The sequence below is a fragment of the Mesorhizobium sp. WSM4819 genome, from assembly GCF_055811215.1.
Window position 1 is genome coordinate 1 of the sequence record NZ_JBVVQO010000008.1, and the last position, 56065, is coordinate 56065.

The 56065-nt window shown below is 61.4% G+C and carries 54 protein-coding genes and 2 pseudogenes (1 of these 56 cut by a window edge); 11 read left to right on the top strand and 45 right to left on the bottom strand.

The genetic code is table 11. The annotated features are described in order from the left end of the window. Positions 1-1056, top strand: a 1056-nt coding sequence (groEL, locus tag AC0L18_RS09620; protein WP_473491861.1) for a chaperonin GroEL, incomplete at its 5' end; no start/stop codon positions are given. Between the two features lie 122 nt (positions 1057-1178). Further along, entirely contained in the window at positions 1179-1955 is a 777-nt protein-coding gene (locus AC0L18_RS09625) for a sulfite exporter TauE/SafE family protein (protein ID WP_473491863.1), read from the top strand. Between the two features lie 367 nt (positions 1956-2322). On the opposite strand, the gene ubiM is transcribed toward AC0L18_RS09625, so the two are convergent. The 13 genes from ubiM to AC0L18_RS09690 all read right to left on the bottom strand — a co-directional run bounded on the left by ubiM (position 2323) and on the right by AC0L18_RS09690 (position 15546). Further along, positions 2323-3504: a 5-demethoxyubiquinol-8 5-hydroxylase UbiM gene (gene ubiM, locus AC0L18_RS09630; RefSeq protein WP_473491865.1), complete on the bottom strand. Its 1182-nt coding sequence runs from the start codon at positions 3502-3504 to the stop codon at positions 2323-2325. Further along, positions 3504-3896, bottom strand: a complete 393-nt coding sequence (locus AC0L18_RS09635) for a globin domain-containing protein (RefSeq protein ID WP_473491866.1) — start codon at positions 3894-3896, stop codon at positions 3504-3506. Before AC0L18_RS09635 ends, ubiM begins: the two co-directional genes overlap by 1 nt. A gap of 34 nt (positions 3897-3930) precedes the next feature. Then, a complete protein-coding gene (locus tag AC0L18_RS09640) occupies positions 3931-5832 on the bottom strand; it encodes a glycoside hydrolase family 127 protein (protein ID WP_473491868.1) in 1902 nt (633 codons plus the stop codon). After that, positions 5829-5951, bottom strand: a complete 123-nt coding sequence (locus AC0L18_RS09645) for a hypothetical protein (RefSeq protein ID WP_280174574.1) — start codon at positions 5949-5951, stop codon at positions 5829-5831. Before AC0L18_RS09645 ends, AC0L18_RS09640 begins: the two co-directional genes overlap by 4 nt. Positions 5952-6166: 215 nt before the next feature. Next, positions 6167-6322, bottom strand: coding sequence for a cbb3-type cytochrome oxidase assembly protein CcoS (gene ccoS, locus AC0L18_RS09650; RefSeq protein WP_008871940.1), 156 nt, complete (start codon positions 6320-6322; stop codon positions 6167-6169). Between the two features lie 36 nt (positions 6323-6358). After that, the gene (locus tag AC0L18_RS09655) at positions 6359-8602 is read right to left on the bottom strand and encodes a cation-translocating P-type ATPase (protein ID WP_473491869.1); all 2244 of its coding nucleotides are present in this window, start codon (positions 8600-8602) and stop codon (positions 6359-6361) included. Then, on the bottom strand, positions 8599-9096 hold the full coding sequence (locus AC0L18_RS09660) for a FixH family protein (RefSeq protein ID WP_473491871.1): 498 nt from the start codon (positions 9094-9096) through the stop codon (positions 8599-8601). The genes AC0L18_RS09655 and AC0L18_RS09660 overlap by 4 nt, the downstream gene beginning before the upstream one ends. Continuing rightward, complete coding sequence (ccoG, locus tag AC0L18_RS09665; protein WP_473491873.1) at positions 9093-10652, bottom strand: cytochrome c oxidase accessory protein CcoG; 1560 nt, start codon at positions 10650-10652, stop codon at positions 9093-9095. The genes AC0L18_RS09660 and ccoG overlap by 4 nt, the downstream gene beginning before the upstream one ends. A gap of 155 nt (positions 10653-10807) precedes the next feature. Then, positions 10808-11671 carry a cytochrome-c oxidase, cbb3-type subunit III gene (gene ccoP, locus AC0L18_RS09670; protein WP_473491875.1) on the bottom strand — a complete coding sequence of 288 codons (864 nt, stop codon included), beginning with the start codon at positions 11669-11671 and terminating at the stop codon, positions 10808-10810. Between the two features lie 2 nt (positions 11672-11673). Further along, on the bottom strand, positions 11674-11823 hold the full coding sequence (locus tag AC0L18_RS09675; RefSeq protein WP_473491877.1) for a cbb3-type cytochrome c oxidase subunit 3: 150 nt from the start codon (positions 11821-11823) through the stop codon (positions 11674-11676). A gap of 11 nt (positions 11824-11834) precedes the next feature. Then, on the bottom strand, positions 11835-12566 hold the full coding sequence (gene ccoO, locus AC0L18_RS09680) for a cytochrome-c oxidase, cbb3-type subunit II (RefSeq protein ID WP_473491879.1): 732 nt from the start codon (positions 12564-12566) through the stop codon (positions 11835-11837). After that, entirely contained in the window at positions 12557-14188 is a 1632-nt protein-coding gene (gene ccoN, locus AC0L18_RS09685; protein WP_473491880.1) for a cytochrome-c oxidase, cbb3-type subunit I, read from the bottom strand. Before ccoN ends, ccoO begins: the two co-directional genes overlap by 10 nt. Positions 14189-14796: 608 nt before the next feature. After that, entirely contained in the window at positions 14797-15546 is a 750-nt protein-coding gene (locus tag AC0L18_RS09690; RefSeq protein ID WP_473491881.1) for a Crp/Fnr family transcriptional regulator, read from the bottom strand. 154 nt (positions 15547-15700) lie between these two features. Here AC0L18_RS09690 and hemN point away from each other — a divergent pair, with 154 nt between their 5' ends. Continuing rightward, positions 15701-17050: an oxygen-independent coproporphyrinogen III oxidase gene (gene hemN / locus AC0L18_RS09695; RefSeq protein ID WP_473492062.1), complete on the top strand. Its 1350-nt coding sequence runs from the start codon at positions 15701-15703 to the stop codon at positions 17048-17050. Positions 17051-17201: 151 nt separating this feature from the next. On the opposite strand, the gene AC0L18_RS09700 is transcribed toward hemN, so the two are convergent. The 13 genes from AC0L18_RS09700 to glmS all read right to left on the bottom strand — a co-directional run bounded on the left by AC0L18_RS09700 (position 17202) and on the right by glmS (position 31171). Then, positions 17202-17474, bottom strand: a complete 273-nt coding sequence (locus AC0L18_RS09700) for a DUF2274 domain-containing protein (RefSeq protein WP_473491883.1) — start codon at positions 17472-17474, stop codon at positions 17202-17204. A gap of 12 nt (positions 17475-17486) precedes the next feature. After that, a complete protein-coding gene (locus AC0L18_RS09705) occupies positions 17487-18701 on the bottom strand; it encodes a TraB/TrbI/VirB10 family type IV secretion system protein (RefSeq protein WP_473491884.1) in 1215 nt (404 codons plus the stop codon). 13 nt (positions 18702-18714) lie between these two features. After that, complete coding sequence (trbG, locus tag AC0L18_RS09710; RefSeq protein WP_473491885.1) at positions 18715-19740, bottom strand: P-type conjugative transfer protein TrbG; 1026 nt, start codon at positions 19738-19740, stop codon at positions 18715-18717. Continuing rightward, entirely contained in the window at positions 19730-20461 is a 732-nt protein-coding gene (gene trbF / locus AC0L18_RS09715; protein ID WP_473491887.1) for a conjugal transfer protein TrbF, read from the bottom strand. Before trbF ends, trbG begins: the two co-directional genes overlap by 11 nt. Beyond that, positions 20462-21784, bottom strand: coding sequence for a P-type conjugative transfer protein TrbL (gene trbL / locus AC0L18_RS09720; protein ID WP_473491888.1), 1323 nt, complete (start codon positions 21782-21784; stop codon positions 20462-20464). It abuts the gene before it with no gap. 29 nt (positions 21785-21813) lie between these two features. Next, positions 21814-22539: a P-type conjugative transfer protein TrbJ gene (trbJ, locus tag AC0L18_RS09725; protein ID WP_473491890.1), complete on the bottom strand. Its 726-nt coding sequence runs from the start codon at positions 22537-22539 to the stop codon at positions 21814-21816. Next, positions 22536-24986 (bottom strand): conjugal transfer protein TrbE, encoded by a 2451-nt coding sequence (gene trbE / locus AC0L18_RS09730; RefSeq protein WP_473491891.1) that lies wholly within the window; start codon positions 24984-24986, stop codon positions 22536-22538. The genes trbJ and trbE overlap by 4 nt, the downstream gene beginning before the upstream one ends. After that, complete coding sequence (locus tag AC0L18_RS09735) at positions 24980-25252, bottom strand: VirB3 family type IV secretion system protein (RefSeq protein ID WP_473491893.1); 273 nt, start codon at positions 25250-25252, stop codon at positions 24980-24982. Before AC0L18_RS09735 ends, trbE begins: the two co-directional genes overlap by 7 nt. Next, positions 25252-25560, bottom strand: coding sequence for a TrbC/VirB2 family type IV secretion system protein (locus AC0L18_RS09740; protein WP_008871922.1), 309 nt, complete (start codon positions 25558-25560; stop codon positions 25252-25254). Before AC0L18_RS09740 ends, AC0L18_RS09735 begins: the two co-directional genes overlap by 1 nt. Positions 25561-25571: 11 nt before the next feature. After that, positions 25572-26540, bottom strand: a complete 969-nt coding sequence (gene trbB / locus AC0L18_RS09745; RefSeq protein WP_473491895.1) for a P-type conjugative transfer ATPase TrbB — start codon at positions 26538-26540, stop codon at positions 25572-25574. Next, positions 26537-26950, bottom strand: a complete 414-nt coding sequence (locus AC0L18_RS09750) for a CopG family transcriptional regulator (RefSeq protein WP_473491896.1) — start codon at positions 26948-26950, stop codon at positions 26537-26539. Before AC0L18_RS09750 ends, trbB begins: the two co-directional genes overlap by 4 nt. Positions 26951-27070: 120 nt before the next feature. After that, complete coding sequence (locus AC0L18_RS09755) at positions 27071-29101, bottom strand: conjugal transfer protein TraG (protein WP_473492063.1); 2031 nt, start codon at positions 29099-29101, stop codon at positions 27071-27073. 246 nt (positions 29102-29347) lie between these two features. Continuing rightward, positions 29348-31171, bottom strand: a complete 1824-nt coding sequence (gene glmS, locus AC0L18_RS09760) for a glutamine--fructose-6-phosphate transaminase (isomerizing) (protein WP_473491897.1) — start codon at positions 31169-31171, stop codon at positions 29348-29350. A gap of 326 nt (positions 31172-31497) precedes the next feature. Here glmS and AC0L18_RS09765 point away from each other — a divergent pair, with 326 nt between their 5' ends. Continuing rightward, a complete protein-coding gene (locus AC0L18_RS09765; RefSeq protein WP_473491898.1) occupies positions 31498-31719 on the top strand; it encodes a hypothetical protein in 222 nt (73 codons plus the stop codon). A 429-nt stretch (positions 31720-32148) separates the two neighbouring features. Here AC0L18_RS09765 and AC0L18_RS09770 read toward each other — a convergent pair whose 3' ends face one another. The 6 genes from AC0L18_RS09770 to AC0L18_RS09795 all read right to left on the bottom strand — a co-directional run bounded on the left by AC0L18_RS09770 (position 32149) and on the right by AC0L18_RS09795 (position 37189). Beyond that, positions 32149-32448, bottom strand: a complete 300-nt coding sequence (locus AC0L18_RS09770; RefSeq protein ID WP_473491900.1) for a hypothetical protein — start codon at positions 32446-32448, stop codon at positions 32149-32151. Positions 32449-33022: 574 nt separating this feature from the next. After that, a complete protein-coding gene (gene rlxS / locus AC0L18_RS09775) occupies positions 33023-34993 on the bottom strand; it encodes a relaxase/mobilization nuclease RlxS (protein ID WP_473491901.1) in 1971 nt (656 codons plus the stop codon). A 210-nt stretch (positions 34994-35203) separates the two neighbouring features. Further along, positions 35204-35887, bottom strand: coding sequence for a lytic transglycosylase domain-containing protein (locus AC0L18_RS09780; protein ID WP_473491903.1), 684 nt, complete (start codon positions 35885-35887; stop codon positions 35204-35206). Continuing rightward, positions 35875-36423 carry a S26 family signal peptidase gene (locus AC0L18_RS09785; protein ID WP_473491905.1) on the bottom strand — a complete coding sequence of 183 codons (549 nt, stop codon included), beginning with the start codon at positions 36421-36423 and terminating at the stop codon, positions 35875-35877. Before AC0L18_RS09785 ends, AC0L18_RS09780 begins: the two co-directional genes overlap by 13 nt. Further along, positions 36420-36689: a helix-turn-helix transcriptional regulator gene (locus tag AC0L18_RS09790; RefSeq protein WP_473491906.1), complete on the bottom strand. Its 270-nt coding sequence runs from the start codon at positions 36687-36689 to the stop codon at positions 36420-36422. Before AC0L18_RS09790 ends, AC0L18_RS09785 begins: the two co-directional genes overlap by 4 nt. Positions 36690-36865: 176 nt before the next feature. After that, positions 36866-37189, bottom strand: coding sequence for a DUF736 domain-containing protein (locus AC0L18_RS09795; RefSeq protein ID WP_065010508.1), 324 nt, complete (start codon positions 37187-37189; stop codon positions 36866-36868). A 757-nt stretch (positions 37190-37946) separates the two neighbouring features. Between AC0L18_RS09795 and AC0L18_RS09800 the strand changes: the two genes are divergently transcribed. Further along, the gene (locus AC0L18_RS09800) at positions 37947-38135 is read left to right on the top strand and encodes a hypothetical protein (RefSeq protein ID WP_473491908.1); all 189 of its coding nucleotides are present in this window, start codon (positions 37947-37949) and stop codon (positions 38133-38135) included. A 252-nt stretch (positions 38136-38387) separates the two neighbouring features. Here AC0L18_RS09800 and AC0L18_RS09805 read toward each other — a convergent pair whose 3' ends face one another. The 3 genes from AC0L18_RS09805 to AC0L18_RS09815 form a co-directional block, all read right to left on the bottom strand. Continuing rightward, positions 38388-38678, bottom strand: coding sequence for a ParB N-terminal domain-containing protein (locus tag AC0L18_RS09805; RefSeq protein ID WP_473491909.1), 291 nt, complete (start codon positions 38676-38678; stop codon positions 38388-38390). Positions 38679-38755: 77 nt separating this feature from the next. Next, positions 38756-39175: a DUF2958 domain-containing protein gene (locus AC0L18_RS09810; protein ID WP_473491911.1), complete on the bottom strand. Its 420-nt coding sequence runs from the start codon at positions 39173-39175 to the stop codon at positions 38756-38758. A 144-nt stretch (positions 39176-39319) separates the two neighbouring features. Beyond that, a complete protein-coding gene (locus AC0L18_RS09815) occupies positions 39320-40306 on the bottom strand; it encodes an ArdC family protein (protein WP_473491913.1) in 987 nt (328 codons plus the stop codon). Positions 40307-40659: 353 nt separating this feature from the next. Between AC0L18_RS09815 and AC0L18_RS09820 the strand changes: the two genes are divergently transcribed. After that, the gene (locus AC0L18_RS09820; RefSeq protein WP_473491914.1) at positions 40660-41832 is read left to right on the top strand and encodes an IS110 family RNA-guided transposase; all 1173 of its coding nucleotides are present in this window, start codon (positions 40660-40662) and stop codon (positions 41830-41832) included. Between the two features lie 646 nt (positions 41833-42478). On the opposite strand, the gene AC0L18_RS09825 is transcribed toward AC0L18_RS09820, so the two are convergent. From AC0L18_RS09825 to queC, 6 genes and pseudogenes are all read right to left on the bottom strand, one after another. After that, positions 42479-43195: a DsbA family protein gene (locus tag AC0L18_RS09825; RefSeq protein ID WP_473491915.1), complete on the bottom strand. Its 717-nt coding sequence runs from the start codon at positions 43193-43195 to the stop codon at positions 42479-42481. Positions 43196-43527: 332 nt separating this feature from the next. Continuing rightward, positions 43528-44499: pseudogene (locus AC0L18_RS09830) on the bottom strand (cation:dicarboxylate symporter family transporter); the annotation flags it as partial. A 413-nt stretch (positions 44500-44912) separates the two neighbouring features. After that, positions 44913-45989, bottom strand: coding sequence for a glycosyltransferase family 9 protein (locus AC0L18_RS09835; protein WP_473491917.1), 1077 nt, complete (start codon positions 45987-45989; stop codon positions 44913-44915). Positions 45990-46420: 431 nt separating this feature from the next. After that, positions 46421-47155, bottom strand: coding sequence for a 7-carboxy-7-deazaguanine synthase QueE (queE, locus tag AC0L18_RS09840; protein WP_473491919.1), 735 nt, complete (start codon positions 47153-47155; stop codon positions 46421-46423). Then, positions 47152-47508, bottom strand: a complete 357-nt coding sequence (gene queD / locus AC0L18_RS09845) for a 6-carboxytetrahydropterin synthase QueD (protein WP_065010611.1) — start codon at positions 47506-47508, stop codon at positions 47152-47154. The genes queE and queD overlap by 4 nt, the downstream gene beginning before the upstream one ends. After that, on the bottom strand, positions 47508-48206 hold the full coding sequence (gene queC / locus AC0L18_RS09850) for a 7-cyano-7-deazaguanine synthase QueC (RefSeq protein ID WP_473491920.1): 699 nt from the start codon (positions 48204-48206) through the stop codon (positions 47508-47510). The genes queD and queC overlap by 1 nt, the downstream gene beginning before the upstream one ends. A 419-nt stretch (positions 48207-48625) precedes the next feature. Between queC and AC0L18_RS09855 the strand changes: the two are divergent. Both AC0L18_RS09855 and AC0L18_RS09860 read left to right on the top strand, forming a co-directional pair. Then, a pseudogene (locus tag AC0L18_RS09855) lies at positions 48626-49016 on the top strand (hypothetical protein). A 3-nt stretch (positions 49017-49019) separates the two neighbouring features. After that, complete coding sequence (locus AC0L18_RS09860) at positions 49020-49310, top strand: hypothetical protein (RefSeq protein ID WP_473491921.1); 291 nt, start codon at positions 49020-49022, stop codon at positions 49308-49310. A gap of 741 nt (positions 49311-50051) precedes the next feature. On the opposite strand, the gene AC0L18_RS09865 is transcribed toward AC0L18_RS09860, so the two are convergent. The 4 genes from AC0L18_RS09865 to panB all read right to left on the bottom strand — a co-directional run bounded on the left by AC0L18_RS09865 (position 50052) and on the right by panB (position 53346). Then, entirely contained in the window at positions 50052-50681 is a 630-nt protein-coding gene (locus AC0L18_RS09865; RefSeq protein ID WP_473491923.1) for an acyl-homoserine-lactone synthase, read from the bottom strand. 95 nt (positions 50682-50776) lie between these two features. Further along, positions 50777-51502 carry a LuxR family transcriptional regulator gene (locus tag AC0L18_RS09870; protein ID WP_473491925.1) on the bottom strand — a complete coding sequence of 242 codons (726 nt, stop codon included), beginning with the start codon at positions 51500-51502 and terminating at the stop codon, positions 50777-50779. 111 nt (positions 51503-51613) lie between these two features. Further along, entirely contained in the window at positions 51614-52513 is a 900-nt protein-coding gene (gene panC, locus AC0L18_RS09875; RefSeq protein WP_473491926.1) for a pantoate--beta-alanine ligase, read from the bottom strand. Continuing rightward, entirely contained in the window at positions 52510-53346 is an 837-nt protein-coding gene (gene panB / locus AC0L18_RS09880; protein ID WP_473491927.1) for a 3-methyl-2-oxobutanoate hydroxymethyltransferase, read from the bottom strand. Before panB ends, panC begins: the two co-directional genes overlap by 4 nt. Before the next feature lie 173 nt (positions 53347-53519). Here panB and AC0L18_RS09885 point away from each other — a divergent pair, with 173 nt between their 5' ends. The 3 genes from AC0L18_RS09885 to AC0L18_RS09895 form a co-directional block, all read left to right on the top strand. Further along, on the top strand, positions 53520-54482 hold the full coding sequence (locus AC0L18_RS09885; protein ID WP_473491928.1) for an NUDIX hydrolase: 963 nt from the start codon (positions 53520-53522) through the stop codon (positions 54480-54482). 65 nt (positions 54483-54547) lie between these two features. Next, positions 54548-55522, top strand: a complete 975-nt coding sequence (gene nadA, locus AC0L18_RS09890; RefSeq protein WP_473491930.1) for a quinolinate synthase NadA — start codon at positions 54548-54550, stop codon at positions 55520-55522. Continuing rightward, positions 55519-56065, top strand: the beginning of a protein-coding gene (locus AC0L18_RS09895) for an L-aspartate oxidase (protein ID WP_473491932.1). The gene runs 1001 nt beyond the window's last position; 547 of the gene's 1548 nt are visible here — the first part of the coding sequence; the start codon lies at positions 55519-55521; the stop codon falls past the right edge of the window. Before nadA ends, AC0L18_RS09895 begins: the two co-directional genes overlap by 4 nt.

A 56065-nucleotide genomic window follows, 5' to 3' on the forward strand; every position in this document is an offset into this window, starting at 1 on the left:
TTCGTCACCAACGCCGACAAGATGGTTGCGGATCTGGAAGACGCCTACATCCTTCTCCACGAGAAGAAGCTCTCCAACCTGCAGGCCATGCTGCCGATCCTCGAGGCTGTCGTGCAGACCTCGAAGCCGCTGGTCATCATCTCGGAAGACGTCGAAGGCGAGGCCCTGGCCACGCTGGTCGTCAACAAGCTGCGTGGCGGCCTGAAGATCGCCGCCGTCAAGGCGCCGGGCTTCGGTGATCGCCGCAAGGCCATGCTGGAAGACATCGCCATCCTCACCGGTGGCCAGGTCATTTCCGAAGACCTCGGAATCAAGCTCGAGAATGTCGGCCTCAACATGCTCGGCCGCGCCAAGAAGGTGTCGATCTCCAAGGAGAACACCACCATCGTCGACGGTGCCGGCAAGAAGGCCGAGATCCAGGGCCGCGTCGCCCAGATCAAGCAGCAGATCGAGGAGACCACCTCGGACTACGACAAGGAGAAGCTGCAGGAACGTCTCGCCAAGCTGGCGGGCGGCGTTGCCGTCATCCGCGTCGGCGGTGCGACCGAGATCGAAGTCAAGGAAAAGAAGGACCGCGTCGATGACGCCCTTAACGCGACCCGCGCGGCCGTCGAAGAAGGCATCGTTCCCGGCGGCGGCGTCGCACTTCTGCGCGCTTCGCTGGCCATCACCGTCAGCGGCGCCAACTCCGACCAGACCGCTGGCATCGCCATCGTGCGTCGCGCGCTGCAGGCTCCGGCTCGCCAGATCGCGGCCAACGCCGGTGCGGAAGCATCGATCGTTGCCGGCAAGATCCTCGAGAACACGGGCCCGACCTTCGGCTTCAATGCCCAGACCGGCGAATATGGCGACATGATCGCCATGGGTATCGTCGATCCGGTCAAGGTCGTGCGCACAGCTCTCCAGGATGCGGCCTCGGTCGCCGGCCTGCTGGTCACCACCGAAGCCATGATCGCGGAGGCTCCGAAGAAGGAGTCGGCTGGCGGCGGTATGCCTGCCGGCATGCCCGGCGGCGGCATGGGTGGCATGGGCGGTATGGGCGGTATGGATTTTTAAGGTCCACGCACCTCAACAATCTCGATGGGCGGCAGCGATGCCGCCCTTTTCTCTGACGCGGAGCCAAGCCGGATGCCACATCCACAAGGCTACATACGGCGGCACTTTCACGGCGGACACCAATGACTGACTTCATTCTGTTCGCCATTGTCGGCTTCCTCGCCCAGGCGGTTGACGGCGCGTTAGGCATGGCCTATGGCGCGATCTCCTCCACCGTGCTGCTCTCCTTCGGTGTTCCGCCGGCGCAGGCTTCCGCCGCGGTACACGCGGCGGAAGTGTTCACCACGGCCGCTTCCGGCACGGCGCACCACTACCACCGCAATATCGACTGGAAGCTGTTCTGGCGGCTTGCTCCTTTCGGCATTCTCGGCGGCTGCCTCGGCGCCTTCGTGCTGACCTCGTTCGACGGCGACATGGTGAAGCCCTACGTCACGACCTATCTCGCTGTGATCGGGCTCTGGCTGTTCTTCCGGTCGTTCCGCAAGATCCCCAGCAATCCGGTTCCTACCCGTCTTGTGGCGCCGCTGGGCACTGTCGGCGGCTTCCTCGACGCTGCAGGTGGCGGCGGATGGGGCCCCATGGTCGTGACCGGATTGCTCGGCGCCGGCGCGCCGCCCCGCTACGTGATCGGCACTGTCAATGCGGCCGAGTTCCTGATCACGCTAGCGGTGTCCGTCACCTTCATCGTCGCGCTCGTCAGTGGGCACTGGCAGGAAGCGGGGGCGCTGTCGACACATGCAAGCTCGGTGCTGGGGCTGATCGTGGGCGGCATAGTCGCCGCTCCGCTTGCCGGATGGGTGCTCAAGGCGATTGCCGAGCGGACGCTTTTGCGGCTCGTCGGCTGCCTGATCATGCTGCTCGCTTTGTTCCAGACGGCCCAACAACTGGGATTCGTCTGACCTGAGCAAGCGGACTACCCTTCTAAGCCTTCGCTTTGCTTCCGGACATCATGATCGGCGGAACCGAAGTGAATCACGGACTGGAGGCGACTTGCCACCCTGGAAAACCTAACCTGCGCCACGAACAGCGTGTGGCACGCCAGTGATCAAAGCGTTTCCCATTCCCGCCTCGCCCGGCCCATCGGTCCCTGCTCGATGCAGTGACTGATGACGGCGGCGACCAAATAAAGCGCTGAGACAATACCTCTTCGGGGCGACATTTATGGCCTGCCGCGGGAAGCTGCCGCCTCTGCGTGCAGGGGCAGCGATTACTCCGGCGAATGAGACTCTCTTTCATCGCGCAAGGTCCAAAGCTGCTGGTACGGTTTCATCGCCTAAGCATGGCCGAAATGCCATGCCGCATAAAGGGAACATGTTGGGCAAACCGAAGCCCCACATGTCTTGCAAGCCGTGCCGCCGGGTGCTCGCTTGAGTAGAGTCCGACGACAATGTTCGTGCCATGGAAGAGCGGCGCCGCTGACAGGCGAAGCCACCTTTCGTATCCGTGCAGCATGTTGGGATCGGCAATCTCGCGACCGTCGCGACATGCTGCTAGGATTCCGTAGGCGAGTTGCTTCTGGCTGCTGATACCGATGTTGAAACCATGCGCAGTTACCGGGTGCATGCCGATGGCAGCGTCGCCGATGAGTGCGGCGCTGGGAGCTCGGAATTTGTGCGCCCAAGTCGTGACCAGCGGATAGGCATGGCGCTTGCTTACCAAGGTCATTTTTCCAAGGCGCCCTCGACACCGGTTCGTCAATTCCCTCAGAAACAAATGGTCGCTGAAGGCAAGCAGTCTATCGGCCTCGTTTGAGCGCAGGGTGAGCAGCAGCGACGACACGCCCTCCGCCAAGGGCAACATCGCTATCGTCTGATGGTGATCGAACCATTCGATTGCCACCTGGTGGTGGGCGCGCTCATGCCGTACCCGGCATATTAGCATGGAGTAGCCAAGCCGATTGATATCGGCGCCTATGCCGAGCAGATCACGAGTGGCCGACAGACGTGAATCGGCGGCAACCACAAGGCTAGCGTTCAACTGCACGCCATCAGACAGCGTTACGACTGCTCCTGTCTGGCTGGTTGTTGCATCTACGACCGAGTGGCCGCACAGCAGCCGCGCGTGATTCTGCAAGTGGATGGTCTTGAACAGCGCGTCGCGAATTCGGCAATTTGGGACCAAAACTCCGAGGGGTTCGCCAGACCCGCTGGGAGGATCGAAACGCAGAGCGAAAGGGCTCGAACCGTTGAGCACGCGGGCGCCGTGAAGCGGTGATTTGTCCGAAGCGGGGATGGCATCCCAGGCGCCGATCTCGCGAAGGATTCTGATCGAGGCGTGGGTCAGCGCGATTTCCCGACCGTCAAAAGGCGGATTGGCGAGAGTATCGATTGAGTTCTGTTCGACAACTGCGACCTTGAGTTGGCTTTGAGCGAGTGATGCGGCGAAGGAAAGGCCGACCGGCCCGGCTCCGACAACAACGATATCGAATCTGTCATCAGCGCCGCCCATCAGCGTGCCATCGCGGCGGCTATCCTCGTGAGACGCTGGTTGAGTTCAGCCTCCTGTCGTGCGCTGCGTTCCAATGCCCGCCGTATCGCCTCAAGGCGCAGGGCGGGAAAATCCGCATGTATCAGCAACGAAGCAGGAAAACGCCTCAAACTCGTACGCGGGTGATCGGACCAGCGCTCGCGTCCGCGCAGCCAAGCACATACCCAGCTAGCAAGCGAGATTGTCACGTCGGCAGTTTTTGACCGACGCGGCGCCCTTATCCCCCTGTATGCAGGGTCGGTTCCAATCAGGTCGTGGAACTCGTCAACCAGAGCACGGACCGGTGGACCGCCCGCCGGACGAATGAGAATATTATCTGAGGCTTCTGATGACTGCATCTTGTCGGCATTCATTGGTTGAGAAGTGGCCTCCCATACGGCGCTGAATTCAGCTTTCCAGCAGCCACACTTGCATCGAGCCTTTCGCCCGATTGTTCCAGAGATAATATGGCAGAGCGGTTAGCCGGCAGCCCGAAACGATCGGGGGCGCATTCCTGTACAGGCTGTCTCCCCACCCTTGGTCTTCGATACGCTCTGCGGAGGCGGTCAGCGTGACCACGCCATCGAAGAGATCGCCCCGTTCCACCGTTTCGATCCTGGCGTCTCGCGGCAGTTTGAGCTGCTGCACCGCCCCCCCGGGATTGTCGACCTCTTCAACGCAATAAACCAACGGCCCGCGCTTGAGCGCCACCCGGCCGATGTCCTGCTTGACCGAGGGATGAGCATAGATGCGCTTGGGAGAAATCGGTAGCTCGAGGGCGATGATGTCTCCGGCATTCCATAGCCGCGAGATCGCAAGATAGCCATTTCTGGTGCATGCCGTCACGTCGACTGCACATCCCCCGACCGAAGCTTCGGCTTCATGAGCCCAACCGGGAATGCGGAGGTTGATAGTGAACTCGGCCGGTGCGTCAGGGCTGACCTCGATCCTGATCGAGCCGAAAAATGGATAGGCGCTGGTTTCCCGCAGGAACACATTGCCCGTAGCGAGTTGGATGTTCGTCGAAACGCCGCCGTAGAGATGGAAGGCGATTGCGTTTTCACTGGCCGAGACGAAATAGCCTCCGATCGAAGCAATCAGGCGAGACGAATTCATCGTGCAGCATGGGCATGAGTGCCAGGCCCATCTGCTGCGTCGCCCATCGCTCTCGAGCGGATTGGAGTAGAAATAGCGCTCGCCATCGCGCGAAAGGCCGGTCAGCGCGCCGTTGAACAACGCCTGTTCCAGAACGTCGGCGTATCGGCCGTCGAGTTCGAGATGCAGCATGCGATGTGCCCAGAAGATCAGGCCTACCGAGGCGCAGGTCTCCGCATACGCCGTTTCGTTCGGCAGGTCGTAATCCTCAGTAAAGCCTTCATTCGCGGCAGCCGGACCCAAGCCGGACGTGATGTAGATTTTCGAGGAGATGACGTCGGCCCAGAGCACCTCGCATGCTTTCTTGAGGCTGTCGTCATTCAGTTCCGCCGCGAGGTCGGCCATGGCAGAAAGCATGTACATCGCTCGGACCGCATGTCCGACCACCTTAGTTTGCTCGCGCACCGGCCTGTGCGACTGGTTGTACTCATATCTTTTCGCCCTGAAATCCCTGGGGTTCTCCCCGCGCGCGACCGCTTCCTGATCGAAGTAGTGCGGCTGACGCCCGCGCTCATTCATGAAATAGGCCGCGAGGTCGAGATGCATTCTGTCTCCAGTCAAGCGATAGAGCTTAACGAGGGCCAGCTCGATTTCCTGATGGCCGCAATAGCCGCGCTTCTGGCCGGGGTTCGGGCCGAATGTCTTGCGCACATGGTCAACATACCGCTCAAGGATGTCCAGGAGCCGGCGCCGGCCCGTCGCGAGGAAGTAGGCGATACCGCCCTCGAGCAGATGTCCAAGATTGTAGAGTTCGTGATTGTCGCGCAGGTTGGTCCAGCGCTTGTCGGGCTCGCGCTGCAGGTACCAGCAGTTCAGATAACCGTCGGGAGCCTGCGCCTTTTCGAGATCATCGACAATGTTTTCGATCCATGCCTCGATGTCGGGATCACGCCTGTGTGACAGCGCGTAGGATGCTGCTTCTATCCACTTACCGGCGTCGGAGTCCCAGAACACCTGCCCGAAATCGTGCTCGTTGCCTGGGACGCTCAGTGGCAGCGACTGGTTCGGCAGTGTGAGGGACAGCAATACACCTTGCTTGCCAAGCTGGACGTGCTGGCTGGGGATGGTCCGTGTCAGCACCGTCTCCAGCCGCTCGCGCCAGAATTGCCCCTCCAGCGCGACATCAACGAACCGAACTGGCTTGAACTCGCTCATTCGAACGCATCGGCTCCTGCAATGACGTGCGCCGGCCTGCTAACGGCTTCGACAATGCCGGCGCCCCCGGCGAACACGGCCAGCACCTGATGCCGCTCAGCTTCCGTCCGGCTAGACATGCGTTCTCCCCTTGAAAAGACTCCTCCATTGAATCAGGGCGATGAGGAGACAGCACTGATCTGGGTCAGCCAGACACGACAAACCCGTGCCGCCGGTCTATTCGCTCCGTTGCACTTGGAACAGGTACATCGCCAGCGTTCTCCGGCCGTGCGAGGTACTTCGTGGCATCAGCTTGCATGGCGGAATGGGCGACGCAGGCCCTTGAGCGTCGGAATCAGCGTTCCGGCCTCTCGTCCCGGTCAATGAGGATACGCTCGGCGGCTCCGTCGAGATCCTCGTATTGACCACTCCTCAAGGCCCACAGGAAGCCAGACAGTCCAAGCCCGCCCAACAACAGAGCCACCGGTATGAGATAGACCAGGATTGTCATGAGGTTTGCGTCAATGTGCCGGTGTGGGAGCGGCTATCAGGCGGAGCAAGTTCTCCTTGGCACGTCTGGCACAAAACCTTGCAGCCTCGACGCATTGCCAATGACAAGCAGTGATGAGGCCGACATCGCGATTGCCGCAATCAATGGTGTTACCTGCCCCAAAATGGCGATCGGGACGGCAATGGCGTTGTAGACAATCGCGATGGCGATGTTTTGCCGGATCAGTCGTCCGGCCTTTCGCGAAACGTCGAGGGCAAGGGAGACGGCCGAAAGGCTTTCGTGCAGGAAAACGAAATCCGCAGCTTTGCGGCCGACATCGGCCGCCGTGGCTGGAACGATCGAGACATGTGCCGCGCCCAGCGCAGGGGTGTCGTTGAGGCCGTCGCCAACCATGAGCACCTTATGGCCGTCCTTCGCCAGGTTTTCAATATACTTGACCTTGCCCGAAGGAAGCAGCGCCGGAACAAAGTGATGTATCCCCAACGTCGTCGCGATCTCGCCGCATGCAGTCCCGGTATCGCCCGACAGCATTTTCACGGAAACTCGGGCGTTGTTCAATTGCTCGATTGCCGCCCTCGCGTCCGGACGCAGCGCGTCCCTGAAGACAAAGGACGCCACGATGATCCCGTCTTTGGTCAGAACCGTTCCGCCGTATCTGCTTTCGCCACCGGTTCGAGCCTTCCATGCAGCCCAACCACGCCGCCCCAGTCGCCAGGTGCTCCCCCTCGCGGTGGCTTCGATGCCGAATCCGGGGTGTTCGCTGACAGCCTTGAGCTTTGGCTGACCGGCGAAACCGGCAGACCTGGCAATGGCCTTCGAAAGCGGGTGACGGGAGTGCGCGGCCATATCGGCTGCGACTGCCAGGAGAGTCGGATCGATGGAAGACGCGTTGACGAGTCGGGGCTCACCGAGCGTAAGCGTGCCGGTCTTGTCGAACACCGCCGTATCGATCGCCGCCAGGCGCTCCATCGCCGAACCGTCCTTGACCATCACGCCATTTTCGAACAGGCGGCGCGCGGCGACCACCTGCACGATCGGCACGGCGAGGCCGAGCGCACAGGGACACGTGATGATAAGGACGGCGATGGCGATCGTCATTGCCCGGTGCCAGTCGCCGGTGGCCACCATCCAGCCGAGGAAAGTCACCAAGGCGGTCAGATGGACCACCGGAGCATAGAGCGCTGAAACGCGGTCGGCGATCCTGCGATAATGCGCGCGACCGCCCTCGGCGGCTTCCATCAGCCGGACCATTTCGGCCAGGAAGGAATCCTTTGCGGCGGCTGTCGCCTCGATGGTCAGCGGGCCTGTGAGATTGAGCGTGCCGGCCTGCACGGTTTCCCCTGACGCCACGGTTCTGGGTGTGCTCTCACCGGAAACCAGTGAACAGTCGAGATCGGAAGAGCCTCGAATAACCTTGCCATCGACGGGAATCCTTTCGCCGGCGGTGATCAGCAGCTGCAAGCCGGGTTTGATCTCCTCAACCGGCAGGTAATCGCGCGAACCATCCTCGCGAAGCACCATGGCGCCCCGCGCCGCCAGCCGTGACAGGCCGTTCACCGCGGTCCGGGCACGCTCGCGCATCACGTGATCAAGCGTGCGGCCGATCAGCAGGAAGAACAGCAGCGATACCGATGCATCGAAGTAAGCGTGGTCGCTATGGTTGATGGTTTCGTAAAGGCTCATCGCATAGGCGAGCGAGACACCAACCGCAATCGGCACATCCATGTTCATGCGGCCGTGACGCAATGCGTTCCATGCGGAGCGGAAGTAGATGCCACCAGCGAAGGCGAGCGCGGGGATGGCGATCAGTGCCGAGACCCAGTGGAACAGGTCGCGGGTCGCACCTTCAGCGCCGGACCAGACCGACATTGAAAGCAGCATGATGTTGCCCGCTGCAAAGCCGGCAACCCCCACGGCCCGGATCAGCTCCGATAGCGTCTTGTCCTTCTCCCCTGCCTCGGGCGCGAACAAATGCGCTTCGTATCCCAGCCGTCCAAGCGCGGCGACAAACGGTGGAACCTCATTTCCGCGCCACCGGATCGCAACCCGTTTCGTCGACAGGTTGACACGTACACCCTCGACGCGATCGAGTTTTCCAAGCGCCCTCTCGATACTCTGCATGCAGGCTGCGCAATGCACCGTCGGGACCGAGAGATCGGTTTGGTGCAGATCGCCGCCAAGCGAGCGGCTCGCCAGCCTGACCTCCTGGTTTGATGGCAGGACGGATATGCTGCTTTCCAGATCCAGCGCTGTTTCGGCGCCCGGTGCACAACAGCTCATTGTAGCGCTCCATGGGAAATTATAATTCGACGGACGTCGCGATAGGGTTCTGCGAGACCAGCATCGGCGTCGACTTGGACAATCCAGACGCCGTCCCTTGGCGTATGCTGGGCGGAAAATTCCTGGCTCGCGGCGAGCGAAAGCATGACGGCTTTGTCCTCGGCCTCGTAGGCGGGATGACGGAACAGGAGCCTGACGCCGTGCAACTGGACCGCTTTGCCGGCGGCATCGCTGAGGCCGTAGCGGACCTCGCCCCGTGCGATGGTCAGTTTGCCGGTCCAGCCGAGTGCGGCCTGCGCGCGCCCTTGCTCGGCTATCCGGTTGAACTGCTGGCTCGCGACATAAGTATTTTCGACGACAAGGCCGGTCCAGCTCGTGCTGGCGAGTGTTGCCATGGTCAGGTTCACACCAACGATCACGCCGAAAAAGCTAAGGATGATACGCAACATATGCCTGCCGGTGAATTTGCGGGGCCTTCGTGCATTGACGCTCATCTAACGATCTCCGGTGCGTTGAACGTGGCCGTGTATTCGTCCGACTCGAAGCTCGCCTTGTCCTCGACCCGGAACTTGAACGTCTGCGCTTGGGCATTGATCTGTTCCGCCGGCTGGCGGACGAAAACCTTCAACGTCTTCAGCCGGTCCGGTTCGACCGGAACGGAGAGGGAGCGATCCGCAGGCATGTCGATCCCGACGACGCTCATCTCGGCATTCGCCAGGCCCTGCATGGTGACGACAATCGTTCTTGGCTCTGGGATCATATTGAGCAGCTTGACGGTGTAACCATTGCGGATCGAACCATCGGATAGCGTGACGAACTGCGGATTGCGGTCGTGCAGAACGTTGACCTCGAGCCGATCGCGCGTCAGCAGCGAGTAGAGCAAGGCGAGACCGACCGCCGACCACGCACTCATGTAGACGAAGGTGCGCGGTCGAAAGATCTTGCGGACATGGAAATGGGCTAACCTGTCGGAGAAAGCGCTGCCGTCTGTCCGCACCAGCGACGGATTCACCGAGCAAGCGCCCCCTGCGGTCGCCGCCGCCATGTTGGCGTTGTAATCGGACAGCGTCGCATACGAGATTAGCCCACGGTCCTTGCCGAGTTTGTTCATTACGCCGTCACAGGCGTCGATGCAGAGCGCGCAGGTGATGCATTCGAGCTGCTGGCCGTCGCGGATGTCGATCCCCATCGGACAGACCGCGACACATGCATTGCAATCAACGCAGTCTCCAACCGGCTGCCCTGCGGCAAGAGCATTCTTGGCATGGCGCGAACGGGGTTCCCCGCGCCAGTCATTGTATGTCACAGTGAGCGAATTCTCGTCGAGCATGGCCGCCTGGATGCGCGGCCACGGGCACATGTAGGTGCAGACCTGCTCGCGCATCAGTCCACCGAATGTGTAGGTGGTTGCCGTCAGCACGCCGATGGTGATGTAGGCGAGTGGCGCAGCGGTGCCAGCGAAGAGCTCGCCAATCAGACATGGCGCATCGGCGAAATAGAAGATCCAGGCGCCGCCGGTCGTTGCCGCTATGGCCAGCCAGATGGCGTGTCTCGATACACGCAGCACAAGCTTGCGCGCAGTCCAGGATCCCGCGTCGAGCTTTATGCGAGCATTGCGATCTCCCTCGATCGCACGCTCTACAGCTAGAAACAGATCGACCCATACAGTTTGCGGGCACGCATAGCCACACCACGCTCGGCCCACCGTGGAAGTGACCAGGAAAAGGCCGATGCCGGCCATAACGAGAAGGCCGGCCACATAGTAGAATTCCTGCGGCCAAATCTCGATGAAGAAGAAATAGAAGCGGCGGTTGGTAAGATCGATCAGCACGGCCTGGTCCGGTGCAAACGGACCTCGGTCCCAGCGCAGCCAGGGCGTCAGATAGTAGATCGCCAGCGTGATCGCCATCACCAGCCATTTGAAGCGACGGAAATTACCCGAGATTCGCTTCGGGAAAACCTTCTTGCGCGGGGCATAAAGCGGCTCACGGGTGTTGGGGGAGTCGATCGCTTCTGCTCCGGGCGGTTCTGTCTGCGTTTTATCACGCACGTAGCATCTCCAGTCCCGCTGCCGCCCGTCGAACAGCCTCACCGTAGGCGGTCCGCCCCGTGTTGATGCAGGTCGAAGCCGGAATGGTGTCGAGGCCCGGCTCGCGCCGGGCCTCGTCGCTTGGCAGGGGGAGGGCCGAGAATAGGCTTCCGTTCCTATTCTCCGCCGCCAAGCGAATGGACATAAACCGCAAGTTCCTTGACCTTGACCTCGCCGAGACGCCCAACCCAGGCCGGCATGACGCCTTGCTTTGGCGCGCGAACCTGCGCGGCAATAGCCGTCTCGCCCGCCCCGTAGAGCCAGATCGCGTCGGTCAGGTCGGGTGCGCCAAGCTCCGTGTTTCCCTTTGCCTTATCGCCATGACAGGCGGCACAATTCTCGGCGAAAACATTGGCGCCGGGTATGACCAATGCTTGATCGCCAACAGCGCCGGAGAGACTCGAGACATAAGCGCTGACCTGTCTAATCTGCTCGGGCGTAATGATGTCACCAAAGGCCGGCATTTCCGAAAGGCGCGTGTCGGGGTCGGAGGCAAAGCGGATGCCGTGCGCGATTGTCTGCTGGATCTGCTCGGCCTTGCCACCCCACAGCCAGTCGTCATCATTCAGGTTGGGAAAGCCCTTCGAACCCTGGGCGCCGGAGCCATGACACTGAACGCAATTGACCTTGAACGCGGCGCCACCGGCCGCGATAGCGAATCCGCGCAACACATCGTCGGCAGCAATCTCGGAGACGGTCTTCGCCTGAAGGGCGGCAACATACTTGCCCTTGGCGACCTCGGCCGCTGCCAGCTCATTCTTGACATCGTTGCGGCTGGAATAGGCGAGCACGCCTCGGGTGGCGGAGCTCAGCATAGGCCATGCTGGATAAGCGATAGTGTAGGCGATCGCCCAGACGATGGTGACGTAGAAGGTGATCACCCACCAGCGCGGGAGCGGATTGTTGAACTCCTTGATCCCGTCCCATTCATGGCCGGTGGTCGAGACGCCGGAGACTTCGTCAATGTGCTCACCGCTCATGATCAGTCGTCCTTGAGAGGGATTTGACCAGCTTCGTCGGCTCGGGTCCTGCTGCCGGGACGGAGCGCAAAGGTGATGCATCCGACGAAGAACAGCACCATAACGAGGAGGCCCCAAGTGTCGGCAAACGCCCGCATGAAGTTGTAGGTCATCACCATTTTCCTCAGCGGTAACCGGCGGCTTCGTCGTAGTTTTTGAAATCGACCAGAGTGCCAAGCATCTGGAGGTAAGCGACCAGCGCGTCCATCTCGGTGACCTGTTGCGGATTGCCATCGAAGTCACCGAGCTTGGCCTTCGGATACCGCGCTTCAAGACCGGACGTGTCGACGTTGGGATCGGCCTGCGCCATGAGATCGGCATTCGCGCTCGCGATCATGTCGTCGGAGTAGGGCACGCCCACACGGCTGTTCGCGATCAGGTGCGTCGAGAAGTCCTTCACCTCGATCCGCGTCTCCCTCAGGAACGCGTAGCTCGGCATAATCGATTCCGGCACCACGGAGCGCGGGTCGGTAAGATGCTGGACGTGCCATCCATTCGAATAACGGTCGCCCACCCGCGCGAGATCCGGTCCTGTGCGCTTCGATCCCCACTGGAACGGGTGGTCGTACATCGACTCGGCCGCCAGGCTGTAATGCCCATAGCGCTCGACCTCGTCGCGGAACGGCCTGATCATCTGACTATGGCAGAGGTAGCAGCCCTCGCGCACATAGATGTTGCGGCCGGCGAGTTCGAGCGGCGAATAGGGCCGCATGCCTTCGACCTTCTCGATCGTATTGTCGAGATAGAAGAGCGGCGCGATCTCGACGATGCCGCCGATCGTCACCACCAGAAGGGAGCCGACGAGAAGCAGCGTGGCGTTCTTCTCGATGGCGGCATGTTTGTCCATCAAGCCCATTTGCTGGCTCCTGATCGCGCAGGTCGGACGGCGGCGGTGGGACGCGGCATCGGTTTCTCCTCGCGCTGGTAACCGAGGATTGTCATGGCGACGTTCCATGCCATGATAAGGGCGCCGGACAGGTACATCGCGCCGCCGATGGCACGCATGATGTAGAACGGATGCATGGCGGCGACAGTTTCGGCGAACGAGAAAACCAGAAAGCCCTGCTCGTCGTATTCGCGCCACATCAGGCCCTGCATGACGCCGGAGACCCACATCACCGCGGCGTAGACGACGATCCCCAGCGTTGCCAACCAGAAGTGCCAGTTCACTAGTCGCAGCGAATAGAGCCGCTCGCGGTTCCACAACTTCGGCACCATGAAATAGACCGCGCCGAACGAGATCATGCCGACCCAACCGAGTGCGCCCGAATGGACGTGACCGATGGTCCAGTCGGTGTAGTGCGACAGCGAATTGACGGCCCTGATTGACATCATCGGGCCTTCGAAGGTCGACATGCCATAGAAGGCTATGGCCATGACCATCATGCGGATGATCGGGTCCGTCCGCAGCTTGTCCCAGGCGCCGGACAGCGTCATCAGGCCGTTGATCATGCCGCCCCAGGAGGGCATCCAAAGCATGATCGAGAACGCCATGCCGAGCGTCTGGGCCCAGTCCGGCAGGGCGGTGTAGTGGAGGTGGTGCGGGCCGGCCCAGATGTAGAGAAAGATCAAAGCCCAGAAGTGGATGATCGACAGCCGGTAGGAATAGACTGGCCGGTTCGCCTGCTTCGGCACGAAATAGTACATCATGCCAAGGAAGCCGGCGGTGAGAAAGAAGCCCACGGCATTGTGGCCGTACCACCACTGCGTCAAGGCGTCCTGGACGCCGGAGAAGGCTGAATAGCTTTTTGAACCCACGAACGAGACTGGCATCGACAGGTTGTTGATCACATGCAGCATCGCGATGGTCACGATGAAGGACAGGTAGAACCAGTTGGCGACGTAGATGTGCGGTTCCTTGCGCTTCAGGATGGTGCCGAGGAACAGGACGAGGTAGGCGACCCAGACGATGGTCAGCCAAAGATCCACGTACCATTCGGGCTCGGCGTATTCGCGGCTTTCGGTGATGCCGAGCAGGTAGCCCGTCGCAGCCATGACGATGAACAGCTGATAGCCCCAGAACACGAACCAGGCGAGATTGCCGCCGAACAGCCGGGCGCGGCAGGTGCGCTGTACGACATAAAGGGACGTGCAAAGCAGCGCATTGCCGCCGAAGGCAAAAACCACGCCGGATGTATGCAACGGCCGCAAGCGGCCAAAGTTGAACCAGGGCTCGACGCTGAGATCGGGATAGGCAAGCTGCAGCGCGATGACCACACCAACCAGCATGCCTACGACGCCCCAAAACACCGTCGCGACGGCCCCGTAACGGATTGGACCGTCCATAAAAGCGGCGGGGTCTATCGGAACTGCAGGCTTGAACTCCGTATTGCGCAACAGGATCGCGGTGAAACCAGCTACGGCGAAGAACAACACCCACATATGCTGGCGGAAAGGTTCATCTACCCCGAAACCGGCAGCCACCAGGGCCGCAAAAGCAAACAGGCTTAGAAGCACGATCTCTGTGCCGAATTTCATCGCAAATCCCGATCTCGAATCCGGCGGACGCCAAATCCGCTGTGCATCAATTGCGCAGCCGCCGCCTGCTCGCCCTGATCCATGTCAGGGCCGCCCGTTTTGTTTCGGGCAGCATCGAGTTCGGCGCAATCAGATGGTGGCGAATGAAGAGGGAACGCAGCGCGGGCTTGCCCGCTCATGGACAAGTGGGGTGGGCTCGGAGCCGGGGCGGGCGTGGAGACGGGCGACACAATGAGGCGTGCCCATTCGTAAAAGCTGGGGCTCTGCGACGAGCTGAAAAGTACTGTCGTGGCTTGCTAAACCTCGCTCGCTTCGAATGGCTCGGGACGGCCAACGCAATCGTTGAGTTGCTTCGTGACGTTCACAGGTTCGAGGAGGGGCAATGTTGCCTCCACCAGCCGATTGCGCGTCGGCCACCTCGGGGATCAATGCTTCGCCGGCGAGCTGTCCGAAACACTCCTGGCGATTGTCAGGTGATCCGAGAGCGAGCGCGGAAGCTGTCGGGTTCATGCTGCCGCGGCATCACGAAGGTTGGCGACACATTGCATTCGAACGGGCGTGTCCCTGCCACTAATCGGAGTTGGCGACGCAGACCCCGCAGCTTGGGCCTATCTAAACTGCCGCGCCATTCGGCTGCCGCAACGCTGCTCCAGCCGGCTCATGCTGTCCACGATCACGCGGCGTTTGTTCTCGATCCGGATCACGCCGTCAGCTCGCAATCGCGTCAGCTGGCGGCTCACGGTCTCGTTCGTAAGTCCAAGGAAATCGGAGATGTCGGCACGAGTCAGCGGCAGATCGAACGACGCTGACCTGGCGGCCGGGTCAACACTGGAATCGATATTCCGGGCGATCATGACGAGAAAACTCGCCACCTTTTCCGATGCCGTCTTGCGCCCCAGCGTCACCATCCATTCGCGTGCTGCGTCGAGTTCGTCCAGCGTCTGCCTGAGCAGGCGATGCTCGAGTTCCGGTGATTCCTTCATCATCCGTTCCACGGCTGCCTTCGGAAACGAGCACAGCGTGACAGCTGTTGCCGCTTCCGCACTGATCTCGCTTTCCACCTTGAAGGGGCGTCCCAGAAAATCCGGCGCAAACCGGAGAGCTACGATCTGCTGGCGCCCGTCCGAAAGGCTCTTTGTTAGCTTCACCACGCCTGAAAGCACATTCGAATAGCTGTCGACGGCCTCGGCATCGCCGATCAGTTCGACTCCCGGCTCGATCTTGTGCCGCGAAGAAGTCTTGGCGAGCCCAACCAAACGGTCTGGATCGAGCGCACCGCAGACACCACGACGCCTTGCCTCGCAAGAGAGGCAAAGAACGGGAACGCCGGAACTGTGAATGTCTTGCCGTAATGTCATGCCGTTGCTCTACCCCTCTCCCAAGCGCCGACAGGGTAGCAATCTGAGGTAGAAAAATCCTTGCGGCAGTTTGTCCGAGTTGCTGACCGAAATCAGGGCTTTGGCTTGCCAACAAGCCCAGAATTCCAGCGATGCAAACATGGTGGACCACGACATGCAGTCCGAATTAGCTGCCCAGGTTGGCGAGAACGTCCCGCGCTATACCAGTTATCCGACTGCACCGCATTTCCACGCGGGCGTCAATCCGGCGGTTTATTGTGGCTGGCTGGAGGCGCTCAAAAGTGGCGGCGAGATCTCGCTCTATCTGCACATCCCCTATTGCGACAGACTCTGCTGGTTCTGTGCGTGTCATACCAAGCAGACGCGCCACTATGAGCCGGTGACGGCCTATCTGCGCTCGCTACACTCGGAGATCGCGACGGTTGGGGGTCTCGTCAGCGGCAAGGGCCATGTCCGCGCAGTCCACTTCGGCGGCGGTTCGCCCACCATGCTGAAGCCCGCGGACATGGTGGCGCTTGGCGCGATTTTGCGGGACAGCTTCGATTTTGTCCCGGATACAAAAATCAGCGTCGAGATCGATCCAAACGACATGGATGAGGCGCGCCTTGATGCGCTAGCCGAAATCGGCATGACCAGGGCGAGTCTCGGCGTCCAGGATTTCGAGCCAAAAGTGCAAAAGGCAATCAACCGCGAGCAAAGCTTTTTGCAAACGAAGGCTGTCGTCGACGGAGTTCGCTCCCGCGGCGTCGGTTCCGTCAATCTGGACCTGCTCTACGGATTGCCGCACCAGAGCAGGGAGAGCGTCTGTTCCACCGTAGCGCAGGCGCTGACCCTGGAACCGGACAGGATGGCGCTGTTCGGCTACGCGCATGTGCCCTGGTTCAAGAAGCATCAGACGATAATCAAAGAGGCGTGGCTGCCTGGCCCCACGGAGCGGTTGGCGCAATCGCAACTCGCTGCGCGAGCGATTGTGGACAAGGGGTTTGAAGCAATAGGGCTCGATCATTTCGCCAAGCCAGGCGATGTCTTGGCGATAGCGGCCCGCGCAGGGGCTTTGCATCGCAATTTTCAGGGCTACACGGAGGATTGCTGCGAGACACTGATCGGGCTTGGCCCTTCGTCCATCGGCCGTTTTCGCCAGGGCTACGTGCAGAACAATATTTCAACCGCCGAGTACGGAAGTATAGTCGCGCATGGCGGGCTGGCGGTTGTCCGCGGTATCGCGCTTTCCGACGACGACCGCGTTCGCGGCTGGATCATCGAGAGGCTAATGTGTGATTTCGCCTTCTCGGCAGTCGATCTGGTGGAACGCTTCGGCAAAGCCGGCCAGAAGCTCCTTCTCGAGTCGAGTACGATGGCTCTCCACGATCCCGTTCGATTGCTTGAACTGGATGGCGACCGTTTCGTCGTGCCGGCTGAAAGTCGCCCATTCGTCCGAAGCATCGCGGCCAGGTTTGACAAATATTTCCAAAGCGGAAGGGCCAGGCACTCGGTTGCAGTTTGAGCCAAAGAGTGCGGTCGCGGTGACGTGCTCCGCTGTTTGCCTCCATTTGGGAGTGAGCCTGTTCACGTGTGATCTTTGACGGATCGGGTTACATATTCAAGCGGAGTTAGCCCATCGAGGCTCGTGTGCGGGCGGTTCACTCATGCCTCGGTTACTCGGAATCTGAGCCTGCCAGACGCCGCGACTTCTCCGGCTTGCTGGACGTCGGCAACCCTTCTTTTCTGGCCTTGGCAAACGCTCGGTCGCCTTCCAGAAACCCCGCCAGCATGAAAGGGATGAGTTCCGCCACCGTTTCAGACTCGCCATAGGTCTGACGATAAAGGGCAGCATACTCCTTGAGTGCTTGGCCCAACTCCGCGCTGACGGTGATGGTAATCTTCGAAGGTGTTCGGTCTGGAAGCTTTCCAAGTTTCAAGTTGGCCATATTCACTCCCGCTCAACTCGCGTATGGCCGTAGCACCAGATCCTTGTGCACGATGACGCGCAGTGGCCAACCTGGGCGGATGGTGATGGTGGGCTGAACATTGAGGTTCTTCTCGGTGATGCGCTGGCCGGCTTGACTGACGTTCTGCTGAGTGGATTCCCGGATCGCTTTGACCAGATCGCTTTCGTTTTCTCCAAAACTTAACTCGGTGCCGACGCCCAGCAATGTGGCCAGCGCGACTCCCTTGATCAGCTGCCAGGTGTGGAAATCGACCTTGTCCTCGAGCCCGGCATAGCCGGCAGTGTCTGTCGCCGGCAGATTGTCGATTTCGATCGAAGAACCGTCTGGCAGTATTATTCGCCGCCAAACCAGAAGCGCCCGTTTTTGCCCAAAAGCGACGACGCTGTCATAGGTCCCGATCAGCCGCGAGCCTTGCGGGATAAGCAGGATGCTGCCGGTGAGCGTGTCGTGCACGTTCTCGGTGACCTGCGCGACGACAAACCCGGGCAAGTCGGAATTTATGCCGGTGATGAGACTTGCGGCGATCACGCTGCCGGCCATGAGCTGATTTGGCGAAGCTGGCGTCTGCAATGCATGCGGGTTGTAGATCCCGCTGGTGTTGCGCTGGCTGACAAAATCGAGCTTTCGTTGTTGATTGTTCTGATCGCCCTCAGCCGGGGCAACGGAATCTGACGGCCGAGCGGCATCAGATTGCGGAGGCGCCCCGAACGGCTGCTGGGCACTTTTCGCATTACCGCCGATGCCCGCCTCCTTGGGTTGATTTTCAATGCGGAAGAAGACTTGTGATTCGCGCGCCTCAATCGCTTGCTGGGCAACACGCTGCTCCTCGGCGGAGTTGTCCTGCCCTGGCGCGATGCCGAGCTGGCGCCGCCGCTCAAGGATGGGGCGACCCAGGTCGCCCGGCAGTGGTGGTCCAAGCACAGGATGGTTCGGCTTCACTCCGGAATAGTCCTTGGGAAGTGTTTCAAGTCCTTCAGGGGTTGGCTTGCGGTCAGTGTTGTAGAGATCTTCCGCCTGTTCTTTGAAGCGAAGCGCCGGTCCCTGCAGCGCCATCATCGTGACGCCCAGGATGGTACCGGACCCGACGGCAGCGATGGCGATGATCACGCCGCGCCTGAACCGCACGGCCCGGCGGGGCGAGGCCCGTAACTGCAGCTGCTCGGGATCGAGTTTTGGCGGAGCATTGGATGGGGAAGTGTCAGTCATAAGGCCCCTCTCCTCACCTGCTGGAGCGCGCAAAGAGAGATACGCGACGCGGCGGTTGCCGGCCGTCCGTCCTTGTGATGCGCACCACTTGCTGCTGCTTGGTGCCGAGGCGTAGTTCGGCCGCGGCGAAGAGCCGATCGACAATGTAGTAGTTGCCGCGCATGCGGTAGTTGACGAGCTGGTTGTCCCCGTCAGAGCCGACGATGAAGAGTGGCGGGGCCTCTCCCTGGTCTATGCGGCGCGGGAACTCGATGTAGACCTTGCTGCCATCATCGAAGGCTCGCGTCGGTCTCCAGGGCGGTGTGTCGCCCCTAATCGAGTAGCGAAAGCGAATGTTTTCGAGCGCCACGTTCGACGCCACCGGCATGGTAGCCTCGGCCTGAGCGTTACGCTGGCGGAGCGCGACGATTTGGTCCTCGCTGTACGTCCAGGAGATCGCCGCCATAGCGGTCTTATCGGTGCTTTGAAGCTGCAAGTGGTAGGTGCGTCGTTCCGTGGTGATCACCAGATTGGTGCTAAGCCCCGGCGCGAAGGGTTTTACCAGCACATGGGTGCGCTGGTCGTCACCGGTGCCGCTGACGGTATCGCCGATGACCCAGCGCACCGTGTCGCCGGCCGACACGGCTGTCAGTTTCTCGCCCGGCTGTAGGGCGATATCGGTGACGCGCTCCGGCGCGGCATAGAGCTGATAAAGCGCGCCATCGGTGAAGGGATAGACCTGCACCGCATTGACGTAGCCGTACCGGGTGGGTTGCTGCGTCGCCGCCTTGTTGGCGTCGGCGACGCGTTCTTCAGGAGGGCGCTTGTCGTAGGCGATTTTGCCCGGTTCTGGCTGCAACTGGCCGGGGAGCGGCAACGGCCTTGGCACCTCGACTATCTTGACCGGTGTCTCTGGCGCCTTCTCGATTGCCGCTGCTTTGAAGTCGGCAGCATCATACGAGATTTCAGGCGGCACTGGCTTCGATGAGCAGGCCGAGAGAACTGCTGCCGATGCGGATAGGATCAGTGCGGCACGGAACGATTGGGCTCTATTTGTCATCGGCGGGCTCCTTCGGGGAAACGGATGTCGGTGCGGCACTGTCTAGCTCGCGCGACCAGTCGATGGCGTTGATGAATACACCGAGCGGATTGTTGCGCAGCTGATCCGTATTGCTTGGCGGGCGGATCACGATGGTGAGGATCGCGGTCCAGCGCGTGGTGCTGGCAAGGCTGCCGCGCTCAAAGACCTGCTCAGTCCATTTGACCTGGAACGAGCTGTCGGAAGCCCTGACCACACTGGTCACCTGGACGGACACGCTGCGCGTTCCGATCTGACCGAAGGGATCGTTCGCCTTGGCGTACTCATTGAGGAAGAGTGCCGCACGGTCGGTGGCAAGGTCGTAAGCCGCCAGCCAGTTCTGCCGCACCAGCACCGGATCAGTGGAGACGGAACGGACATTCTGGATGAAGCGGCCGAGGTGCCAGGCTATCTCGGCGTCGGAGGGCTCGTAGTCTTGGATAGCCGGCGCGACGGCGCGTGCCTCGCCGAAGCGGTCGACCTCGACGACGTAAGGCACAACACGGCTCTGCATCGACTGCCATACGAGTCCGCCAGAGAGCCCGGTCGCCAAGGCCAGACAGCCGAGGGCCATGAGCCGCCAGTTCCTAGCCTGTACTCGAGATGAGCCGATGCGCTCGTCCCATAGCTGGGCGGTCTTTTGATACGGCGTGACCGGTTCGGGTGTCTTGCCGTAACGTTGAACGGGTCGCTTGAACAGCATCTAGTCGTCCTTGTCGTTGAGAGAGGGATTGGCGCTGCCTCCCGGGCTGTCGCCTTCACGGACAGCCTGCATGGCGGCGTGGCGGTGGGCACGGGCGGTCTGTTCGGAACGCAAGCGCCTTGCCCACGTCGGAGCGGCATTAGGATCTGCAGCGGTTGGGTTTCCAGTCATGGACGCGGTGGGCGCACCACCGGTCGCGGTCCATGCCGCTTCCCGGCCAGCATCGGCGCTGCGCCCGAACGTTCCCGCGGCAGCTCTTGCTGCTCGCATTGCGGCGCCGCCGGCGGCACTGGTCACGCCCTGCAATCCAGCAGCCACACCGGACAGGCCGGTGTGGGGCGAGGTTGCTCGCCCGATCTGCCAGGCCGTTAAAGCAGCCGATCCCATCGTTGTGCCGGCCCGAATTGCGGCGAGACTGCCGCCGGCTGCCATGCGCGCGCCAGCAAATGCCGTGCCTCCGGCAACGAGCGATGCACCAGCAGCCGCCGCAGTCGTGCCAAGTGCGGCGCCCGCGCCAAGCTGCGGCGCGCCGGACACTAGACCCGACGCGATGCCGGGCCCAAAGATGCCGAGCCCAAGCAGCGCCAGCGCGCCCAGCACCTGTGACATCGCGGCGGCCAGGTCCGGCTCCTTGCCTTGCAGCGCGGAAGCAAACTCGCCGAAGAGTGTGGAGCCGATGCCGACGATGACGGCAAGTACCATCACCTCGATGCCTGAAGAGATGACATTGCCGAGCACGCGCTCGGCCAGAAACGCCGATCGATTCCAGAGTGCGAAGGGAACCAGAACAAAGCCGGCAAGCGTGGTGAGCTTGAACTCAAGGATTGTGATGAACAGCTGAATGGAAAGGATGAAGAAGGCGATGATGACCAGGAACCAGGCCATGAGCAGCACGAAGATGGTGAGCGCGTTGCCGAAGATTTCTGGAAAGCCGAGCAGCTGACTTGCCTGATCAAGCAGCGGCCAAGCGCCTTCGAAACCGGTCGCGGCGATGCGGCCCGGGCGCAGGAGATTGTCTGGGGAGAGATTGCCGGAGGACGCGTTGATGCCGAGGCCGGCGAAGGAGCGATAGATGATGTCGGCGAGATTCTTAAAATTATTCAAGATGAAGGCGAAGACGCCGACATAGAGCACCTTGCGGGTAAGCCGGCCGAGAATGTTGGGCTCGTCGCCGATCGCCCAGGCCAGCCCGGCCAGCGTGATGTCGATGCCGATCAGGATGGTGGTGAGGAAGGCGACGTCGCCCGAAAGCAGACCGAACCCGCTGTCAATGTAGCGGATGAAGGTCTCCATGAAGCGATCGATGACGCCAAGGTCGTTCATGCCGCCGCCTTCCTCGTCAGAGTTGGTGATCAGTTGCCGGGATAGGCCGAGCCGGTACCCAGGAAGCGCTTGGTCGTCTCGCGGGCGGCTTCCTCGGACTGCGCCTTGCGCGCGGCATCCTCGGCCTCAGCTCGAAACTGAGTCGCGAGCAGCGTTTGGATCTGCATCTGCTGCTTGGTTGAAAGCGCGATCAGCTGATTGGTGGCCTGGCTTGCCTGAAGCGCACCGGCTGCCCCTTGGCTGCGGTTGACGAGATCGGCAAGCAGGTCGCCGTCGGCGCGGACGTTCTCGACGATCTGCGACTGGACCCGCATGGTCTGGCGGAACGCCTGCATGGCGCTCTGCCAGCGCTCGCGCGCAGCGGTTGCCACATCGCTGACCTTGACCGTGGCCTCGTAGCTTTCTGGATATTGGCTGCGCCACTGGTCTTGAAGCTTGCCCAGATCAAAGCTGAGGCCACTCGCCTGGTCCATCAAACCGTCAATGCGATGGAGCGAACCGGTGAGTTGGCCCACGGAAGAGAAATCCAGACGCTGAAGATTGCGCGCCATGTTCTGCAGCATGGTTGCCTGGTTCTGCAGCGACTGGATCTGGTTGTTGATCTGCTCCAGCGCGCGCGCCGCCGTCAGCACGTTCTGCGCATAATTGGATGGATCGAACACGATAAGGGCGTAGGCCGGCTGCACATAGTCGGCCATTGGCTTGGCGATCAGGGAAACGGTGATCAGGCTGGTGAAAAGACGGCGTCCAATCATGAGGATTGCTCCATGTCTGGTTGAGGGAATTGCTGGAGAAGCTGGGCAGCCCAATCGAGGCCGCGCGCGCTCAGAAAGCGGGAGGCAAAGCTGTCTTGCCCGTCTTCGGACTGGATTTTGTCGATCAGGGTCTGCGTCGCCGGATCGGAAGCGCCGCAAAGCGCAAGAGTGATGGGGCCAAGCCCGAGCTCGAAGAGACGGTTTCCGCTACGTGACTGAAGATAGTAGTGGCGCTTCGGCGTGGCGCGGGCGATCAATTCGATCTGCCGCTCGTTCAAGCCGAAGCGCTCGTAGGCTGCCCGCGCTTGCGGTTCCACAGCACGATCATTGGGAAGGAAAATGCGCTGGGGGCAGCTCTCGATGATCGCCGGCGCGATTGAAGAGCCCGCGATATCAGCCAGCGATTGCGTAGCGAAGATCACCGAGACATTCCGCTTTCGGAGCACCTTCAGCCATTCGCGGATACGGGCGGCAAAGAGCGGATTGTCGAGATAGAGCCAAGCCTCGTCGAGCATCAGCAGCGTCGGCCTTCCATCGAACCGCTCTTCAAGACGATGGAACAGGTAAGTGAGCACAGGCCGCACAGCGCCTTGGCTCTGCATCAGCTCTTCCGTCTCGAAACACTGCACATTCGATAAGGCCAGCCGATCATCATCGGCGTCGAGCAGGCGGCCGAAAGGACCGTCGAGTGTGTAGGGCATCAACGCGGACTTCAGCCCGTTGGACTGAAGCAGGACCGAAAGGCCGGTCAGCGTGCGTTCCTGCGCCGGCGCGGTGGCAAGGCTGGTGAGTGCCGACCAGATTGCCTCCTTCACCTCCGGCGTGACGGTGACATTCTCATGGGCAATGAGGCCGGCAATCCACTCGGCTGCCCAACTGCGGGCAGCCTGGTCGCCGATATTGCGCAGGGGCTGGAAGGCGAGCGCACCGTCAGCACCCAGCGCGTGGTGTTCTCCACCCGTGGCAAGGACTGCCGCGCGCGCCGAATTGCCTTTGTCGAAGACATAGACCTGCGCGCCTGCATAGCGCCGGAACTGCAGTGCAATCAGGGCAATCAGCACCGATTTGCCGGCGCCGGTCGGGCCAACGATCAGCATGTGGCCGACATCGTCGACATGGGTTGATAGCCGGAATGGTGTCGATCCGTTGGTCTCTGCGAACAGAAGTGGCGAGGCCTCTCGCTGGGTGACCTTGGCGAGATGCTCGTTCGCTGTAGGACCTGCCCAGACCGACGACAACGGCATGAGATGCGCAAGGTTCAATGTGTGAACGAGCGGCTGGCGAACATTGGCATAGATATGACCAGGCAGCGAGCCGAGCCACGCCTCGACCGCATTGACGCTTTCGCGGATGGTGGTGAAGCCGAGCCCATTGATGATTCGCTCGACCGCGCGAAGTTTCTCCGCGGCGGCTTGATGGTCCTCATCCCACACTGTCACCGTTGTGGTGAGATAACCGAAGCCGACATGGTCGCCGCCCAACGCCTGAAGGGCTGCGTCGGCATCGAGCGCCTTGTTGTCGGCATCGCTGTCGACCAGCGGGACAGGTTCGTTGGTCACGACCTCGCGCAGGATGGCCGCGATCGATTTGCGCTTGGCAAACCACTGGCGGCGCAACCGTGTCAGAGTCTTCGTTGCTTCCGTCTTGTCGAGCGGGATGAAGCGCGTCACCCAGCGATAGGCGAAATCCTGATGATTCAACGCGTCGAGAATTCCGGGCCGGGTGAGATTCGGGAATCCGAGGACGGTAAGGGTGCGAAGATGGTGTTCGCCGAGCATCGGCTCCAAGCCGCCGGTAAGTGGCGCGTCGACCAGGATGCCGTCGAGATACATCGGCGTTTCCGGGACAGCAAGTGGATGGCGGCGGGTCGAGATTGTGCCGTGCAGGTAAGTCAGGGTCTCGGCATCGTCGAGCACGCGCACCTCGGGCATGAAACCGGACAAAAGATCGAGGACCCGGTCGGTCTCGTCGCGAAACCGCGCCAGCTCCTGGGGCCAGTCTCTCCCGCCGCCAGATTGGTGTGCGTCAACCAGCGCCCTTTCAGCCCTCGCCCGTGCGTCCGGGGGCGGCATGAACAGCAAAGTCAGGTGATAGCGGCTCTCGTAATGCGCGACCTTGCCCTCGAAGGCCGCGCGTCGCTCTTCATCGACCAGCCAAGACGCGGCGTCGGGAAAGGTTGAGTTAGGATAGCCGAGCGCCTCTATGCGCTCGGCTTCGAAGAACAATGCCCAGCCGGAGCCGAGCCTTCTCAACGCGTTGTTTGCCCGGGCGCAGATGCCGACAAGTTCTGCTTCCGTCGCGCTTTCGAGATCGGGCCCGCGGAACCGTAAGGTCCGCTGAAAGCTGCCGTCCTTATTGAGCACGATGCTGGGCGCGACGAGCGCTGCCCAGGGCAGATGGTCCGCAAGTTTGTCGGCTTTGCTGCGGTATTCTGACAGGTTCAGCATGCCAACCATCCCTTCAGACGAAGGTGACGAACGAGCACGCTGGCGAAGTCTGGATCGCGTCTTGTGGCAAAGACCGCCAGCGTGTGGCCGGCAATCCACAGCACCAGCCCAGCGATCCACTGCTGCAAACCGAGGCCGATAGCTGCGGCCACCGTGCCGTTGAGGATCGCCACCGCTCGCGGTGCACCGCCCAGCAGGATGGCTTCGGTCAATGCCCGGTGAACGGGAACCGCAAAGCCCTCAATATGCTGCTCTCCAGCGGCCATCAGACGAGTGCTCCGCCGCCAAAGGAGAAGAAGGAGAGAAAGAAGCTCGATGCCGCGAAGGCGATCGACAGCCCGAAGACGATCTGGATCAGCCGGCGGAAACCGCCTGCGGTGTCACCGAAGGCAAGGGTTAAGCCCGTGGTGATAATGATGATCACGGCGATAATCTTGGCGACCGGTCCCTGTACAGACTCCAGGATCTGCTGCAGCGGCTGTTCCCAAGGCATGCCGGAGCCTGCTGCGCGGGCTGAGACCGTGAGAACAAGCACGAGCGCGGTGGACGAAAGAAAGCGAAGCTTCTTGCACATGAATTGGCCTTTCAAAACTGCTGAAGTTGCGGGAGCGTCAGTTGGGTGACGGCGTAATCGCCGCTGCCGTCGAGACCGTTGACCTCGGCGATGGCGTCAACGCGGCGCGAGGATCCGCGCCCGGCGATGAAGACAATCAGATCGATGGCATCGGCGATCAGACGGCGTGGTACAGTGACGACGGCTTCCTGCGCGAGTTGCTCGATCCGGTAGAGGGCGGAGCGCGCCGAATTGGCGTGAACCGTTGCGATGCCGCCGGGGTGGCCAGTGTTCCATGCCTTCAGCATATCGAGGGCTTCCGCACCCCGGACTTCGCCGACGACGATGCGGTCGGGCCTGAGCCGCAGCGTCGAGCGTACGAGATCGGCAAGCGTCACCGAGCCCCGTCTTGTCCTGAGTGCAACGCAGTCCTTGGCAGCGCACTGCAGCTCGCGTGTGTCTTCGATCAGGATTACCCGCTCGTCGCATTCCGCGACTTCGACCAGCAGCGCATTGGCGAGCGTGGTTTTACCCGACGACGTGCCGCCTGCGACCAATATGTTGCGCCGCTCGCGCACGGCCTTCCTCAGCGCATCGGCCTGCAGCGGCAGCATGATTTGGTCGGCGACATAGTTGGCCAACGTGTAGAGTTTTGCGGCCGGTTTACGGATGGCGAAGCATGGCGCCAGAACGACTGGCGGCAACAGCCCCTCGAAGCGCTCGCCCGAGGGCAGTTCGGCGCTGACGATCGGACTACCCGCATGCGCCTCGGCACGCACATGGGAAGCGACCAGGCGAACGATGCGTTCCGCCTCGGATGGGTGCATATGCACGCCGGTACCGACCCGACCTTCTCCCAGCCGGTCGAGCCGCAGCGCACCGTCGGGATTGACCATCACCTCGACAACAGATGAATCGGCAAGGGCCTCAGCGATTGCCGGGCCCATGGCGGTGCGCAACATGGCACGATGGCGATGGTCGACCTCCGGATGAGAACTCATCCTTCCCCTCCCCCGCCATTATCCGTCCCAAGCGACGGTTTGCCGGAGGCGATCTGGCGGCCCACTTGCTCGACGAAATTGTCGAAGCGCTCCTGGGCAATCGCCTGCGTCGCCCTGTCCGGGACTGGCGTGTGAGCATGAAGCGTGATGGAAAAGCGAATGAAGAGCGCCAGGCTCTCTAGGATCATCTCGACGTCGCGTCTGACATGACCGAGGTCACGAGAAAGACGGTCGAGCCTTACGCCGTAGCGCCGGTCGAGCTCGTTCTCGCCACGCCGCTCGATAAAGGCCTCGACTGCCTTCGCCACGATCGCTGATTTGGTCGTCGATGGATCGCGGTTGAGGTCGTCCAGTTTCTTGCTCAGGTCGGGTTCGAGCAGAAACTGATGACGAATGCGCTGAGGGCTCATGTGGCTCGTTCCAACTGTCCCAGCGCTGTTGCGCGGGCGGGAACGAGCATCGGCGACTTCCTCGAAATTGCTTATGGCCGTTATCTACGCTGATTTGCGCTCTGCCTTCGGCAGCTTCTTTCAGAAGCCGGGTACGATGTCCTTGTTGTCGCCCGTTCCCTCGTTGATGCCATAGGCGCGTGCGGCAGTGGAAATTCGGTCCATCACGCGCCTGTCGGCAACTGCCTCGCTATCATCGTCCGCGGGCTTGAGCAGGTCGTCCCGATCGGGCTCCAGGGTGACGGCTGTATGCTCTTCAGGCAGACCCGGATGTCGCTGTTGCTGGACACCTCCTTCATCTTCAATTGCCTCGCCCGCGCTTTCGCCGCCGCCAGCAAGACGGCGGTCAACGCCCCGCACCTGCCCGATCCAACAGTCCGGGCGCGGTACTGGCCGATCCGCGTAAGCGCCGCCGCGCAATACCGGCGCAGAAAGCACGCGCTCGGTGAAATTTCGATCCTGGTAGTAGCGCAGCTTCTTTGCCCGGATCGGCGGCAGCCCTGAAACCAACACCAGTTCATCGGCTTGCGGCAACTGCATCACCTCGCCCGGTGTCAATAGTGGGCGGGCGGTCTCCTGGCGGCTAACCATCACGTGCGACAGCCAGGGGGCCAAGCGATGGCCGGCATAGTTGCGCATGGACCTCAGCTCCGTTGCCGTGCCGAGCGCGTCCGAAATGCGTTTGGCCGTGCGCTCGTCATTGGAGGAAAAGGCAATCCGCACATGGCAGTTGTCGAGAATGGCATTGTTGTCCCCATACGCCTTGGAGATCTGGTTCAAGGATTGCGCGATCAGATATGCACGGATGCCATAGCCGGCCATGAAGGCGAGCGCGGTTTCGAAGAAATCAAGGCGACCGAGCGCCGGGAATTCGTCCAGCATCATGAGCAGTTGATGCTTCCTGCTCTTCTTAGGATCCCCCTCCAGCCGCTCCGTCAGACGCCTGCCGATCTGATTGAGCACAAGTCGCACCAGCGGCTTCGTGCGCGAGATGTCCGATGGCGGCACGACCAGATAGAGTGACATCGGTCGCTCGGCATCCAGGAGGTCGGCAATGCGCCAGTCGCAGGCTGATGTCGCTGCCGCCACGGTAGGATCGCGATAGAGGCCGAGGAACGACATGGCGGTCGAAAGAACGCCTGAACGCTCGTTCTCCGACTTGTTCAACACCTCGCGAGCTGCCGAGGCCACGACAGGATGGACCTGGGGCTTATCCGCCGCGCCGAGATGGTTGGTCGTCATCATCCGCCGTAGCGTCGCGGCAAACGAGCGTTGCGGGTCCGACAGGAAGGTGGCGACGCGAGCGAGCGTCTTTTCCTCTTCGGCGTAAAGCACGTGCAAAATGGCGCCGACCAAGAGTGAGTGACTGGTTTTCTCCCAGTGGTTCCGCCGGTCCAGCGCGCCTTCCGGATCTACCAGGATGTCGGCGATGTTCTGGACGTCGCGGACCTCATCTGGACCTTTTCGTACCTCCAGCAGCGGGTTATAGCGCGCCGACCTCGGATCGGTCGGATTGAACAGGAGACAGTAGGAGAACTTCGAGCGCCAGCCGGAGGTCAACTGCCAGTTCTCGCCTTTGATATCGTGAATGACGGCCGAGCCGGTCCAGGATAGAAGAGTTGGAACAACCAGTCCGATGCCCTTGCCTGATCGTGTTGGGGCAAAGGCCATGACGTGCTCGGGCCCGTCATGGCGCAGATAGCGATCCTTCAGCTTGCCTAGGAAAACGCCGGCCGGCCGAAACAGCCCTGCCGTCTCGATCTCGTGAGTCGCGGCCCACCTTGACGAGCCATATGTGGTGACCGACCCGAGCTGTCGCGCGCGCCAGAGCGAGCCGGCGATCGCGGCGGCACAGCCCACCAACCCACTGGCGCCGGCAAGCGCACCGGCCTTATCGAAGACCTCGGGCGCATAAGCGTCGAAGTGGAACCACCATTCGAACAGTTTCCACGGCTTGTAGATCTGCCAGCCAGCCGCGACTAACCATGGCGCGCCGAGTGGCGGTTGATGGCCGAGCATGTGGGCGCACCACTGCGTGGCCGCCCATACGCCGAGTATCACGATTGCGAACACGACGGCGATCTGCCCAATCAGCAACTTCGTAGGCGTCATTGGCTTGCTCCGCAGTTCTGGACATGCGGGGCCAAGCATCGCGCGGTGCGATGTGAACTGAAATGCACACTACGCACGACCAGGTGCGATGAGGGAATGGGCAGGATCGCTCAGACTGGAACTTTCGGTGGAGCAAATATGCCCATTTGGCCGCAGACCTGATCTGCGTCTCGTCGACATCCTAATGCCGGTGACGCTTTGAAGTGTATTTCCGATGGACGCATGCCACCTGTGAGCGCGTCACAATCATTCGACGGTGACCGATTTTGCGAGATTGCGCGGCTGGTCGACATCTTTGCCCATGGAGACCGCCGTATGATAGGCAAGAAGCTGTATCGGTAGCGAGAAAATCATAGGTGCGATAATCTCGTCGACGGCCGGCAGCACGATCGTATGCATCGTGTCGAGTTTCGACGCAGCGGCCCCATTTTCATCGGTGATGAGGATAATCCGCCCTCCACGGGCGGCCGCTTCCTCCATATTGGAGACGGTCTTGTTGAAAAAGCGATCATGTGGCGCGATGACGATCACTGGCATGTTCTCGTCTATCAATGCGATCGGACCATGCTTCAATTCGCCAGCCGCATAGCCCTCAGCATGGATGTAGGAAATCTCCTTGAGCTTTAGCGCACCTTCCATCGCCAGTGGGAAACTGGTGCCGCGGCCAATATACAGGACACCATGACACTTTGACAGTTCGCGCGACAGGAGCTCGATATCTGGCTGGATGCTGTTCAGTACCCGGCCCATGACGCCCGGCATTTCGGCAAGGCTCCGGACGAGCGCCTTCACCTCATATTCAGTTAGCGTTCCACGGTCCTTGGCAGCGCCGATGGCGAGTGTGGCCAGAACCGCAAGCTGGCACGTGAAAGCCTTGGTGGAGGCGACGCCGATCTCCGGGCCGGCAAGGATCGGGAAGATCGCGTCGGCCTCCCGAGCGATGGTCGATTCGCGGGAATTGACGACAGCGCCGGTTTTCAGCCCACGCCCCTTGCAGTACCTCAGGGACGCGAGCGTATCGGCGGTTTCGCCGGATTGCGAAATGAAAAGAGCCGCCGATTCGGGCGGCAACGGGATCTCCCGGTAGCGGAATTCGGACGCAACGTCGATTTCGACCGGCAGGCGCGCATAGCGCTCGAACCAGTATTTTGCGATCAGTCCGGCCAGATAGGCGGTGCCGCAAGCCGAGATCGCCAGGCTCGGGATGCTGGCGAAATCTATGCTCGAAACCGTATCGACGCGATTCCCTTCGAAGTTGATGTAATGACCGAGCGCACGGGCGATGACCTCGGGCTGCTCGTAAATTTCCTTCTCCATGAAGTGGCGACGGTTGCCCTTATTGGCCAGGTATGCCCCGGCCGTGGAAGTCTGGCGCGGACGTTCGACGGGATGGCCATCGAAATCGAAGATATCGGCGCCTGCCTTGCCGATAACGGCCCAGTCGCCGTCGACGAGATATGTGATTGCATTTGTGAAGGGAGCTAGCGCCATGGCGTCGGAGCCCAGGAACATCTCGCCGTCGCCGTGACCGATCGCCAGCGGTGGTCCATTGCGCGCCGCCATGATGGTCGACGGATCGTCCTCGAAGAGAATGGCAAGCGCGTGGGCGCCCCTGACGCGCTTCAGCATGGCGTGCATTGCCTCACCCCGCCCCATGCCCTCCCGGCGGTGTCTTGCCAAGAGATGCACGACGACCTCGGTGTCGGTGTCGGTCTGGAACTCGGCGCCCGCCGCCACCAGTTCGTCCTTCAACTCGGCGAAATTCTCGATAATGCCGTTGTGAACGACGGCCACACCGTCCGTAAAGTGCGGGTGCGCGTTGCGCTCAGTCGGTGCCCCATGCGTTGCCCAGCGCGTGTGTGCGATGCCGATGGTGCCACTCAGTGGCTCTTCCTTCAACCTCGTCTCGAGATTGATGAGCTTGCCCTTGGCGCGCCGGCAGTGCAACGAGCCCTCGGTGATGGTGGCAACGCCGGCTGAGTCGTATCCTCGATATTCGAGACGCTTCAAAGCGTCGACCAACCGATCAGACACCGGCTGATGCCCAACGATACCAACAATCCCGCACATGATCGTCTCCGAATTCTTCCCGGTAGCCTCAGCCGACCCGAAGGGCACCGCCCGGCGCTGAGCCTCCTAGTAGAATTAGGTAAAACAGGTAAAATCGATTGTTGGGATGGCTGCCATCCAGCCAGTGGATAGAAGAGGACGTGTTGACCAGCGAGAAACGGTACGCGCGGTGCCGGCTTGCGTCCACCAACCGCCAGTTGCGACGAGTTTCCGTAGTCGGCTGAGGCGTAACGATCCTCGCAATATCCGCTTTTTACATGCTGTTGACTCGCCCAGTTAACGGCCCTTAGATCCACTGACTGCTACAATGCTTCGGGGTTTTCAAAATGCCGTTCAAACGGGTCGGTCTATACCCTGCCGATCTCGATCTATGCCAACGGGTATTCGACCAGATATGCAGTGACGAGCATATCGCCCGCTCATCGTTGGAGGCGGACAATCTCGCCCTGGATATTTTGGTCGCGTTGGAAGAAGAGGCTGACGCGGATGAGGCTGAGCTGCTTGAACTCATCAGATCGAAGCGGCGGGCTACTCGTCATCTCCGCTGAGGGATGCAGTCACCCGGACCTTCCCTTTGCCTGTTCGACTGCCTTGCTGGCCGCCTTGGCAAACTCCTGCATGTTTGCTCACGCGCACTGTCGGCCGTCTGGAACTTGCGCCAAACTCATCAGTTCTGGACAATGCCAAACAGCGCCTGGCAACGACCCTGGCTTCCATCGGCACGCTGACATCCCGGCCGGCGGCCAACGCCCCTCAAGGCGTGGCCTGGAAGCGTCGCAGCGCCCGCGGCAGCGCGGCGGCCAATCTTGACTGCGTCTCGACACGAGGTCGGCGCTTCACCGGAAACGACGCAAGGGCAGCGACAAGCACATGCGCAGGAGCCTGCCGCGGCAGTCACCTGAACCAGCAAGCGGCCGCGGGTGTTCTTCCGCTTTCATCCGGGCTTCGCCGTCAACCCAAAGCGGACAGCTGATGTGCTACAAAAACCGGACTACGACAACTTCGGCGTCGAGCTCCGGCCGGAGTTTCGCCACCACCGGGCCGACCCCCATCTCAAAGAAGTAGACAGCCTCTATAGGGGCGTTTGCGGTTTCGAGTTGGGTTCTCAATGGCAGATAGCTGCGGTGAAGGTGTGGGCTGAGCAATTGCGGGTCGGCCGGAGACATGCGCAGCAGCAGTTCGTTTTTATGTGCCGTTGCTGGGTTATGAATCGGCTGCGCACGGTCGCGGTCTTTTGAGTAGGCAAGGCCAATTTTCGAGGTGTTGGGGCTGCTCATGGCTCCCCTCCCGAATTGGGACGGAAGCATGATGCTCGCCTACAGCCGACGATGCTCGTAACGTTTATCGCCGATGTCGACATTGTTACACCCATCGATGCGACGAGCCTCGCCTTTCGGAGCATAATAGCGGTTCACCTCGTCCACCCATCAGCTTGGAAAGCGGCGATACTCTGATGCTCGAAGCGCATGGCCAAACTGCTCGACCTCGTCAGATCGTTCGCGAGCCATTGAAGCGGAGGCGGACTCGTTGCTCGGAATGCCCTTATCCTCATGCCATGTGGAAGGGCATCCACAGCGACAGCAGCCGGGAGGAGCTCGATCCCTTGTTTTTTGTCGAGCTGGTTCAGCAAATGTCCTCGACGTTTGCGCGAGCTCCGGCAAGCTTAACGGCGATCTGGCGCGAGCCCGAGCATATTGGTTAGAATGGGATCGCAATTGGCCACGGGGCGCGCTGTCGTTGGTCCGATAGACCTACCAGAGCTGGTGGCACTCACGCTCTCGGAGCGCCTTGGTCGAACTCTTGCCGGGCCAGTCCAAGGCACACCGCACTCACGCATGGCTGCCACACAAGTTACGAAACGCTAGGCCCACTCCTTTGCCGACCGATGTTCCAAGAGATACCGTCTCGCTGCACTATGCCAGAAATCTCTTTGCCGACATGCCGCTCGAGCACCGGCCGCCACGGGACGAGCACAAACTCGCGCGATTTCTCGATAAGGGCGTATTTGCCGCTGGCGAGCTCAACTGAGCGGCGGAGAGTGCCTTGTACCCGGTCTCCGGGTCGCACTTCAGCATAGGACAGACCGAGCTCTTCCGAGAGCTGATCGGCAACACGGTTCAGTTCACGCTGGCGGAGGATCGAAATCATGTTGGCGCGATAGACGGTGCGGTCCTGCTCTTCATGCGCGAGACCCTGAGCAATCAGCCATTGCCGCCTGCGGGCTTGCGCCTCCCGCACCTCACGGCCAAAGCCGGAGTTGCGCAGGGCCTCCGGTGCATCGGAAACCATTTCCCGGTCGATCCAGGTGGCACCGTCGAACCCGATTTGCTGATCCAGCGGCATTGATGAGAGCTTGTCGACGACAACAGGCACAGCCATGGCTCGCTTGCGCTCGTAGTCGGTGACTTGGTCGAGATGGTTCGGCGCGATGATCCATGTGCCGTCGGCTTCGCGCCTGAGAGTGCCGGTCTCGCGGCGAATGGCTTCCAGACGACGCACATGGGTTTCGGCGAAGCGTTCGCTGGCAGACGGATCGTGCTTCAGGTGGATATCAACATTGTAGCGCCCGCCATGGACGGCAGCGATCTCGACGACGGTGCGGTCAACCTGCCTCGGCCCGGTATTTCTCGGCGTGACACGGACGATGCAGCCGTCGGGCGTTGGTTCGGTGGCCTCGCCTTTGCCGACATCGATGTAGTGGCTTTTCCCGTCCACCCCATCCACAATGAGGTAGTGGCGGTCGTTGATCTCGTCGGCAAGCCCGCGCGCCACAAGGCGGCCAACGAAAGGTTGCGCGAGCTGCCCGGATTGATCGTGGATCACACAGTCGGCTGCACTTCGGGATAGTCCTCTACCCGCAATGTCTCGGTGCATCGTCTTGATTATGTCACCGCGCTCGCCGATGCGCTGCAGTGTCGCTTCGAGCTCATCGTCGAGGCGCCAGCGGCCGGAGCTGATCTCCTCGGCCAGACCCATCCGTCCGAGCTTGCGCAGGCGGCCCTGGTGCAGGGTCTGTCGAAAGGCGTCGCGGCCGACCGGAGAAACCAGTCCGTCGCTGTCGCGGATGCTGAGCAGCTGCCGGTCGATGCTGGTGAAGCGCTCCTGCTCCATTTCCTGGCGCAGGCGGTGCTCGATCTCGCGATCGGTTCGTGGACCGAGATCGAGGCTGACCAGCTCGGCGGTCCGTTCGCGGATTCCGCTTGAGATATATTCCCGCGCGATGACGAGGTTCTCGCCGCGGTCGTCCTTGCCACGGACGATGATATGGGTGTGCGGATGGCCGGTGTTGAAATGATCGACGGCAACCCAATCGAGCTTCGTGCCGAGATCCTCCTCCATCTGCGCCATGAGCCGGCGCGTGAGTGGCTTCAGGTCGTCATACTGGATGCCGTCTTCGGGTGCGACGATGAAGCGGAATTGATGCCGATCGCCATCGGCACGATCAAGGAAGGCTTTGCCGTCGACGCGATCACTGTCGGCGTCGTAGAGCTCGCCAGGCGCGCCTTCCCGGGTAACGCCGTCGCGTTGGATGTAGCGCAGATGCGCACGCGCCCCACCCTGGCCTTTGCCGGCCAGCTTGACGACGCGCGCCTTGACCACCACCCGCCGCTGCCGGAAGGCAGCATACCTGTCGCGTGATTTCAGCAGCGCGGCGGCCGCTCCGCCGCGCCCTGCCCGGCTGCCGTTAAAGCGGCCGCCGCGCTGGGGCCGGCCGCCGGCTCTGTTGATCGCCGCCTGGACCTGGCTGGCGAAGCGTTTGCCTGCCTTCGAGCCGCGTGAGCCTATTCTGCCGAGCTTCGGCCTGAATTCGTCATCCTGCATCGTGGCCTCCCAGAATTTCAAGCAGTGTCAGATACTTGCGTGTCCCACACTCCCGGCTCTGCCAGCAGCCTCCGGGAAAAACGATGTGCAGACAAAGACTTCGCCGCCTCCTGGAGGCAATGCCTTTATCTTGCCTTACGCCGCCCTTCCGCTTTCCGGCTTCCGCACCCGCCCTTTCGGCCCCGCAAAACCGCGTCCCCGCTCGCCGAGTCACCCGCCATTCGGTTTCGTCCGAGCGCGATTGACGCGCAGCGGCACAAAGAGATCGCCTTTCGCTTCGCCGGCGCGAACGCCGTTACGAAGGAAAAAGAGCGAGCGGCCGGAGGGAGCGTTTTGGCTATTTGGCGCCTTGGAGTCCCCTTCGACTTGATCAATGTCGTCCGCCGAAATCCCCGTCCCCCTGAGCTGTTTGAGATAGGCAACCGTCTCCTTGGGCAGCGGCTTCCCACGATTCAAATGCTCTTCGTAGCGCTCGGGTCCTGCGTTATAGGCGGCAAACAGGCCGGGGAATCCGAAGCGGTCAAACATGGCGCTGAGATAGGCGGTTCCGGCGAGAATATTGTCACGCGGATCGTGCGGATCGGCTCCCAGACCGTGCTCGGCACGCATGTCCTCATACGTTTCCGGCATCACCTGCATGAGGCCCATTGCGCCCGCGCGTGAGGTAATTGGGCGGCCGTCGAGCATGGTCTTGCCGCCGCTTTCTGCATCCATGACGGCGTAAATCCAGGCCTGAGGAATACGGAAGCGTCTGCTTGCTTCGTCTGTGAACTCCTGCCACCTTTGAAGGTGCGGAATTTGGGAGATGGCGACCGGCTCAGCGCCGGTCGAGGCGGAACAGGCGCTTGGCGCAAAGGCGATCATGCCGAACATCAGCAGGGTCACTCGGTCCATAGCGGCACGAGCCTCCCGATGACATTTGCGCGCGGCACCGGCCCGAAGTAGCGGCTGTCGAATGACCGAATATCGTCGCTGCCGAGCAGGAACATTTCGTTGTCGGCGAGTGTCCGGCACCCGTTCCACCATGGCAGCGGGCGGCCTCGGGTATCCTTCGCCAGCCGTCGCGCGACGATCTCGCCTTCGATGATGATCGCGTCATTGAAGGCGCAGACATCGTCGCCCGGAACCGCGGCAAGACGTTTTACCAGCGGCACGTTGCGGGGCAGATAGCCGCGTTCGGCGGCGAGTTCGGCGAGCGATTCTGGCGGGCGGGCGAGCACCAGATCGCCCCGAGCCGGCGCTGCAAACCCGAGGCGATAGAGGCCGACGGGCGCGCTGGCAGAGGCGTTCAAGACCAGCCAGGGCCTTGGTTTGACGGTGCCGGCGAAGCCGATCACGGTCAGTCCAATCACGGCAGCGGCGATGGTTTTGCGTGCCTGGAGGCGCCGCAGGCGGCTGCCGATCAGACGGATGGAAGGGCGCCGGCTCATGCTCGGCCTCCCTGGCCGGCTTGGCCGGAACCGGCCTCACCACCCTCGTTACCGGCGTACTGCGGGTGTCCTTTCGACCATCCGTCGAGTTCGTCGATGTGGTAGCGGACATAGCGGCCGTGCTTGCGGAATTTCGGGCCGCTGCCCGTGAGCCGCATCTTTTCCAGCGTGCGCTGGGAGAGCCCGATATAGAAGGCGGCTTGGGCCGTGCTGAGAAAGGGACTGCCCTTTTTGGCGCGGGCCGCGCGTTCGTTTTCGTCGTCCATGGTGATCCTCGTTTCGCTTCGGACAAGCGAGGGCGAGGATGGTCGAGCGAGATCGCCTCCGGGACGGGCGAAGAGTCCGGGGAGAGTTTTCGCCGCCTTTTCGGGCGGACGGGTTTGGCTGGAGCGCCTGGGAATGAGCCCCGCGCCGGCTGGGGCGCGAGGCTCGGGTCGGCCGATCAGTCGGCCGGGTTCCAGATGATGGCGTAGGTGTCGTCATCGTCCTGGCCGGCGGCGCGGCCGAGATTGGCATAGAGCTTGCGCGGTCCGAACTCCGGCGCCGCAATCGACAGGCTCACATAGTCCTTGCCGGAGGTTTCGCCGGTGCGGATCCAGCCGGCGCCAACTTCGACCCCTTGCGTCAGCACCCGGAAGTCGGGATGGTTGTCGGCGCTCTTGGCCTGGTTGGGGACGATGTCGATGTCGGCGCGGACGCTGAGCGTCTTGAGCTGGCCCTTGTAGCCGCCGTTTTCCTGCTTGTTGACGTAACCGATCGCGGTCATTTCGAAGTCTCCTTTTGCTGTCGCCGGGGACCATCCCCTGCGATGGCGGACCGTAATGGGCGCGTCCGGACCGCCTGAACCCGACAGGGCCGAAGCGATAGCGGAGGACCCGAGCGGGCAGCTTTTTTGAAGCGAAGCGGCGCGAGGAAGCCGCCGCAGGCGGCGGGGAAAAAAGCTGATCGGCGAGGGTTTCGGGCGGCCGGATCCGCCCATAGGTCACAAGCCAGCCGCAGGGGAATGGTCCTTGAAGAGAGCAGGAGATCGTGGGAAACGCGGTCGCTACAGCCAGGCAGGAGGGGCGGGAATTTACAAGGCCTGCGGCTGATCAGGTGCCCACGCCGATCGAGATCGGGACCGCAGGTTGGGCGCAGATCAGGCATCGGGCGGGCGGGCCTATCCATGGGGATCAGGAGTTTGCCGGCCTGGATTTTGGTGCGCGATGCGGGGCAATGGAAGCTCGAACATGCAGCCACTGCGACCGGGGTTCAGTGCCGAAGGGCTGCTGCCGAGAAGCCGCGGCCCGGCCGTGACAGGCTATTCGCAGACGGACGGCGACCTGACCCGTGCCCATTGATCGGCGGTGCGGAAGCCGCCTCGATCAGTGTAGCTTTCGACCGGAATTTCATCCAGCACGGCAGCCAGGTCTCGACTTGTCTGCCGCCGACTTCGGCAAGCATGGAATTGGCAATTTCCTTGTCGCGCAACGAATCGAGAATGCGTCGTCCGGTTGCCAGCAAGCGCCGATGTCGACATTCAGATGCTTGCCGAGCGCCTCGATGACGGCGCTGCCGGCTTCAAGTGTCTCGGCAATGACGATGCTGAGAACGCGCACGACATGATCGTCGCGGAGCGCCAGGAGCCGCGCGAAGATGCTTGCCGTGCCGAGGTCGTCGCCATTGCCGCAGCGATTTTGCCATCCTCATCCGGTTGCCCAAACAGCGCCTAGACCTCGCGCCGTTTTTCGGCGAACGCGGCTTCCGCTGCTTCCGGCGAGGCTTGCGGCCACGATCTCGCTGCAAGCGCGCTACGGTTCGCGGCGAACCTGCCACAGGCCGGAACCCGCTATCGCATGCGCGACCATCAGGCGAAGTGCTTCGCTCGGATGGTCGAGCAGCCCAAGCGCACGCCTCTCTGATCAGCCGTGACAACGTCTCCCATTGCGACACTTCGTCGGAGTCGAGGCGGGCGACGTTCTCGATCAACGAGGCTTCGAGGGCATCGGCGTCCTCGCCAGCCTCCATGATGGCGCAGGGCAAGGGATCGGCTTTACCTCGCTCGTCGGCGAGCGATTTTGCGGCGAAATAGCGCGCCGTCCGGCGACGATCTCGAAGCTTTCCGGCGAGCCGTTGGGCCGCGCCAGGAGCGGCACGAGGACGCCGCGCGCGCGGACGGACGGCAGAATGTCGGACAGGTCGGGCGCGCGTTTTCCGTGGCGCATGTTGAGGCCGGAAATATTCAGTCGGTCGAGCGGAATATGGGCAAGCTTCATGTCTTTCTCCTTCGTTTGGGGTGCGATTGTCCCCGCCGGGGAGACCGAAGGCCGATGCGGCGGGGACGGGTTTGCGCCTAGCGGCGCTCTGGCTCCGCCGCGTCTGGCGGAAGCTCGGAATGGGATTTGGCAAGTGCTTCCGCTGCCTGCCGCAGAAGCCGCTCGGCTTCGGTGATCTGGCCGGCGCTGCGCGCGGCCTCCGCATAAACGGACAGCGGAAAACGCGCTATGAAACAAAGGTCGCGCTCGATGCCCAGTCCGAGCGGACCCTTGATGGACTCGAGTTCGGCAAGGCTGACGCTGCCGAGTTCAGGGAAGCCGAAGCCGAGGTCGCAAAGGCCGAACAGCGTGTCGCCGTCTGCATCGAGTTCGGTCAGAAGCCAGATCGCAGGACCGGCCGGATCGAACAGTTTCACGACGGGTGCGTGGTCGGTTTCGGTGTCGGCAGCGCCGTTGGCGAGGAGCCGGGCGCGCAGTTCATCGGTGATCAGGATCATTGCGGAATTCCTTCAAGACGGTTCGGGCTGATTGAGTGCGGCTTTTTGAAACAGGCGGATACGAGCGGCTGGTGCGCCGCGCGCGGGCGCGCATCGGCGCGCCGTCAGAAGCGCAAGGCGGTCGCGCATGGCGATGGAGCGCCGTCACGCGGCGATCTCGGCATTCGCCTCACCTTCGATTTCGGCATGCGCCTCACCTTCGACGTCGGTCTTAAGGCCAAGCAGGAAATCGGCGGCTTTCGAGGCGTGGCTGGCGGCGCGGAAAATGGCGCGATTGTCCTCGCGCAGCACCTTCAGCCATGAGCCGATATAGTCGGCGTGGCGCACCGTCGGCTCAATGCCGAGACTGCTGCAGACGAAAGCCGCTGCGATTTCGGCAACCAGTTCCTCGCGCGCATAGGCCTTGGAGCCGAACGAGCCGGAGAGGTCACGCGCAAGCCGCGTCGGGTGGCCGGTCCAGTGGCCAAGCTCGTGAAAGCAGGTCCGGTAATAGTCGATCTGGTGGAAGAAAGCCGGCTGGGGCGGCACCTGGATGGTGTCGCTGCCGGGCATGTAGAAGGCGCGATCGCCGCCAATGCGAAAATCAGCACCGCTTGCATGAATGAGCGCCTCGGCTTGCGGGACGATCTGGCGCGCGGGCAGCGGTTCGGCGGCGGCATAGAGATGTTCGGGCAGGTTATCGCACTGCGCGACATTGAAGACGGTAAAGCGCTTCAAAAAAGGCACGGCCTGCGGCTCGTCGCCATCGGCCTTGGCGCGTTCCTTTTCGACCTTGGGAATAAAGCGGTCAGCGTGAACGATGGTCGTGCCGCGCTCGCCCTTCCTGACATTACCGCCAAGGGCAAGCGCCTGCCGGAACGTGAGCCAGTTCTGGCTCGGGTATGAGCGCTCGATGACGGCGCCCCACAGGATCAGGATATTGATGCCGGAATAGCGGCGCTGGGTGGCTGCATTCCTAGGCAGGCCAGGGGCTGCCTTTGCCCTGCCCCAGGGCTTGACCCATGGCAAGGTGCCGCGCTCCAGTTCGGCAATGATGCGGTCTGTGATCTCCTGGTAGAGGCTGGCGCCTGAGCGCCCGCCCTTGCCCGTGCCAGCCTCGCGGCTGCCGGAACGCTTCTTGTTTGCACGCATTGTCTGGTCCTCCGTTCGCCAATCGCGCCCTCCCCGGAAGATCCCATGGGCGGTGGAGGCAGCGCTCGATCCCGATCTCGCGTGCCTGCCCCCGTGAGTGGGGTGGGCGGCAGAACGCGACTGGCTTGGCCCGCTGAACGAGGCAGGCCGCACCCGAAGGCTCGGAACGGAGTGGAGGATGTGAGCGGAGCGAACATTGCGGCCTGCCGCAGCGGGCCTAGAAAGGAGCGTCGCCCACCCCGCGAGCGGGGGCAGGCAACAACCAAAACCACATCGCGAAGCGATGACTGCAGCTGCGATCAACTCGCTTTGGCCGGCGTATTGCTCATGAACAACTTGGAGGGATAGAACACATGAAAGCTGAAAACGTGACTGAGATTGAAACCGATGCGGTCCACACGACACTCGGCGCTATCTTCCTGTCCCTGGAACTCAGTCGCTCGAGCTGGTTGGTGACAAGCTTGTTGCCGTGCAACGGAGAGAAGATGTCAAAGCGCGTCGTCAAGGCAGGCGATACGGCCGGATTGTTCGATCTTATCAGCCAGTTGAAGGCGACGGTTCGGCGCAGAACGGGCCGTGACATGCCGGTGATCGCAATCCAGGAGGCTGGCCTGGACGGCTTCTGGATACATCGGATCCTTGAGCGTGACGGTATAGAAAGCCATGTGGTTGATGCAGCATCCATTGCCACGTCACGCAGGATGCGCCGGGCGAAGACGGACAAGCTGGATGGCGAGACCCTCCTTCGCGCCCTGCTTGCCTACAAGCGCGGCGAGCCGCGGGTATGCGCCATGGTCGTTCCGCCATCGCCCGAGCAAGAGGACCGAAAGCGCAACAGCCGTGAGCGACGCGCTCTCATCGCGGAGCGGATCAAGATCGTGAACCGGGTCAAGGGGCTCTTGTTCTCGCAGGGCATCGTTGGATTTGAGCCGCTGAAGCGGGACCGCCGCACTCGACTGGAAGAACTTAGGACCGGAGACGGTCGTGAACTACCGTCGAATCTCAAAGCGGAGATTGTCCGTGCACTGGACCGGATCGAGCTCGTGCTTCGGCAAATCAAGGACGTGGAAGCAGCACGTGACGAAGTGGCTCGCAATGAAGGCGACCCATCAAAAGTCGCCAATGGAATGTCGATGCTCAAGCAACTGCGCGGCGTGGGAGCGGACTTTGCCGAGGTGCTTTGGTCCGAGGGTCTGTATCGCGAATTTGCGAATCGAAGGCAGCTTGCCTCCTATGCCGGTCTGACGCCGACACCGTGGCAAAGCGGATCGATCAGCCGGGAACAGGGCGTATCGAAAGCGGGCAATCCGAGGCTGAGGACCGTGATGGTGCAATTGTCATGGTTCTGGCTTTTGCATCAACCTCGATCGGCTTTAGCACAATGGTTCCAGGAGAGGGTCGCGCTCGACGGTGGCAGGCGCCGGAAGCCGGCCATTATTGCGCTCGCGAGAAAACTTCTGATCGCGCTATGGAAGTATGTTCATCATGGTGCTGTCATTGAGGGCGCTGTCATGAAGCCGGCATGATCAACGTACTCTTTTCCATCCGCCGGGATTGATCGCTCCCGGCTGATCCTGGGCGAACGAACCTCCCACCCCACTTGGCCTAAAATGCCGTCCGGAAGATTGGTCGCGTTCCCCTGAGCCTTACCGACGAAAGCGGGATGTTGGTGCAGCTGCCACAGCGCAGCGACCGTATGTGAGTTTGGACCGGTCTTATCACCGCGCCAAGACGACAGGCTCGGACCTAGGATCAGAACGCATTGAGGTAGATATGCGTAGACAGCCTTGACGACAAAGTCCCCATGTGAGCGGGGTGGGCGGCGAAAGCGACCGGAAAGGCCCGCCGTAGAAGGCGGACCGCATCCGAAGGACCGGAACGAAGAGGAGGACCCGGAGCGGCAAGCGGAGGGTTGCGGGATGCCGCGGCGGGCCTAGAAGGGAGTGCCGCCCACCGCGCGCCACCGGGGAAGGCCACCACAAAAATCGACGCCGGCCAGCTGGCCGGCGACCGTCAGCAGCCGACAGGCTGCCGGCGTCAAGGGGGCGAAGCCGGATGGCCGAGACCGCCTGAGCCTGTCGAAGAAAAAGCGGGCTCGGTGCACGAGCACCCGGCGCGCGCCTTCAGGCGCGCGGGCGCTCAGGACTCTGGTCCCGAGAGCAGTTGATGCGGTCAAAATGCCGATTTTGCAGCTGTGGAAGACTGAACCTTGGCGTTTGCGCGCACATCGGCGATGCAGATTCGCAGCCCGGCCGTCTCTACCACCCCGGCTATCACTTCGTCGCCGACCACCAACGCCGGCGTGCCGGTGATGTACAGCTCGTTCGCGAGCGCGCGATCGCGTGCGATGGCTTCGGTGATGGCCGGGCCTTCCATATCCCGCTTGAGCTGCTCAACATCGAGGCCGACACGTGCCGCAATGACTAGGGTGGTTCTTTGGTTCACCAAGCCAGGAAAAGCAAAAAGGGCGCGATTGAACGCCTCATATTTTCCCTGTTTGTGGGAGGCGAGCGCCGCACGCGCGGCGAATTCGGAAGCAGGTCCCAGGACCGGGAGCTGTTTACGCACAATCCTCAGATTGGGATCATGCTCGAGGGCTTGCTGGAGAATGAGGTCCATTTCCTTGCACGGCGGGCAGTTGTAATCGAGGAATGAGACCAGGGGGACGTCACCCTGCGGATTGCCGGCGATTGGCGAGGCGAGGTCGTTGAGGAGTGCGTCGCGATGCTGCGGAATGAGTCTCCTCAAGTCCGCCGCGAGCAAGGCGTTCATCTCCGAGCCGTTGCAGGTCGTCAACCTATCTGGCTGTCGCCTTAGCGTTCCCAGCACGGACAGGGCGAGGACTAAAAAACCGATTACGGCGACAAGGACGGCGTTTTGCTTTGACATGGGTCGGGCTCCAATCAGCCGTTAGCGGGGCGGCAACGGCTGGCCTTTTGGCGTGAAAGTTGGTCGTCGCTTTGGATCGCTTGCCCGGCAGTTCCCGCAGTATCGGCAGTCGCGGGGGGCTCACAATGTCGATGCCGGCGCCATCTGGCGGTTGATTAATGACGGCTTCGCTCCAACGGGCTGACTGCAATAGCTGAGCGGCGTTCGCGAGTTGCCAGCCGAGACCACCGGTCATCACGCCGGGCGATCTGCCCTTCAACGCCCGAGCGCCGAAGGACCCGCTCGTGAGAGCCTTTGCCAATCGTCCATCATCCGGCTCCCCCTGCTCCGGGCAACACGAGCCTTCCCACTGCGTTGCCGAGAAAAATGGTCAGCACACGGCACTCCGACACAAAGTGGTCGACGCCAAGAATAAGCGTCGCGCCGGCAGCTGGGGCGGTCGGAACGACAAAGAGCGCTGCAGCCAACGTGAGGAGGCCCGCACCGGTAATGCGAGTTGTTCCCTTCGAAGAGAGCAAGGCGACGAACAGCAGCAGGATCCGACCGCCGATCGACAGATCCGTGTTCGTCGCCTGGGCGAGGAAGAGGGGGACCAGCGTCATGTGGATATTGGTGCCGTGCAGATTGAATGAATATGCGGCCGGGATGCCGAGGCCCACGACCGAACGCCTGGCGCTCGCCCCTTCGACGGGCGCGGCCCTCATCAGAATGCCGACCAGCTTGAACACCGGCGCGAGGAGCGCCTGAAGCAAAGAAAGCACAGGCTTGCCCGTGTCGCCGACCATCGCCAGAGCGATGCCGAACAGCACCGAGAAGAACAGGACCTGCATGATGTCGCCTTCGGCGAAGGCACCGACGATTGACGGCATCAGCAAGCCGGTCACGAACTGCTCGTGGATCTTCGCCGCATAGCCCTTCACGGCCTGAGCATCGAGCGAGGCTTGATCGATGTTGAGGCCGGCACCTGGCTGAACGACATTTGCGACAATGAGACCGACAATCAATGCGAGGCTCGAGAAGGTGAGGAAATAGATCATTGCCTTGCCGGCGACCCGGCCGACCTTCTTGAGATCGTTCATGCCGCCGATGCCGGTCGCAATTGTCAGGAAGATGACAGGCGCGATGATGATCTTCACGAGCTTGATGAAAGCATCGCCGAGCGGCTTCAGAGCCTCTCCGGTCGCCGGATAGAAAAAGCCAACAGCGACGCCAAGGGCGACGGCGGCAAGCACCTGAACGTAAAGCCGCGCAATGTGGGGCTTACGAGGCCCGGCGTTCGCGCTGTGGACTTGTGGAGCTAACACCGTTTCTCTCCCTGCCGGATCGGGGCGGGCTCTTCCTCGCTTCAAGCCCTCTCACTGGCGGCGCTCCGGTCGAACGCTGCTGCCATCTCGGGCGCAAGCGCCGTGCCAAGCAGCGGCGGCGCGATAACGCGCAGGACCTCTCACGCAGTGCCGCATTCGCCGCAGGCGCGTCCTCTCTTAAAAACAAGGGCAGACCGTCGGCGGACATGCGGCCTGGCAGCGGCCGAAAGGTCGTCGAGGCAACCTGTTTGCCTTGGTGGCTGCGATCGGGATCTAGATGGTCAACATCTGGCTATGGCTATGTCCAAGCCATCGCCCAGTCGGCTGAGCCTGTCGGATATCAAACACCGCTGTGAACAGGCGATCGCTACCGCGACCCGTATAGTCTGGCGCTCCATAATCGACCGGGCGTGTTAGGGCATGGGCCCTGAGCTGCTTCTTCGCGCGCGATCGTCGTTCTGGCCGCACCGCCCGCGAGCCACAATAAGTTTGTCCCGCCCCTTACAATAATTCATCAAGGCGTCTACCTCGGCAATCACCAGATCGGGCGTGATGTCGAGCTTGCAGCGGACTTTGACCGGGCAGCGCCGCACCTTGTCCAGACCACATCCCCGACATTCAATAACGCTCATAAGCATGCTGACCAGGGGACCACGAAATCCCCAAATTTCCGGCAGATGTGACGCGGTGAAAATTCCCACAGTAGGGCGGCCAAGCTGGGCAGCGACATGCCCAGTGCCTGAATTGTTCGACACCACGAGCGCGGCCGAATTCATGAGATGATTGAATTCCAATTCTGACAAGTCGACAGCCGTTCGAATCTCCGCGGCCCCACGGTCGCGAGCTGTCATCGCGACCTCCTCAAGCGCTTCCCGGCTTTCGCCACGGCCGACGAGGATCACCTCACGACGGGTAGAAAGAGCAGCGACAAGTTTGCCAAAGTTTTCGATCGGCCAATCGCGCAGGCTGGAATTCGAAAACGGAGCCACGACGATCGGGGACTTGCCTTCTGTCGAACTCTGTCGGCGGCCGGCTTCAATTTCTGCGTCGAAACAGGCCGCTGTCTTTGCGACCAGAAAGAGGAGAATTTCCGACACATGCTGGAGACGTATCTGCTTACGGTCAACGAACCAATCAAGCCATGTGCGAGGGAATTTGTCGGCGATCCCTATTTTTTGGGCCAGCTTGTAGAGGATGGTTCTGCGCAATTTCAGATCGAATGGCGCTATCGCAATATCGATCTGATGCATTCCGTAAGGATCAACTATCGCCGCACGATGCCTGGCGGGGACTTCGAGCAAAATGGGCCTTGTCTCATCCGGGACACGCATATCAATGGCAAGATCAAACTCGCCGGTCAGCAGCGGCCGTATGTCGGCCGCTTTCTTGCGGGTATCGACCTTCGGGTTGCGAGGAAAGAAGTCAAAAGCAACGTAATCGTCGGCGAGGTTGAACTGTTTTGCAGTGTCGATGTTCCAGCTTCCGACCACCAGCGTAATGTGGGCATGCGCAAAGCGCTGACGCAGGACTCCGCTAACAAAGAGAGGTCGGACAGTTCGAAATCGTCGGCCTGCTGCAACTCATTCCCAGGACAATTTCCAGCGCACGTCTGAGCTCATGCAAAGATTTTCCCCTTCCGGGTCCCCTTTCACGCGACAGAGGCAGCGGATGGTCGATGCGTGCCGGTGCTGAGGTCAATGCGAGATTCCGGAAGGTTGAGAAAATCGTTTGTTTCGATGAAGCCCATCCACGCCATGGATAGATGGCTGCCAAGTTTGCGGCCACAATACAACGGAGCGGTAGCCTAGCCGCTCCGGTGCGCGCTCACTTTCGAAGCGCCCAGCACCATCTCGGCATCGAGCACCTCAGGAAGTACCCGGCAGCGCCGCCAAATGGCGGCGCATTTCCCGCACAGGCGCGACTAGACGCCTCTCCTGTTTCCCCAGAGCAAAAGGTGCAACTGCGGCAACACGCGTGCTTCGAACCACCTGTCGTGTGTCACCTTTTCCACAAGCCACTCCATGCGTTTTATTATTCCGTCCAGGTCGACAGGTGCGTCTTCATTGCCAGGGCGCGGTGGCGTGTGATTGCCGGGTTGCAGATAGACCGGAAGGTGCGGAAATCGCGCCGCGGCGTCTTTGGCGTAGGCGTAGTCTTTCTCGTCGAAAACAACGAGCTTGAGCACGATTTGCGGCTTCTGCTGCGCCGCTTCTATGCACGCCCCGAATGCAGCCCAATCGGCCCTCATTTCGCTTGACGGCGGCTTTGGGCTGAGAACCAGCACATCAAGATCCGCAAACCAGTCCCTGACCACCGAACCCTGGGTTTCCAGCGCAAAACGGTAACCTTCACCATGGCCTCGCTCGATCAGCGCACCGAAGGGCTGAATGGCCGGATTACCGCCTGACAGCGACACCATCACTGGCCGGCCACCGGAAAGCCCAACGATGCTTTGCCACACCGCATCGATTGGCATCATCTCCCATTCGTGGCGGAATTGACTGTCCACCGCATGGAGGCTGTCGCACCAGGAGCACCGGTAGTCACACCCGCCGGTTCTGATGAAGACTGTAGGCAAACCGATGAGCACTCCCTCGCCCTGGACCGTGGGCCCAAATATCTCGCTCACACGGATTGCGGGACGCGTGTCCGTCACGGCCGGTATTCCGCCCAGGTTTTCGGGGTTTCGCTCACCCGCACGGCCGCGGTTTCCGGCAGACGTGCCTTGCACCATTCATAGAAATGTCTGGCCAAGTATTCCGCCGTGACTTGCTCATGTCCCAGCACCTCGTTGAGGTGCCGATGGTCGAGGCTCTCGTCGATATAGCGTTTGAGCGGCGCCAGATCATGATAGTCGCGCACGAAGCCGTGCGCGTCCAGGTCCTTCGCCGAAAGTTCCACTTCGACGATGTAGTTATGCCCGTGCAGGCGGGCGCACTGATGATCCGGCGGCAAAGAGGTGAGCTGGTGCGAGGCCGAGAAGTGGAATTCCTTGGTGATGCGGAACATCAGGCGCTCCTCCTCCGCAGGGCCTCGAGCCAGAAGGCAGGGTCTTCGTAGTCGGTAGGATCAGCGTGCCCCGCGAGATGAAACGCCTCGCGCCGCTCCACGCAGGTACCGCACCGTCCGCAGTGACGCTCGCCGCCCTTGTAACACGACCAGGTCTCCGCAAATGGCGTTCCGTGTCTTGCTCCATCCCGGACGATGTGGCCCTTCGTGAGGTTGACGTAAGGCGTGTAAAGACGAATCTCTGCGTAGCCTTCCAGCGCGCGGTCTTGCATCATCTGGAAAGCTTCGATGAAGGCCGGACGGCAATCTGGATAGATGAAATGGTCCCCACCATGGACGGCCATCGCCACCGCTTCGGCCTTGTGCGCGGTGGCGAGACCGAAGGCAATTGCCAACATGATGGCGTTCCGGTTCGGCACTACCGTGATCTTCATCGTGTCTTCGGCGTAGTGGCCGTCCGGCACGTCGAAATTATCGGTGAGCGCTGAGCCGGAAAGGCCGCGGCCGATTTCGGGGATGTTGATGATCTGGTGCGTAGTGTTCAGTCGCTCCGCGCAGAGAGCGGCGAAGCCCAATTCTTTCCTGTGCCGTTGGCCGTAATCGAAAGACAGGAGGCCGGCGAGCTCGTGCTCCGCTGCCACGCTGTGAGCAAGGGAAACGGAGTCCAATCCGCCGGAGCAGATGACAAGAGTCTTCATCGTGGTATCCTTGTTTTGACCGGGTAAGGCTGCGACCGGAGATTTCTCTGCGGTCCCCCTACCCCAGCTAGTCAACTTTGTGAACCCGGTGGGAGTCTGGTCGCTGACGTGCCGTGGCGCAGCGGGCGCCGACCGCGGGCTCTTTCAATGTCCAAACAAGCATATGCTCAGAAGGACAAATGCGAAGCGACTCGAGGCATTGCTGGGGAAGAAGCTGACCTATCCAAATCTGCGCTACGGATGCTTGCACAGGCCACACGCGAATTGGCGAAGTAACGAGGAAGGTACGGAGTTCTTTAACGGCGGGAGTGCAGAAGCCCAAGTTCAAGGACAGTGCGCGCGCCCCGCTTCAGGATCAGTTCGATCTGGAACACGAATCCGCCGTTGCAATCACCCCTATATTGCGCGCAATAGCCTACATGGCGTTGGATGAACTGGATTTGGCGATTTTCCAGATGGCGGTCGAAAGCGTCCGCTCACTCTCCCTAAGCTTCAACGAAAAGGCCGCAGAGATAGCCACGAGGAGCCACGGTGTCCTGGTTTTCGACGTGCGGGGTCGATGGTGACTCGGAGGTCCAGCGGATCGCAGCCATCCGATATCGAGCCGACCAGACGGGCGTGGTCGCGTTGGACAGACAAGGCCTTGTTACCCGCTCTTGCATGGTCAATGGCACTTTCTCACATTTCATTTCGCCATTGGAGAACTGGGCCAGCATGCCCCTGTCAATGCAGGCCAAGATCGATGTCACCGTCCATGCCGGTCTCTTCCTAGGCGCCTTGCGAAATGCCGGTCATATGCTTGGCAGCTAGCATATGACCGGAATGCATCTGCGGATTTTTGGCTCCACCTGCGCGTCCGAGCGGCCGGCCACCGAGGCTCTGTGGCGCGCGGATGTGTCCGGGGAGAGCGCAACGATCTGCTGCACACGTTCAAATATACCTCACGTGCACGAGCCGCGCTCATTAGTTACCTTCTCCTTCACGTTACAGGGATTGCGCGAAAATATTCCGCCGGTGCGCCTGCTTGGCGGTTACGCCGCGCTTCTGCAGTTAATCGAGCAGGAAAATCGCGCAATCAGTGGAGATCCACGAGAACTGGCTTGAGGCGACCCGCTACCTCAACATGGATCATCTGCGCGAGCACAAGAAAGAGAACCTGAGGGCACTGGCCGCCTGAGACGCGGCCCGCCATGTCCGCCGCTCCGCTAACACGGGGGCTGCGCGGCGGACACGCCAACGTCACCGCTAATGCCACGCCATCTTTGCAGAACATGACGCACACAACTAAAGGGACGGCATGGCCGACATCGCCGCGACGCGTCGCTCTTAGGCCTACGGCAGCGTTGACCATGCCAGCACTTCTTAGATGGGAGCATGAATACGAACCCCGTTCGGCGAGCTATTGCGCGATTCACCATTCGTTCACTTTGTTAGCGCACGTTCATAAGCGGACATGTTGGTGTAGCTCGTACGTGCCCAAAGCCCCGGCGCATCGACCCAGCGCCGGGGCTTTTTTGGTACCAGAAGGCACCGCTGAGAGGAGCAATCGTCCAGCGGTGCAGGACTTGGCCGCTCTGTGAACGATCCCTGAGTTGCTGCTTTTTTGCGGCGTAAGAAATCCGGGGTTTTACGGCGTCCAAAAACTCGGGTGTCTGCGGCGGGGCGCGCCATTTGGCGTGGTAACGCCGGAATTGCGGATTGCACCTAAAAACTTCCTGGGCCCAGGTCGTGCGGGGGAATCGACCGGAATAGTCGTAAGCTTCGCACTACGCCGTCCGGCCAGCATATCAACCGTGCGTAGCGCCCGCCGGCAGGAGCATTGGTCAGGCTGAGCATCGTTAAGCGCTACGCCGACAGGCCGAGAACCGGTTGCCATAATACAGGTCCGTTCAGACGTCCCCTCCAGCGGATGCGCTTGAGGCTAGCGTGGGAAATCTCGAGAAAACCGGCGACCGCCTCCGTGTTACCAACCGGCTTCGGCTGTCCGATGCGCGTCAACGGCCACGTTGCGAGACGCAGGATCCGTTCCATGCGCGTATCGGTCACTGTCACAATCCGAGTGAGATTATTCGCCAAGCCGAATTCGATCATGCCGGCGAAGAGCTCGTATGTTGCTTGCGCCAGTCCGCCAGACTTAGGCGCTGATGGAGGGAGATCGAGTGCGAAACGACTGCTCTCCCAAATGCGGGCACTCGCGGGCGCCGCAGTCTCACCCAGCAGCATCGGAAAGGTATCGCGCAACATTGTCGGTCCGGTAGTCGGTAAAAGACGGACGCAACCGCAAATTCGCCAGTCGGATCCCTTGAGAAGCAGATAGACGGGGTTCAGGCTGTCAAATGCGTCTGTTTCCATCTCGCTTTCGGTCTGAACTTCCCAATCCAGCCTTTCCTTGAAGACCCGATGCCTGAGCCCGTGCATTTCGTTGAGCTCGTTTGGAAACTCGCCGTAGAGTTCAGGTGTTATCAGCTGCATCATCTGTCGCCTCCGTGCAGGATGTGTTCCCGCTATCGAAGAGCAAAGCCGACATTGATGCAGCCTGTAGACCTTTACAGCTTTCCAACAAAAGGAGGTCAGGATCTCCACTGACGGGAAGCAGTCAGCCGCGCTATGCCCTGGTTTATGGTTCGCACGCCAAGCTTTGCCTTGGCGTTTTCCAGATGGAAGGTCACGGTGCGTTTCGAGACGCCGAGGATCTGGCTGATATCCCAGGCGGACTTACCGCGCGCCGCCCATTTCAGGGATTCGAACTCCCGCGGGGTCAGCGTTATGCCATCCACCACGCAATCTTCGGCGAGCTGGCGCCGGGCATGTATATGAAAGTTGATTGCGACCAGCTGCAATGCTTTTTCGTAGCGAGTGAGTGACCGCAAGAGAGGCGGACGGGACTGGTCGGAAGCGAAGGTCAGCGCCGCAAACCGGCCGCGATGGTCATGCATGGACATGGTCAATCCGCCGCGAATGCCAAAGTGAGCTGCTTTTTCCAGGATTTCTTGCTGCGAGGCCGGCAGACACTGGCGGGGTCGATCCACGCCCCAATCAAAAGTATCCCAGCCTTGCAGCCCGCGCAGGATCACCGGATCATGGCTGTGGTAGCGCAGTTGCAGATAGTGCGATGTCCAGGATGAAGGATAATTTGAAATCAATCGCGGCGTCTGGCCGGAGACCGACGGGTAACTGAAATAGGCGAAGAGCGGAAAGTCGAAGCCGGCTGCGGCGGACGCCATCGCCTCATGTAGGTCGACTGCATCGACGCTTGCAGAGAGTTGCTCGACGAAGTTTTCGAACACGCGATACATCAGCCCTTTGCGCGACCTCCTCGAATGTTGCTCGATGCCAGGCGGAAACCTGGGTCTAAACGACTCTGCATCGATGCGACGCGGACGATTTGGTCGCCATCATCGCCGGCATTACTTTGCTGCTTCCCGGTGAAGCGAACCCCGTGCACCTGGCCGCTTACCAGCCGGGGATGTTGAGACGTTATCGATGAGCCGCGTGTCGCCGAGCCAAGCCGCGACAAGCAAGCGTGCTGGTCGGTCAAGCCTTGCTAGCGGCTGCAGGTCTGTTTCGCCGCGAAGTTCCAGGTACTCGACCTCGCGATAGCCTGTCGCCAGAATTGTTGCACGCGCTTCATCAAGCATGGGCAAGACAGGAGAGCCACGCGCAAGCCGCTCAGCCGTGTCGAGCAAGACCGAAGCCAGCTTTGGGGCAATGGCGCGTTCTGCTGGCGAGAGCCGGCTATTGCGCGACGATAGTGCAAGACCATCGGTTTCGCGGACTGTCGGACATGCGAGCACGGTGATCGGGATGTCAAGGTCCCGGACCAAGCGCCTGACAAGCTGAAGCTGCTGGAAATCCTTTTCGCCAAAAAAAGCTAAGTCAGCGCCGGTCTGCAGGAAGAGCTTGGCCACGACCGTCGCCACGCCATCGAAATGGCCGGGCCGGAAGGCGCCGCACAGGCCCTCGCTGAGAGTGGACACCGAAACGGCCGTGGCGAAGCCCGCTGGATACATCTCGTCTGCATCCGGTACATAGAGCAGATGTGCGCCTGTCGGCACGAGCTTGGCAGCATCTTCGTTTTCCGTCCGAGGATAGGCGGCAAGGTCGGCGGCACTGTTGAACTGCTTGGGATTGACGAACAGCGTCACGACTACCCGCTCGGCCTTCTGAAGTGCGGCCCGCACGAGACTCAGATGGCCTTCATGCAAGGCTCCCATGGTCGGCACAACGGCGACACGGGCGCCTGAGCGACGCCATCCCGCGGCAACAGCGCGGAGTTCGGCAACGGTTCGAACGATCGGCACGCTCATGTGACGTCTCCGGCCTTCGTCTCGTTGGCGTAGAGATGTTCGGCTGCCGGAAAGCGCCGTTCCCTCACGTCGGCGGCATAAGCCGCGATCGCCGCATCGGCCTGGTTGCCTAGTTCGGCGTAGCGTTTGACGAATTTCGGCCGGAAAGAGCCGAAAAGCCCAAGCATATCATCGCTGACCAAAATCTGGCCGTCGCAGGCCGGCGAGGCGCCGATGCCGATTGTGGGGACGGCGATCTCCGCAGTGATGCGCCGTGCGAGCGGCTCGGGCACTTTCTCCAGCACCACCGAGAAAGCGCCGGCTTCCGTGACCGCACCGGCGTCGCGCCTGATGCGCTCGGCATCGTCTCCCCGCCCCTGGACGCGGTAGCCGCCGAGAGTATTGACCGCCTGCGGCGTCAAGCCGACATGGGCCATGACAGGCACGCCGCGCGCGGCGAGGAAGCGGATCGTCTCGGCCATGGTCTGCCCCCCCTCGAGCTTCACCGCTGCACAACCGGTCTCCGCCATCAGGCGCGCAGCGTTGCGGAAGGCCTGCTCGGGGCTTTCTTCATAGGAACCGAATGGCAGGTCTACGACCATCAATGCTCGCACCAGACCGCGGCGCACCGCCTGGCCGTGCATGATCATCATGTCGAGAGTGACGCTCAGCGTCGACGAGAGGCCGTGCAGGACCATGCCGACGCTGTCGCCGACGAGAACGATGTCGCAGTGTCGATCGGCCAAACTGGCGATCGGCGTGGTATATGCCGTCAGGCAGACGAGTGGAGTCTGGCCTTTCCGCATCCGAACATCCAGCGGTGCAATTCCCTTTCGATCACCAGCTGCGCTCAACCCATCCCTCCTTCCCTTGCGTTACCCGCCGCGGGTGTCGCGTTTGGCACATTTTTGTGCAAGTGCGAAGAGCTAAAAATGGGGATGCAGCTGTGCGGTGTTGACGTGCGGACAGCCTCGCTTACATTAAATCGATTAAGGCTCCCGGGCTCGGGTCAACCACTTTCACGAACATGGACGATCAGGCAACAGGAACCAGGAAAGACAAAGCCGGCAAGGCGGACCAAGTCAAAGTGGACCTGATCGCCGTCGTCGTGGCCGTAAATGAAAGTGACCCCTGTCTCCTAACCATCGGCCAGGCTGACACCCTGCCGTCCGGACCTTTTGCGCTTGAGCACCGGTCGCCGCAATCCGGTTTGAGGGGGTGGGTCGAGCAGCAGACCGGCCAGCCCTTGGGGTACATCGAGCAGCTTTACACCTTCGCCGATCGGGACCGAATCGGCGCCGAACGCCAGCAGCGCGTCATCTCCATCAGCTATCTCGCTTTGACCAGCAAAGAACAGGCAACGGGCTCATGCAAGTGCGGCTGGCAAAGCTGGTACGACTATTTTCCATGGGAGGACCACCGCTCCGGCACCCCGCCGGTGGTGCTGGATGTTGTGCGACCACGCTTGATCGGTTGGGCAGACGGAGCGAGCGACGCGGCCACGCGACGCGAACGCCGGCAGCGGGCGGCGATCGCCTTTGGCTTCGACGACCGTTATTGGAATGAGGAGCTCGTGCTTCAGCGATATGAGTTACTTTATGAAGCAGGCCTGGTCCAAGAGGCCGGAAGAGGACGGGAGACGCCGCTTCCCCTGGTGCCGAGCAAATCCATGGTCGCTGATCATCGCCGTATCGTGGCAACGGGCATTGCGCGGCTGCGCTCCAAGATCAAATACCGGCCCGTCGTCTTTGAGCTTATGCGACCGACCTTTACGCTACTGCAGCTGCAGCGAACCGTGGAGGCGCTCGCCGGCAGGCTCATCCACAAGCCGAACTTTCGCCGCCTGATCGAGCAACAGGAACTGGTCGAGGAGACCGGCGAGACCACTGCGGAGACCGGTGGTCGGCCGGCGAAGCTCTACCGCTTCCGCCACGCCGTTCTCGACGAAAGGGCCGTCGCCGGGACAAAATTGCCGCTGGCGCGGGGTTGACATCCCTTATACTCACGGCAAGTATATGCCGGTTATCTTCAACTAGAGTATAAGCGGGGGCATCAATGAGCGCCGTGCTGCCTACGGCCGCGTTCCTCTACGAGCGCGTCCGGCGCGTGATCCCGCCGATTGAATGGCCGTCTTTCGTGGACGATATCGAAGCCATCCTTGCGCTCAAGCGCGAGCGCAATGCCATCATCCTGGCGCACAACTATCAGACGCCCGAGATCTACCATTGCGTCGCAGACATTGTCGGCGACAGCCTGGCGCTGGCCCGCAAGGCTGTGACAGTCGAGGCGCAAGTCATCGTCGTTGCCGGCGTGCATTTCATGGCCGAGACGGCCAAGCTGCTTAATCCGAAAAAGACCGTGCTTATCCCCGACCTGGGCGCTGGTTGCTCGCTGGCCGATTCGATCACGGCACAAGACGTGCGGCTGATGCGACAGAGTTATCCCGGCGTGCCCATTGTCACCTATGTCAACACCTCCGCCGCTGTGAAAGCCGAGTCCGACATCTGCTGCACCTCGGGCAACGCAAAGGCGGTGGTGGAATCGCTCGGCGCGCCGCGTGTGATTATGCTGCCCGACGAATATCTCGCCAAGAACGTCGCCGCCGAGACGAAGGTTGGGATCATCGCCTGGAAGGGTCGTTGCGAGGTGCATGAGCGCTTCACCCCGGCCGATATTCGCGAACTGCGCGCCGCACATCCGGGTGTCATCGTGCTGGCCCATCCCGAATGCCCCCCGGACGTTGTCACAGAGGCGGATTTTTCGGGTTCCACCGCGGCCATGTCGGATTATGTCGAGCGGGAAAAACCACCCCGCGTAGTGTTGATGACGGAATGTTCGATGAGCGACAATATCGCGATCGCGCATCCCGACGTCGAGTTCGTCCGCCCCTGCAATCTCTGTCCGCACATGAAGCGCATCACGCTGGCTAACATTCGCGTCGCACTCGAGGAGAACCGGCATGAGGTTCGGATCGATCCCGGGATTGCAGGGCGCGCGCGCCGCTCGGTCGAGCGTATGCTTTCCATATGAGCCTCGACGTTCATGACATCGGCGGGGCCCCGGTCATCATCGGCGCCGGTGTGGCAGGCCTGATGACGGCGCTTCATCTGGCGCCGGAACCGGTTGTGCTTCTGTCCAATGCGGGGCTGGGAACCGGAGCCTGCAGCGAGCTCGCCCAAGGCGGTCTTGCGGCAAGTGTCGGCGGCGAGGACAGTCCCGAACTTCATCTTTGTGACACCGTCGCGGCCGGCGACGGTCTCTGCGACGTGACGACTGTGCGGCGAACGGTCCGAGCTGCACCTGAAGCGATCAGGACTCTAGAGCGGTTCGGTGTCGCATTCGATCGACGCGCTGACGGCGCGTTGCGGCTCGGGCTTGAGGCGGCGCACTCGCAGCGGCGGATCGTGCATGCGGCGGGCGATGCCACCGGTCGCGAGCTGGTCCGCGCGCTGATCGCCGCGGCACGGCGCACAGCCTCCATCACTATCCTGGAAAACGTGGAGGCCCGCCGGCTTGTCGTGGAAGACGGGGCGATTATCGCCGTGGTCGCGGCCGGGTGCACGGGCGCAATCG

What these genes read in the sequence shown, in the direction of transcription:
- AC0L18_RS09625 (WP_473491863.1), top strand. Translation starts at nt 1,179, where the DNA reads ATGACTGACTTCATTCTGTTCGCCATTGTCGGCTTCCTCGCCCAGGCG.
- ubiM (WP_473491865.1), bottom strand. Translation starts at nt 3,504, where the DNA reads ATGGGCGGCGCTGATGACAGATTCGATATCGTTGTTGTCGGAGCCGGG.
- AC0L18_RS09635 (WP_473491866.1), bottom strand. Translation starts at nt 3,896, where the DNA reads ATGAATGCCGACAAGATGCAGTCATCAGAAGCCTCAGATAATATTCTC.
- AC0L18_RS09640 (WP_473491868.1), bottom strand. Translation starts at nt 5,832, where the DNA reads ATGAGCGAGTTCAAGCCAGTTCGGTTCGTTGATGTCGCGCTGGAGGGG.
- AC0L18_RS09645 (WP_280174574.1), bottom strand. Translation starts at nt 5,951, where the DNA reads ATGTCTAGCCGGACGGAAGCTGAGCGGCATCAGGTGCTGGCCGTGTTC.
- ccoS (WP_008871940.1), bottom strand. Translation starts at nt 6,322, where the DNA reads ATGACAATCCTGGTCTATCTCATACCGGTGGCTCTGTTGTTGGGCGGG.
- AC0L18_RS09655 (WP_473491869.1), bottom strand. Translation starts at nt 8,602, where the DNA reads ATGAGCTGTTGTGCACCGGGCGCCGAAACAGCGCTGGATCTGGAAAGC.
- AC0L18_RS09660 (WP_473491871.1), bottom strand. Translation starts at nt 9,096, where the DNA reads ATGAGCGTCAATGCACGAAGGCCCCGCAAATTCACCGGCAGGCATATG.
- ccoP (WP_473491875.1), bottom strand. Translation starts at nt 11,671, where the DNA reads ATGAGCGGTGAGCACATTGACGAAGTCTCCGGCGTCTCGACCACCGGC.
- AC0L18_RS09675 (WP_473491877.1), bottom strand. Translation starts at nt 11,823, where the DNA reads ATGACCTACAACTTCATGCGGGCGTTTGCCGACACTTGGGGCCTCCTC.
- ccoO (WP_473491879.1), bottom strand. Translation starts at nt 12,566, where the DNA reads ATGGGCTTGATGGACAAACATGCCGCCATCGAGAAGAACGCCACGCTG.
- ccoN (WP_473491880.1), bottom strand. Translation starts at nt 14,188, where the DNA reads ATGAAATTCGGCACAGAGATCGTGCTTCTAAGCCTGTTTGCTTTTGCG.
- AC0L18_RS09690 (WP_473491881.1), bottom strand. Translation starts at nt 15,546, where the DNA reads ATGACATTACGGCAAGACATTCACAGTTCCGGCGTTCCCGTTCTTTGC.
- hemN (WP_473492062.1), top strand. Translation starts at nt 15,701, where the DNA reads ATGCAGTCCGAATTAGCTGCCCAGGTTGGCGAGAACGTCCCGCGCTAT.
- AC0L18_RS09700 (WP_473491883.1), bottom strand. Translation starts at nt 17,474, where the DNA reads ATGGCCAACTTGAAACTTGGAAAGCTTCCAGACCGAACACCTTCGAAG.
- AC0L18_RS09705 (WP_473491884.1), bottom strand. Translation starts at nt 18,701, where the DNA reads ATGACTGACACTTCCCCATCCAATGCTCCGCCAAAACTCGATCCCGAG.
- trbG (WP_473491885.1), bottom strand. Translation starts at nt 19,740, where the DNA reads ATGACAAATAGAGCCCAATCGTTCCGTGCCGCACTGATCCTATCCGCA.
- trbF (WP_473491887.1), bottom strand. Translation starts at nt 20,461, where the DNA reads ATGCTGTTCAAGCGACCCGTTCAACGTTACGGCAAGACACCCGAACCG.
- trbL (WP_473491888.1), bottom strand. Translation starts at nt 21,784, where the DNA reads ATGAACGACCTTGGCGTCATCGATCGCTTCATGGAGACCTTCATCCGC.
- trbJ (WP_473491890.1), bottom strand. Translation starts at nt 22,539, where the DNA reads ATGATTGGACGCCGTCTTTTCACCAGCCTGATCACCGTTTCCCTGATC.
- trbE (WP_473491891.1), bottom strand. Translation starts at nt 24,986, where the DNA reads ATGCTGAACCTGTCAGAATACCGCAGCAAAGCCGACAAACTTGCGGAC.
- AC0L18_RS09735 (WP_473491893.1), bottom strand. Translation starts at nt 25,252, where the DNA reads ATGGCCGCTGGAGAGCAGCATATTGAGGGCTTTGCGGTTCCCGTTCAC.
- AC0L18_RS09740 (WP_008871922.1), bottom strand. Translation starts at nt 25,560, where the DNA reads ATGTGCAAGAAGCTTCGCTTTCTTTCGTCCACCGCGCTCGTGCTTGTT.
- trbB (WP_473491895.1), bottom strand. Translation starts at nt 26,540, where the DNA reads ATGAGTTCTCATCCGGAGGTCGACCATCGCCATCGTGCCATGTTGCGC.
- AC0L18_RS09750 (WP_473491896.1), bottom strand. Translation starts at nt 26,950, where the DNA reads ATGAGCCCTCAGCGCATTCGTCATCAGTTTCTGCTCGAACCCGACCTG.
- AC0L18_RS09755 (WP_473492063.1), bottom strand. Translation starts at nt 29,101, where the DNA reads ATGACGCCTACGAAGTTGCTGATTGGGCAGATCGCCGTCGTGTTCGCA.
- glmS (WP_473491897.1), bottom strand. Translation starts at nt 31,171, where the DNA reads ATGTGCGGGATTGTTGGTATCGTTGGGCATCAGCCGGTGTCTGATCGG.
- AC0L18_RS09765 (WP_473491898.1), top strand. Translation starts at nt 31,498, where the DNA reads ATGCCGTTCAAACGGGTCGGTCTATACCCTGCCGATCTCGATCTATGC.
- AC0L18_RS09770 (WP_473491900.1), bottom strand. Translation starts at nt 32,448, where the DNA reads ATGAGCAGCCCCAACACCTCGAAAATTGGCCTTGCCTACTCAAAAGAC.
- rlxS (WP_473491901.1), bottom strand. Translation starts at nt 34,993, where the DNA reads ATGCAGGATGACGAATTCAGGCCGAAGCTCGGCAGAATAGGCTCACGC.
- AC0L18_RS09780 (WP_473491903.1), bottom strand. Translation starts at nt 35,887, where the DNA reads ATGGACCGAGTGACCCTGCTGATGTTCGGCATGATCGCCTTTGCGCCA.
- AC0L18_RS09785 (WP_473491905.1), bottom strand. Translation starts at nt 36,423, where the DNA reads ATGAGCCGGCGCCCTTCCATCCGTCTGATCGGCAGCCGCCTGCGGCGC.
- AC0L18_RS09790 (WP_473491906.1), bottom strand. Translation starts at nt 36,689, where the DNA reads ATGGACGACGAAAACGAACGCGCGGCCCGCGCCAAAAAGGGCAGTCCC.
- AC0L18_RS09795 (WP_065010508.1), bottom strand. Translation starts at nt 37,189, where the DNA reads ATGACCGCGATCGGTTACGTCAACAAGCAGGAAAACGGCGGCTACAAG.
- AC0L18_RS09800 (WP_473491908.1), top strand. Translation starts at nt 37,947, where the DNA reads ATGCTTGCCGAGCGCCTCGATGACGGCGCTGCCGGCTTCAAGTGTCTC.
- AC0L18_RS09805 (WP_473491909.1), bottom strand. Translation starts at nt 38,678, where the DNA reads ATGAAGCTTGCCCATATTCCGCTCGACCGACTGAATATTTCCGGCCTC.
- AC0L18_RS09810 (WP_473491911.1), bottom strand. Translation starts at nt 39,175, where the DNA reads ATGATCCTGATCACCGATGAACTGCGCGCCCGGCTCCTCGCCAACGGC.
- AC0L18_RS09815 (WP_473491913.1), bottom strand. Translation starts at nt 40,306, where the DNA reads ATGCGTGCAAACAAGAAGCGTTCCGGCAGCCGCGAGGCTGGCACGGGC.
- AC0L18_RS09820 (WP_473491914.1), top strand. Translation starts at nt 40,660, where the DNA reads ATGAAAGCTGAAAACGTGACTGAGATTGAAACCGATGCGGTCCACACG.
- AC0L18_RS09825 (WP_473491915.1), bottom strand. Translation starts at nt 43,195, where the DNA reads ATGTCAAAGCAAAACGCCGTCCTTGTCGCCGTAATCGGTTTTTTAGTC.
- queD (WP_065010611.1), bottom strand. Translation starts at nt 47,508, where the DNA reads ATGTTCCGCATCACCAAGGAATTCCACTTCTCGGCCTCGCACCAGCTC.
- queC (WP_473491920.1), bottom strand. Translation starts at nt 48,206, where the DNA reads ATGAAGACTCTTGTCATCTGCTCCGGCGGATTGGACTCCGTTTCCCTT.
- AC0L18_RS09860 (WP_473491921.1), top strand. Translation starts at nt 49,020, where the DNA reads ATGACCGGAATGCATCTGCGGATTTTTGGCTCCACCTGCGCGTCCGAG.
- AC0L18_RS09865 (WP_473491923.1), bottom strand. Translation starts at nt 50,681, where the DNA reads ATGATGCAGCTGATAACACCTGAACTCTACGGCGAGTTTCCAAACGAG.
- AC0L18_RS09870 (WP_473491925.1), bottom strand. Translation starts at nt 51,502, where the DNA reads ATGTATCGCGTGTTCGAAAACTTCGTCGAGCAACTCTCTGCAAGCGTC.
- panC (WP_473491926.1), bottom strand. Translation starts at nt 52,513, where the DNA reads ATGAGCGTGCCGATCGTTCGAACCGTTGCCGAACTCCGCGCTGTTGCC.
- AC0L18_RS09885 (WP_473491928.1), top strand. Translation starts at nt 53,520, where the DNA reads ATGGACGATCAGGCAACAGGAACCAGGAAAGACAAAGCCGGCAAGGCG.
- nadA (WP_473491930.1), top strand. Translation starts at nt 54,548, where the DNA reads ATGAGCGCCGTGCTGCCTACGGCCGCGTTCCTCTACGAGCGCGTCCGG.